General features: G+C 71.3%; 44 protein-coding genes (2 of these 44 running past the window's edge). 12 read left to right on the top strand and 32 right to left on the bottom strand.

Translation table 11 applies throughout. The features are described from left to right. On the bottom strand, nucleotides 1-1886 hold the 5' portion of the coding sequence (locus AB852_RS25315; protein ID WP_073792510.1) for a glutamate synthase-related protein. The gene continues 3670 nt to the left of window position 1, outside the view; only the first 1886 of its 5556 coding nucleotides appear in the window; it begins with the start codon at nucleotides 1884-1886; its stop codon lies beyond the left edge, outside the window. Nucleotides 1887-2569: 683 nt separating this feature from the next. On the opposite strand from AB852_RS25315, the gene AB852_RS25310 reads away from it, so the two are divergent. Beyond that, complete coding sequence (locus AB852_RS25310) at nucleotides 2570-3115, top strand: type 1 glutamine amidotransferase domain-containing protein (protein WP_073792509.1); 546 nt, start codon at nucleotides 2570-2572, stop codon at nucleotides 3113-3115. A gap of 143 nt (nucleotides 3116-3258) precedes the next feature. Here the strand turns inward: AB852_RS25310 and AB852_RS25305 are convergent, their stop codons facing one another. Together AB852_RS25305 and AB852_RS25300 are read right to left on the bottom strand one after the other, a co-directional pair. After that, a complete protein-coding gene (locus AB852_RS25305) occupies nucleotides 3259-4590 on the bottom strand; it encodes an APC family permease (protein WP_245876909.1) in 1332 nt (443 codons plus the stop codon). Between the two features lie 77 nt (nucleotides 4591-4667). Next, nucleotides 4668-5438, bottom strand: a complete 771-nt coding sequence (locus AB852_RS25300; protein WP_073792508.1) for a class I SAM-dependent methyltransferase — start codon at nucleotides 5436-5438, stop codon at nucleotides 4668-4670. Nucleotides 5439-5991: 553 nt separating this feature from the next. Between AB852_RS25300 and AB852_RS25295 the strand changes: the two genes are divergently transcribed. Next, complete coding sequence (locus AB852_RS25295) at nucleotides 5992-6621, top strand: phosphatase PAP2 family protein (RefSeq protein ID WP_073792507.1); 630 nt, start codon at nucleotides 5992-5994, stop codon at nucleotides 6619-6621. A gap of 7 nt (nucleotides 6622-6628) precedes the next feature. Here the strand turns inward: AB852_RS25295 and AB852_RS25290 are convergent, their stop codons facing one another. From AB852_RS25290 to AB852_RS25185, 22 genes are all read right to left on the bottom strand, one after another. Then, entirely contained in the window at nucleotides 6629-7954 is a 1326-nt protein-coding gene (locus AB852_RS25290; protein ID WP_073792506.1) for a glutamate-1-semialdehyde 2,1-aminomutase, read from the bottom strand. A gap of 7 nt (nucleotides 7955-7961) precedes the next feature. After that, nucleotides 7962-8513, bottom strand: coding sequence for a dTDP-4-dehydrorhamnose 3,5-epimerase family protein (locus AB852_RS25285; RefSeq protein ID WP_073792505.1), 552 nt, complete (start codon nucleotides 8511-8513; stop codon nucleotides 7962-7964). After that, nucleotides 8510-9748: a polysaccharide pyruvyl transferase family protein gene (locus AB852_RS25280; protein WP_073792504.1), complete on the bottom strand. Its 1239-nt coding sequence runs from the start codon at nucleotides 9746-9748 to the stop codon at nucleotides 8510-8512. Before AB852_RS25280 ends, AB852_RS25285 begins: the two co-directional genes overlap by 4 nt. Continuing rightward, entirely contained in the window at nucleotides 9745-10692 is a 948-nt protein-coding gene (locus AB852_RS25275) for a glycosyltransferase family 2 protein (RefSeq protein ID WP_073792503.1), read from the bottom strand. The genes AB852_RS25280 and AB852_RS25275 overlap by 4 nt, the downstream gene beginning before the upstream one ends. Beyond that, nucleotides 10689-11996: an MATE family efflux transporter gene (locus AB852_RS25270; RefSeq protein ID WP_073792502.1), complete on the bottom strand. Its 1308-nt coding sequence runs from the start codon at nucleotides 11994-11996 to the stop codon at nucleotides 10689-10691. Before AB852_RS25270 ends, AB852_RS25275 begins: the two co-directional genes overlap by 4 nt. After that, a complete protein-coding gene (locus tag AB852_RS25265) occupies nucleotides 11993-13276 on the bottom strand; it encodes a DUF4910 domain-containing protein (protein ID WP_073792501.1) in 1284 nt (427 codons plus the stop codon). Before AB852_RS25265 ends, AB852_RS25270 begins: the two co-directional genes overlap by 4 nt. Continuing rightward, on the bottom strand, nucleotides 13264-14289 hold the full coding sequence (locus AB852_RS25260) for an NAD-dependent epimerase/dehydratase family protein (protein WP_073792500.1): 1026 nt from the start codon (nucleotides 14287-14289) through the stop codon (nucleotides 13264-13266). The genes AB852_RS25265 and AB852_RS25260 overlap by 13 nt, the downstream gene beginning before the upstream one ends. A gap of 3 nt (nucleotides 14290-14292) precedes the next feature. Further along, complete coding sequence (locus tag AB852_RS25255) at nucleotides 14293-14940, bottom strand: PIG-L deacetylase family protein (protein WP_073792499.1); 648 nt, start codon at nucleotides 14938-14940, stop codon at nucleotides 14293-14295. Continuing rightward, the gene (locus tag AB852_RS25250; protein WP_073792498.1) at nucleotides 14937-15761 is read right to left on the bottom strand and encodes a sugar phosphate nucleotidyltransferase; all 825 of its coding nucleotides are present in this window, start codon (nucleotides 15759-15761) and stop codon (nucleotides 14937-14939) included. Before AB852_RS25250 ends, AB852_RS25255 begins: the two co-directional genes overlap by 4 nt. Before the next feature lie 13 nt (nucleotides 15762-15774). Then, on the bottom strand, nucleotides 15775-17010 hold the full coding sequence (locus AB852_RS25245) for a class I SAM-dependent methyltransferase (RefSeq protein ID WP_073792497.1): 1236 nt from the start codon (nucleotides 17008-17010) through the stop codon (nucleotides 15775-15777). Then, nucleotides 17007-18281 carry a glycosyltransferase gene (locus tag AB852_RS25240; protein WP_073792496.1) on the bottom strand — a complete coding sequence of 425 codons (1275 nt, stop codon included), beginning with the start codon at nucleotides 18279-18281 and terminating at the stop codon, nucleotides 17007-17009. The genes AB852_RS25245 and AB852_RS25240 overlap by 4 nt, the downstream gene beginning before the upstream one ends. A 2-nt stretch (nucleotides 18282-18283) precedes the next feature. Beyond that, on the bottom strand, nucleotides 18284-19606 hold the full coding sequence (locus AB852_RS25235) for a hypothetical protein (RefSeq protein WP_073792495.1): 1323 nt from the start codon (nucleotides 19604-19606) through the stop codon (nucleotides 18284-18286). A 1-nt stretch (nucleotide 19607) separates the two neighbouring features. Further along, entirely contained in the window at nucleotides 19608-21131 is a 1524-nt protein-coding gene (locus AB852_RS25230) for a right-handed parallel beta-helix repeat-containing protein (protein WP_073792494.1), read from the bottom strand. A gap of 8 nt (nucleotides 21132-21139) precedes the next feature. Next, the gene (locus tag AB852_RS25225; RefSeq protein ID WP_073792493.1) at nucleotides 21140-23092 is read right to left on the bottom strand and encodes a heparinase II/III family protein; all 1953 of its coding nucleotides are present in this window, start codon (nucleotides 23090-23092) and stop codon (nucleotides 21140-21142) included. Next, nucleotides 23089-25278 carry a bi-domain-containing oxidoreductase gene (locus AB852_RS25220; protein WP_073792492.1) on the bottom strand — a complete coding sequence of 730 codons (2190 nt, stop codon included), beginning with the start codon at nucleotides 25276-25278 and terminating at the stop codon, nucleotides 23089-23091. Before AB852_RS25220 ends, AB852_RS25225 begins: the two co-directional genes overlap by 4 nt. Before the next feature lie 33 nt (nucleotides 25279-25311). Further along, a complete protein-coding gene (gene asnB, locus AB852_RS25215) occupies nucleotides 25312-27240 on the bottom strand; it encodes an asparagine synthase (glutamine-hydrolyzing) (protein ID WP_073792491.1) in 1929 nt (642 codons plus the stop codon). A gap of 3 nt (nucleotides 27241-27243) precedes the next feature. Beyond that, complete coding sequence (locus AB852_RS25210; RefSeq protein WP_073792490.1) at nucleotides 27244-28767, bottom strand: Wzz/FepE/Etk N-terminal domain-containing protein; 1524 nt, start codon at nucleotides 28765-28767, stop codon at nucleotides 27244-27246. Next, nucleotides 28764-30161, bottom strand: coding sequence for a Wzz/FepE/Etk N-terminal domain-containing protein (locus AB852_RS25205; RefSeq protein ID WP_073792489.1), 1398 nt, complete (start codon nucleotides 30159-30161; stop codon nucleotides 28764-28766). The genes AB852_RS25210 and AB852_RS25205 overlap by 4 nt, the downstream gene beginning before the upstream one ends. Continuing rightward, complete coding sequence (locus AB852_RS25200; RefSeq protein ID WP_073792488.1) at nucleotides 30158-31438, bottom strand: glycosyltransferase family 4 protein; 1281 nt, start codon at nucleotides 31436-31438, stop codon at nucleotides 30158-30160. The genes AB852_RS25205 and AB852_RS25200 overlap by 4 nt, the downstream gene beginning before the upstream one ends. Next, on the bottom strand, nucleotides 31428-32747 hold the full coding sequence (locus AB852_RS25195; RefSeq protein WP_073792487.1) for a nucleotide sugar dehydrogenase: 1320 nt from the start codon (nucleotides 32745-32747) through the stop codon (nucleotides 31428-31430). The genes AB852_RS25200 and AB852_RS25195 overlap by 11 nt, the downstream gene beginning before the upstream one ends. Nucleotides 32748-32820: 73 nt before the next feature. Next, nucleotides 32821-34299: a sugar transferase gene (locus AB852_RS25190; protein WP_073792486.1), complete on the bottom strand. Its 1479-nt coding sequence runs from the start codon at nucleotides 34297-34299 to the stop codon at nucleotides 32821-32823. A 1262-nt stretch (nucleotides 34300-35561) separates the two neighbouring features. Next, nucleotides 35562-35984 (bottom strand): secondary thiamine-phosphate synthase enzyme YjbQ, encoded by a 423-nt coding sequence (locus AB852_RS25185; RefSeq protein WP_073792485.1) that lies wholly within the window; start codon nucleotides 35982-35984, stop codon nucleotides 35562-35564. 296 nt (nucleotides 35985-36280) lie between these two features. Between AB852_RS25185 and AB852_RS41675 the strand changes: the two genes are divergently transcribed. From AB852_RS41675 to AB852_RS25170, 4 genes are all read left to right on the top strand, one after another. Further along, entirely contained in the window at nucleotides 36281-36364 is an 84-nt protein-coding gene (locus AB852_RS41675) for a putative leader peptide (protein ID WP_353961784.1), read from the top strand. 656 nt (nucleotides 36365-37020) lie between these two features. Continuing rightward, entirely contained in the window at nucleotides 37021-37827 is an 807-nt protein-coding gene (locus AB852_RS25180) for an ATP-binding cassette domain-containing protein (protein ID WP_245876907.1), read from the top strand. Beyond that, nucleotides 37824-38957 (top strand): LLM class flavin-dependent oxidoreductase, encoded by a 1134-nt coding sequence (locus tag AB852_RS25175; protein ID WP_073792483.1) that lies wholly within the window; start codon nucleotides 37824-37826, stop codon nucleotides 38955-38957. Before AB852_RS25180 ends, AB852_RS25175 begins: the two co-directional genes overlap by 4 nt. Nucleotides 38958-39296: 339 nt before the next feature. Beyond that, a complete protein-coding gene (locus tag AB852_RS25170; RefSeq protein ID WP_073792707.1) occupies nucleotides 39297-40355 on the top strand; it encodes an NAD(P)-binding domain-containing protein in 1059 nt (352 codons plus the stop codon). A gap of 210 nt (nucleotides 40356-40565) precedes the next feature. Here AB852_RS25170 and mltG read toward each other — a convergent pair whose 3' ends face one another. Beyond that, nucleotides 40566-41420 carry an endolytic transglycosylase MltG gene (mltG, locus tag AB852_RS25165; protein ID WP_073792482.1) on the bottom strand — a complete coding sequence of 285 codons (855 nt, stop codon included), beginning with the start codon at nucleotides 41418-41420 and terminating at the stop codon, nucleotides 40566-40568. A gap of 43 nt (nucleotides 41421-41463) precedes the next feature. Beyond that, nucleotides 41464-43263: an ABC transporter ATP-binding protein gene (locus AB852_RS25160; protein WP_073792481.1), complete on the bottom strand. Its 1800-nt coding sequence runs from the start codon at nucleotides 43261-43263 to the stop codon at nucleotides 41464-41466. Between the two features lie 177 nt (nucleotides 43264-43440). Here AB852_RS25160 and AB852_RS25155 point away from each other — a divergent pair, with 177 nt between their 5' ends. Both AB852_RS25155 and AB852_RS25150 read left to right on the top strand, forming a co-directional pair. Continuing rightward, entirely contained in the window at nucleotides 43441-43980 is a 540-nt protein-coding gene (locus tag AB852_RS25155) for a MarR family winged helix-turn-helix transcriptional regulator (protein WP_079184906.1), read from the top strand. A 315-nt stretch (nucleotides 43981-44295) separates the two neighbouring features. Next, nucleotides 44296-47232, top strand: coding sequence for an FAD-binding and (Fe-S)-binding domain-containing protein (locus tag AB852_RS25150; protein ID WP_073792480.1), 2937 nt, complete (start codon nucleotides 44296-44298; stop codon nucleotides 47230-47232). Between the two features lie 87 nt (nucleotides 47233-47319). Here the strand turns inward: AB852_RS25150 and AB852_RS25145 are convergent, their stop codons facing one another. Together AB852_RS25145 and AB852_RS41400 are read right to left on the bottom strand one after the other, a co-directional pair. Continuing rightward, nucleotides 47320-48078, bottom strand: a complete 759-nt coding sequence (locus AB852_RS25145; protein ID WP_073792479.1) for a L,D-transpeptidase family protein — start codon at nucleotides 48076-48078, stop codon at nucleotides 47320-47322. A gap of 61 nt (nucleotides 48079-48139) precedes the next feature. Continuing rightward, nucleotides 48140-48268 (bottom strand): hypothetical protein, encoded by a 129-nt coding sequence (locus AB852_RS41400; protein ID WP_266504349.1) that lies wholly within the window; start codon nucleotides 48266-48268, stop codon nucleotides 48140-48142. 205 nt (nucleotides 48269-48473) lie between these two features. Between AB852_RS41400 and AB852_RS25140 the strand changes: the two genes are divergently transcribed. Beyond that, nucleotides 48474-50456 (top strand): ABC transporter transmembrane domain-containing protein, encoded by a 1983-nt coding sequence (locus AB852_RS25140; RefSeq protein ID WP_073792478.1) that lies wholly within the window; start codon nucleotides 48474-48476, stop codon nucleotides 50454-50456. Continuing rightward, nucleotides 50453-52243 (top strand): ABC transporter ATP-binding protein, encoded by a 1791-nt coding sequence (locus tag AB852_RS25135; RefSeq protein WP_073792477.1) that lies wholly within the window; start codon nucleotides 50453-50455, stop codon nucleotides 52241-52243. The genes AB852_RS25140 and AB852_RS25135 overlap by 4 nt, the downstream gene beginning before the upstream one ends. 227 nt (nucleotides 52244-52470) lie before the next feature. Here the strand turns inward: AB852_RS25135 and AB852_RS25130 are convergent, their stop codons facing one another. Further along, on the bottom strand, nucleotides 52471-53265 hold the full coding sequence (locus tag AB852_RS25130) for a metal-dependent hydrolase (RefSeq protein ID WP_073792706.1): 795 nt from the start codon (nucleotides 53263-53265) through the stop codon (nucleotides 52471-52473). A gap of 178 nt (nucleotides 53266-53443) precedes the next feature. On the opposite strand from AB852_RS25130, the gene AB852_RS25125 reads away from it, so the two are divergent. Beyond that, nucleotides 53444-55957 carry a DEAD/DEAH box helicase gene (locus AB852_RS25125; RefSeq protein WP_073792476.1) on the top strand — a complete coding sequence of 838 codons (2514 nt, stop codon included), beginning with the start codon at nucleotides 53444-53446 and terminating at the stop codon, nucleotides 55955-55957. Nucleotides 55958-56034: 77 nt separating this feature from the next. On the opposite strand, the gene AB852_RS25120 is transcribed toward AB852_RS25125, so the two are convergent. Further along, nucleotides 56035-56979, bottom strand: coding sequence for a DUF6397 family protein (locus AB852_RS25120; RefSeq protein WP_178391111.1), 945 nt, complete (start codon nucleotides 56977-56979; stop codon nucleotides 56035-56037). Nucleotides 56980-57109: 130 nt separating this feature from the next. Then, a complete protein-coding gene (locus tag AB852_RS25115) occupies nucleotides 57110-57523 on the bottom strand; it encodes a roadblock/LC7 domain-containing protein (protein WP_073792475.1) in 414 nt (137 codons plus the stop codon). Nucleotides 57524-57632: 109 nt separating this feature from the next. Here AB852_RS25115 and AB852_RS25110 point away from each other — a divergent pair, with 109 nt between their 5' ends. After that, nucleotides 57633-57671: the start of a PPOX class F420-dependent oxidoreductase gene (locus tag AB852_RS25110; protein ID WP_073792474.1), read on the top strand. 390 nt of this gene lie beyond the right edge of the window; 39 of the gene's 429 nt are visible here — the first part of the coding sequence; its start codon is at nucleotides 57633-57635; its stop codon lies off the right edge, out of view.

Here is a 57671-nt window from a genome sequence, read left to right as displayed (position 1 = left end):
ACCGGCAGCGGAGCGTGGGTCGAGGAGATGGCCCGGTCGGTGAGGAGCGCGATGCCGCCCCCCTCGGTGGCGAACCGCTCGACGTCGTCGCAGAGCCGGTCGAGGGCGGACCGCAGCGCGTCGGCGTTCGCGGTCTCGTCACCGGTCACCGGGACGTAGAGCATGGCGAACCGCTCCAGCGGGACGATCCGCTGGTCGCGCAGCCGGACCATGTCGAGGTGTCCGAGCACGGGCGAGGACAGGACGAGCTGCCTGCCGTTGGTGTCGCCGGTGCCGTCGGGCTTCGGGCCGAGGGCGACCCGCATGCTCATGCCGTCGGCCTCGCGGATGCTGTCGAGCGGCGGGTTGGTCACCTGGGCGAAGCGCTGCGAGAAGTACTTCGCCATACCGCCCTCGGTGTCGCTGAGCGCGTTGATGGCGTTGCCGTACCCCATCGCCGAGATCCGTTCGGACCCGTTGGCGAGCATCGGGTCGAGCATGAACCGGAAGCTCTCCTGGTTCAGCGAGTACGCCACGTACCGCCCGGCGAGCGTGAGGTCGCCGTCGTACCCGAGCGTCGTCGTACCGCGCTCGTAGTCGGGGGCGGGGAGGTCGTCGAGGTCGACCCGTGCCGCGGTGAGCAGTTCGGAGTAGGGGCGGCGTGCGGCGAGGGTGTCGAGGATCTCGCGGGTGCGCATCCGGCGGCCGGTGCGGTGGTCGACGACGAGCATGCCGCCGGCCTCGATACGGCCCCGGTGGACGACCTCGTCGTCGGGGAAGGCGACCTGGCCGGCCTCCGACGACACCATGAGGTAGTCGGCGGTCTCCACCGTGCGCAGCGGGCGCAGTCCGAGCCGGTCGAGGCGGGCGCCGACGACGTTCCCGTCGCTGAAGATCACGGCCGCCGGGCCGTCGTTCTTCTCCTCGTACAGGGAGAAGTACTCCAGCATGTCGCGGACGGCGGTGGGCAGGGTGCGGTCGTTCTCCCACGCGGGCGGCATGAGGGACACGACCGCCTCGACGATGTCCAGTCCGTCGTCGAACACCCGGCTCTGCAAGGTCTGGTCGAGCCTGCTGGAGTCCGACTGCCCGGGTGGGCGCACGATGCTCCGGGTGCGGGCGCGGGCGAGTGCCTCGTCGGAGAGCCGGTTCTTGCGGTCGGTGTTGAGCTCACCGTTGTGCGCCATGAGGCGGAACGGCTGCGCCATGGTGGGGTGCGGCTCGGTGTTCGTGGAGAACCGGGTGTGGAAGTACAGCGACCGGACGGAGTGCCGGGGGTCGCGGAGGTCGCGGAAGTAGCCGATGACCTCGTCGGAGTTGAGCCGTCCCTTGAGCACCTGCGTCCGCGCGCTCAGGGACAGCGGGTACAGCCCGCTGTGGGTGTCGTCGGCGTAGGCGACGGACTCGACGGCGAGCAGCGCGCGGTGGGCCGCGGCGTCGACCTCGGCGCGTTCCCAGTCCTCGGGGGCACGGAACACCCATTGCACGACGGGCAGCTGGTACCGCTCGGCCGCGGGCCGGGCGACGCCGTGGTCCACGGGGACGTCGCGGACCAGCAGGACCTCGAACCCCTGGCCCGCGATGCTCCGGGCGACGAGGTCGACCGCGGCGGCGCGGCGGGCGGCGTCGGTCGGGACGAAGCAGTTCGCGACGCCGAAGTGTCCGGCGCGCAGTTCTTCGCCGGTGAGCGCGCCGAAGAACTCCACCGACAGATCGACGCTCACGCCCGCGCCGTCGCCGACACCTTCGGCGGACTTGCCGCCGCGGTGCGGGATGGCGCGGAGCGCTTCGTCGCCCTTGCGGATGACGTCGTGGCTCGGCACGCCGTCGAGACGGGTCACGAAGCCGACACCGCAGTCGCTGTGTTCGCGGGCAGGGCTGTACAGACCGAGGGGGGAATGGTTCACGTGGGTCCTGTCGGCGAGAATTCCGGCAGCGGACGGCCAGGCTGCGTCGGTGAAGCGCTCGCCGCGGGCGGACCGGTACGACGGCCGAGCCCCGAGTGGTGCGATTGGGTACGGTAAGCCTTACCTAATCATCACCGCAAGTGTCGATCATATGCTGGTCACGGCGGCATACGGCCTCCGCGCTCCTCACCCGCGACGCGACACGGACGGGCGGTACCTCGCCCTGTTGTCCGACGGCCGCTTCACCCTCGGTCCCGGCTCGGGGGAACATCTCGACGAGCACGTCGCGGAAGGTTTCCCCGAGACTCCCCCGGCACGGCGGGTGGCCGCCGTTCGCACGCGGGACGCCGTCCGCTGCGGAACGAGGGGACGCCGAATAGAATGGGGGCTTTCGGTGACATACCACGGCAGAACGCCGGTCGGCCCCAACGCGGTCGACCCTACGCCGGTCGGCCCGATCCAGCGGGCGGGCCCGGTCCGGAGCAGCCGACGGCCCCGCGCCGGCCGCGAACGGTTCGGCCACGAGGCTGTCCGGGCGTGAATGGTCCGGTGGGCCACGGGTAGCCGGGGCTCCAGAGGCCACCCCGAGCGCGGTACCCGGAAGCCGCTCTCCACGCGGACGGCGCCGCTCCCCGACCGGCGCGCTCCCGCTGGTGGCACCGAGCAGGAGAGGAGTGAGCAGCGTGAGGATCGCCTTTCTGGTGGCCCCCGAAGGTATCGAACAGGTGGAACTGACGGAACCGTGGCAGGCCGTGATCGACGCGGGCGGCAGTCCGTCGCTGATCTCCACCGAGGAGGGATGTGTACAGGCGTTCAATCACCTCGACCGCGGCGACACATTCCCGGTCGACCAGGTGGTGGGCGGGACGGACCACGCGGATTTCGACGGGCTGGTGCTGCCGGGTGGCGTCGCCAATCCCGACGCGCTCCGCATGGACGAGTCCGCCGTGGCGTTCGTACGCGCGTTCTTCGACTCCGGAAAACCCGTGGCCGCGATCTGCCACGCGCCCTGGACCCTGATCGAGGCGGATGTGGTCGGCGGGCGGACCCTGACGTCGTGGCCCAGCCTGCGCACCGACATCCGCAACGCGGGTGGCACCTGGGTCGACGAGCCGGTGCGTGTCTGCCGCAACGGCCCCAACGCCCTGATCACCAGCCGGCGGCCCGATGACCTCAAGGACTTCACCGGCGCCTTCACCGAGGAGTTCGCCCGGGTGTCCGCTCCCTGACCGACTGCCCGGCCGACGGGCCGGGTCCGCGACCGTCCCGCTCGGCGGTGGCGTCACCGTGACCGCGGTGACGCCACCGCCGAACGCGTGCGGCATCCGCGCCCGTCGCCACAGCCGCGCGTGCCGCACACCGCGACGCAGGTTCAGACGGGCCGTCCGCGCAGACGTACCGCCGCGACGATGCCCAGGACGGCGCCCACCGCGATGACGGCCGCCCCCCTCAGCCAGACCTCCCGCTCGATCTGGGTCGCGAGCACGACGCAGGACGCCGCCCCGGCGAGGGCGACGGCCGTCGGTGTCCTGAAGTGGTCCCGTGGGACGGCGTCCCGACGCAGTACGAGCACCGAGGTGTTGACGAGGAAGAAGACGACCAGGAGCAGCAGGACGAGGGTCGAGGCCAGCGTCGCCACGTCGCCGGTCATCGCGAGCAGCAGCGAGAGAGCCGTGGTGGCCGCGATCGACGCCCACGGCGTACGCCGGCCGGGCAGCACTCTCGTCAGGAAGCGCGGCAGAAGGCCGTCCCGGGCCATCCCGTAGGCCAGGCGTGACGACATGATGCCGGTGAGCAGCGCGCCATTGGCGACCGCCACCAGCGCGATGGCGCTGAAGAGCTGGGACGGGACACCGCCCGCCGCACGGACGACTTCGAGCAGTGGTCCGTCGGAACCGGCGAGCCTCTCGGTGGACACGGACGCCGCCGCGGCCGCGCCGACCAGGAGGTACACCACACCTGCCGTGATCAGCGCGCCGAAGAGCGCCCTCGGGTACGAGTGCCGTGGGTCAAGGGTCTCCTCCGCCACATTGACGGATGTCTCGAACCCGACGAACGAGTAGTAGGCCAGCACCGCCCCGCTCAGGGCGGCGGCCGCGGGCCCTTCGCCGGGGGCGCCGAGGTCCGTCAGCCTCGACATGTCGCCGTCGCCGCGCAGCACGATCCAGGCACCGAGGCCGATCACGAGGAGCAGTCCGCCGACCTCGATGACGGTGGCGGCCACGTTGGCCCGTGTCGATTCCCTGATGCCGCGCGCGTTCAGCAGCCCCAGCGCGGCCAGGAAGACGGTCGTGACGAGCAGCGTGGGGAGGGAGACGAACTCGGACAGGTAGTCACCGCCGAACCCGCGGGCCAGTGCGCCCACCGCCACGACACCGGCGGCGAGCATGCAGAATCCGGCGAGGAACCCGGCGAAGGGCCCGAACGCCAGGTTGACGTAGTGGCAGGCCCCGCCCGCGCGCGGGTACTTGGTGACCAGCTCGACATACGAGGCGGCGGTGAGCATGGCCAGGCACAACGCCACGATCAGGGGCACCCACACGGCGCCGCCGGAGGCTCCGGCGATCTGGCCCACGAGGACGTACACGCCCGCGCCGAGGATGTCCCCCAGGATGAAGAAGTAGAGCAGTGGGGTGCTCAACGCCTTCTTGAGTGCCGTCGGAGCGTCCGATGTCTCCGGTGGTGTGCCGGTGGTGATCTTCACACGAAGCCGTATACCCGGCATCCGTCCTCGCATGGGGAGGACACGCCACACACGCGGGAGCGGTGTTCGCGCCGGGGTCAGGCCTTCTTGGCGAAGACGAGCACCTCCGTGGAGGCGACACCCATGGGCGCCGTGAAGCCTGCCTCCAGCTCGCAGCCGAGGGTCGCGAAGAGGTCCACGCAGGTCCGGCGCGGCAGGGCGGCCGGGAAGGAGCCGTGCCCCGAGCCGCCCCGCTCCGCCCAGACGCCTACCGTCGCCGGGTCCAGACAGGTCTCCGTCATGACGTCGAAGACGATCCGGCCGCCGGGTCGCGTGACCCGGGCCATCTCGAAGAAGTAGCGGACGGCCACCAGGAAGGTCACGGTGTTGAAGACCTTGTGGGCCTGGACGAGGTCGACGCTGCCGTCGGGCGTCGGAGCGAGACTGCTTCCCTCGGTCGGCTGGGCCACGACACCGAAGGTGTCCACGAGATAGCCGGCCCAGGGCGCTGCCGTCTCGTAGATCTCGTAGCGGCCGGGAGAGCACTCCTTCATGGTCTTCTCCAGATACCGTCCGGACCCGGGGCCGATCTCCAGCACCGTTTTCGGGTCGGCGGCGAAGACGCCGAGCGCGCGTAATTCGTCGATGGTGGACTGGGTGGCGCCAGGCGTCCCGTTCATGACCGCGTCGATATGGTCACCGATCGACAGACCGGCCGCACGGGCGGCCCGCATCGTCGCCTCGAACGGGATGAAGTCGTCCACCCCGCCCTGGACGTTGGTACTGCGCACGATGTCGAATCCGGTACGCCGCAGAAGCCGTTTGGCCCCCGACTTGAGTACGGATGTTCCTCTGCTTGCCGCCTTCATCAGGCATGACCCCCCAGGTCGTCTCCACCCTCGGTGTCAGCATAGGATCGCGGACGCGGACGCGCAGCGGGACGGCGAATTCGCCCTGGACGGAGTTCTGTTGGAGCGTGTCCACCGCCGGGGCACGATCGCGGTTCCGGTGGAATTCCATGGCTCCGGCACGGAAATGCGATACGGACCGGAATTCGCGGAGTGCTGACACCCGGCACCGTCAGACGGCGGTTTTCCGCGACCGGATTGTTGGTTAGGGTGCCGATCGAAGGCTGATTCCGATGCCTTGGCCGGATGAGGGACAGGCTGGGCGGGTCCGGGGCCGCAGAGGCCGCCGGCTCCCGCGCGGACCAGGTTCGGACATGACGGGGGGGGCTCGTTGGTGCGGAGTCGGCGCGAGCAGAAGCCGAAGGTCACGTCGGCTGGTGTCGGGCGGCGTGAAGAGGTCCGGCCTCGCCCGGCCTCAGGAGACCGAGGTCCGCAGGATCCGCCACCGGTCACCGCGAGCCGTCCCGGATCGGAGGGGGACGACGGACGCGCGACCGGTCGGCGGACGCCCCCGGTGCTGCCTCCGTCGCTGCGCGCCTCGCTCGGGCTGATCGCGGTCCTCGCCACGCTGCTGGGTGTCGCGCTGGGGGTCGTGTACGCCGGGCGGAACCGGCCCGGCGGGGTGGACGGGTGGATTCAGCCGTCGGTGGACGGTGTGCCGCCGCCGTGGCGGAACATCGCCCTGGCCGTGGACTTCCTGGCGGAGCCCGCCGGGGCGGTGGCGCTGGTCGTGGCCGCCGTGTCGGGCTGTCTGCTGCTGCGGTGGCCGCGCGCCGCGGTGCTCGTCGTGGCAGGCGCCGTACTGACCGTGGGCGCGACCAAGCTGCTCAAGCCCCTGGTGGGACGCACCATCCACGACGGGCATCTGTCCTATCCGAGCGGGCACACCGCCTTCCTCACCGCGCTCGCCCTGATGGCGGCGCTGCTGGCGGTCGGGCGGCTCGGCCTCGGCAGGACGGCCGGGACGGCGCTCGCGCTGGGGGCGGCGCTGGTCGCGGGCGCCGCCATGGGCTGGGCGCAGATCGCGCTGGGCGCGCACTACCCGACCGACACCCTCGGCGGCTGGTGCACCGCGCTGGCGGTGACACCGGCCACCGCGTGGCTGGTCGACCGGACGGCCGACCGCCAGCGGGAGCGCCGCTGACTTCGTGTCACGCCAGGCGGCGGAACACGGGCTTGATAGGTCGTCCGGCCAGCCAGGGGGTGGGGTCGGCGGCGTCCAGCGCCTTCCGGTACACCGCGCAGGCTTGGGCCACCGTGTCGACGGTGTGGTCGATGTCGGCGTCGCTGAGCGCGCTGCTCACCACGAACGACGGGGCGAGCACCCCGCCCGCGAGGAGCCGGCGCAGGAACAGGGTGCGGTACCGCTGTGACGGCTGCCGGTTCTCGTCGAGGGTGGCGAAGACCAGATTGCTGGCCCGGCCCCGGACGACGATGTGGTCGGCGACCCCCATACCGGCCGCGGCCTCGCGGACACCGGCGGCCAATCGCTCGCCGAGGGCGTGCAGCCGCGCGGTGACGCCCTCCTCGACATAGGTGGTGAGCACGGCCATCGCGGCGGCCAGCGAGTGTGTTTCCGCGCCGTGGGTGGTGGACAGCAGGAACACCCGGTCGTGGGAGTGGCGCAGCCCGCCCAGTTCCATGAGGTCGCGGCGCCCGGCCAGCGCGGAGACGGCGAACCCGTTGCCCAGCGCCTTGCCGAACGTGGAGAGGTCGGGGACGACCCCGTACATGCCCTGGGCGCCCGCCTCGGACCAGCGCAGGCCGGTGATCATCTCGTCGAAGACCAGTACGCAGCCGTGCCGGTCGGCCAGCTCGCGCAGACCGGCGAGGTATCCGGGCGGCGGCTCGGTGTGGGTGGCGGGTTCGAGGATCAGACAGGCGACCTCGCCTTGGTACCGGGTGAGCAGTTCCTCCGTGGCGGCCAGATCCCCGTAAGGGAACGTGACGGTGAGCTCGGTGGTCGCCGCCGGAACGCCGGCGGACATCGGCGTGGTGCCGATGAACCAGTCGTCGGCGGAGAGGAACGGATGGTCGCCGCAGATGGCGATCCGCGGGCGCCCGGTGGCGGCGCGGGCGAGACGTACCGCGGCGGTGGTGACGTCGGAGCCGTTCTTCGCGAACTTCACCATGTCGGCGGTCGGCACGGTGGCCAGGAAGCGCTCCGCGGCCTCGACCTCCACGATGGACGGCCGGACGAAGTTGCTGCCGCGGTCCAGCTGCCGCCGTACGGCCTCGTTCACGCGGGGGTGGGCGTGGCCGAGGCTGACCGACCGCAGGCCGGAGCCGTACTCGACGTAGCGGTTGCCGTCGATGTCCCATACATGGGCGCCGTTGCCGTGGCTGATGACCGGGGCCAGGTTCTCGGGGTACTGGTCGTCGCCCTTGGCGTAGGTGTGGGCGCCGCCGGGGATCAGGGTGTGCAGCCGCTCGTTCGCCAGTCGTGAGCGGGGCAGGAGGAACTCTTCGGTGTCCACGCCGGTCTCATCCTTCCTTGTGCTTCAGGACCTGGGCGAGGCTCGGCGCCTCGCGGTCCCGCCGGGACATCGAGGTGACCGGCAGCGGCCAGGGGATGGCGAGCTCCGGGTCGTCGAAGGCGATGGTCACGTCCTCGGACGGGTCGTGCGGGCGGTCGATCCGGTACGAGACGTCGGCGGTACCGGTCAGCGCCTGGAAGCCGTGCGCGCAGCCCGCCGGGATGTACAGGGTCGTCTGGGTCTCGTCGGTCAGCTCGAAGAAGGCCCGGTCGCGGTAGGTGGGCGAGTGGGGCCGCAGGTCCACGACGACGTCGAAGATCCTCCCGTACGAGCACCGCACCAGCTTGGCCTCGCCCGCTCCGGAGCGCAGATGCAGTCCGCGCAGGACCCCCCGGACCGAGCGGGACACGCTGTCCTGGACGAAGGCGTCCGGGTCGAGGCCCACCGAGCGGACCACGTCGGCGTCGAAGGTGCGGCAGAAGGAACCGCGTTCGTCGGTGTACGACGTCGACTCGAACAGGTACGCGCCGGTGATCGCCGGGACTTCGGTCGCTTTCATGGGGTCTCCCGCAGTGCGTGGGCGTGGGTGTGGCCGGTGGCCGGGAAGAGGGCCGCGGTCAGGGCGGTGAACTGCCGCTCCAGTTGCCGGGCGGCGACCAGGTTCCGTTCGGTGAGGGTGCGCCGTATCCGCGCCGATTCCCTCTCCAGCGCCCGGAACTGTTCGAGGAGGCGGTCGGCGTCGACCTCGCGGGCCGGGTGGCGGTACGCGTCGAGCCCCATCCGGGCCATCAGCGCGTCGCTCTTCGCCGCGTAGCTGAGCGCGAGTGTCGGCGTTCCGGCCTTCAGCGCGCAGACGAGGTTGTGGTAGCGGGTCGCGACCACGGTGTCGGCGGCCGCCGTCTCCTTCATCAGGTCGGCCAGTGAGGACGCGGCGGCGGCGGTGACCAGCGGCGAGTCCACCGCGTCGAGGATCGCGGCGACCACGGACGCGTCGACGTCGTCGCCGGTGAGCAGCCGGACCGGGCGGCCGTCCTCGACCAGCGCGCGGACGAAGCGGATCGTCCCGTCGAGGTAGCGCCGGTGGATCTCCTCGGCCCGGGCACGGTCGTCGTTGCCGCCGTGGAAGTCCATGACGCCGACACAGACCGGGCCCGGCGGGCCGGGGGGCGCGTCGGCCGGCGGCACGGGCAGGGCGAACGCGAGGTCCGGGTAGACCTCGTCGCGTGTGGTGTCCACGCCCATCGCCCGCAGCGCGTCGCGGGACAGGTCGTCCCGGTACGACCGGTACGTCGCCAGCCGTGCCGACCAGCGCACCAGGGCCCGGGTGGGGCGGCTGCGGATCGCGGCGGCGCCGACACCGACCAGCGCGACCCGGGTGCCGAGCAGCCGCCCGCTCGCGCAGAGCAGGAACAGCGAGTACGGGAAGCCCCAGGGCCGCAGCGGCAGGGTGGCCTCCAGGACGCCCATGCCCGGCACGATCACCACATCGTGCCGGCGTACCCAGGCGGCGGTGCGGAAGACGTCGACGAGTTTGCCGAGGCCCTTCCCCGCGATCGCGCCCGCTCGGGACGCGGTCCGGTACTCGCCGCGGTACCAGTGCAGCCGGGTCGCCGGTATCCCGTACCGGGCCGTGACGGCCTCGGGTCCGCCGCACAGCGCGTCCACGGCGGCCTCCGGGTGCGCGGACCGGAGGTACCCGAGCACGGCTTCCAGCGACCCGTCGTTGCCGAGGTTGCCGGAGCCGAGCAGGCCGAACACCCCGACGCGCACCGGGGCGTCCCGCGCGGACCTCACGCGCGCCCGCCTTCGCGGCCGGCGACGAGCGCGTCGACGGAGACGGTGAGCCGGTCCGGGTCGACCGGGGCACGGTCCTCGACGCGCTCCCCGGCGCCCGGCCGGGCCCGGCTGGTCATCCAGGAGGCGAGGTGGCGGTAGCACTCGCGCCGGTCGGCCGGGGACAGCGGCGCCCGCTTGACCGCCGCGACGAAGCCCCAGACGTACTCGGCGAGCAGCCGGGGTGTCGGGTGCAGCGGACCCGCCCGGCGGGGGTCCAGGTTGACGCACCGGGAGCGTTTGCCCGGGTTGGCCCGCTCGGCGCGGGTGGGATGGTCGCGGCGGAAGTACAGCAGCTCGGGCACCTGGTGGAACGGCCCGTGCAGGGTGATCTCGGCGACGAACGTGCGGTCGGCGTGATGGTAGCTGTCGTGCGGCTTCACCCGGCGCAGCATGTCGGCCCGCATCACCCCGTAGAAGTCGTCGCCGCCGGGCTCGAAGAGCAGACTGCGGAAGCGCTCCGGCGGGTGGGGCGAGTCGGTGGCGAGTCCGTACTCGTAGGGGACCTTCACCCGGCCGTCGCCGTCGATGACCGCCTGGCCGCTGTGCGCGAGGACGATGTCCGGCCGTTCGTCCAGCGCCTCCACACAGCGCTTCAGCAGGTCCCGGGCGTAGAGGTCGTCGTGCGAGGCCCATTTGAACAGTTCGCCGCGGCACTCGGTGAACACATGGTTGTGGTTCGGCGCGGCGCCGATGTTGCGGGGCAGCCGGAGGTAGCGGATACGGGGGTCGAGGGCGGCGTACCGGCGGCAGATGTCCTCGGTCCCGTCGGTCGAGGCGTTGTCGGAGACGACCAGTTCGAAGTCCTCGTAGGTCTGCCCGAGCAGGGCGTCGAAGGACTCGGCGAGGTACTCCTCGCCGTTGTACACGGGCAGGCCGATGCTCAGCCGGGCAGGGGCGGTCATGGGGTCCTCACTTCGCGGATGGGGTTCTGTTGGCGCTCGCGCAGGGCGGACCGCAGATGCAGCCACCAGACGGCCGAGCCGCTGACGGTCGCGGCGGCCACGCCCCAGGCGGAGCCGGCCGTACCGGCCAGGGCGGCTCCGCCGAGCCCGCCGACGACGTAGCAGGCGGAGGCGAACAGCTGGCTGCGCAGGCTGCGCCGGGCGGCGCCGAGCGCGCGCAGCCCGGCCGCCGCGCCGACGCCGAGGCCGGCGCCCACGACACCGAGGGTGGCGGGCACGATGAGCGCGGAGGCGGGGTGCCAGACGCCGCCGAGCACGAGTTCACCGAGGCGGTCGGGCACCAGCAGCAGGGCGGCGCCCCAGAGCAGCGCGGCGGCGGCCTGTCCGGCGCTGAGCAGGAGGCAGAAGCGGCCGAGGCGGTGCGGGGCCCGCCGCAGTACCCGGGCCGCCTCCGGGACGGTGACCAGTGACAGTCCCATCAGCACGGCCAGGAACGGGCCGAGCAGGAGCTCGGCGCCCCGGATCACCCCGACCGCGCTGACGCCGACGATCGCGCCGAGCCCGTAGGCCCGCAGCTGGGCCGCGCCGCTGAGGCTGACGTTCTCGACCAGGTACCGGTAGCCGAGGTCGCGGTGCTCGCGCAGCCACTCGCGTGCTCCGGTCGGCCGGGGCCTGATGCGGGACTGGAGGAAGCCGTACCCGGCGGCCACCGCGGCGGCGGCGCCCCAGGCGAGCACGAACGCGGCCACGCTGCCCACGCGGGCCGCGACCAGCATGGCCGGGACGAGCGCGACGCCCCCCAGGAGGTCGTTGACGCAGGCTTTGCGCCCGGTACCGGCGGCGAAGAACGAGTACCGCCAGGCGTCCTGGAGCAGCAGGCCGGGCAGTACGACGCCGAGGGCGGCGAACGCGTGTCCCAGCCCGCCGCCGAAGCCCAGCCCGGCCACCAGGCACACCGTGCCGAGGGCGGCGCCGACGCCGAGCGCGGTGCCGGACGACCGGGCCGTCGCCGCGCGCCAGGCGGTGTCCGGTACGCCGCTGAAGCGCACCACGAGCGGGTCGGTGGCCAGCCCTCGGGAGACGCTGAGCACCACGCCGTAGGTCACCCAGGCCAGGCTGAACACACCGAACGCGGCGAGCCCCAGGGAGCGTGCCACATAGATGCCCAGCGCGAAGTTGGTCATGCTGCAGACCGCCTGGTCGGCCAGTCCCCAGGACAGCCGGCCAGCCAGGGCCCGGCCGCCGCCGGGCCGGGCCGCCGGGGCGCCCTTCGCCTTCTCCCCCTCGGTGGTCATCGGTTTCATGCCTTGATCAGCCCGGCGCCCTCCAGGGCGTCGGCCGCGCCGGCGACGGTGTCGAACGGCAGCCCGGACCGCTCGGCGATGTCCAGCAGGCTGTGTTCGCCGTCGGAGAGGTTGAGCACCCACAGCATGGCCATCTGGGCCTGCTTCGCGTCGCTGCGTCCGCCGAGCGCTTCGTACAACCCGCGTCGGCCCAGCTGTGGTTCGCCGTAGGGGCTGAGGTTGCGGTACCGCCGGTCGCGGTCCAGCACGCCGAACGCCTCACGGCAGACGGCGAGGGTGTCCGCCATCGCCTCCGGGGAGACGAAGTCCGGGTTGTCCGCCGAGGTGTGGTACTCGGGGTATCCGGCGTACGGGGTGCGGCTGAGCGAGCCCACGCCGAGATCGAACCCGGGCGAGCAGAACTGCCGCTCGTCGTAGCCGTAGGGAGTGAACTCGGTGATGTGGTGCGGGCGTTCGGAGGAGCGCAGCACATGCCGCATCACCCGGTCGATCTCCGCGTCGCCGCGTCTGCTCTGCTTGTACGTCAGCCGTCCCGGGTCACCGGCGCAGGCGAGCACCAGTCCGTGCTTGACCCGGTCCACCCGCTCCCGGTTGCGGGCCAGCCAGGTGATCGCCCCGATGGTGCCGGGCGCGAACAGGAAGCGGTAGGTGTACCAGGGCTTCGTCTCCGCCAGCGCCCGGGCCAGGAACGTCGCCACCGCGATGCCCGCCAGGTTGTCGTTGGCCAGCGACGGGTGGCAGACATGGCAGGAGACGATCACCTCGTCGGGGACCTGCCCGGGGACGACGTGTTCGGCGTAGGTGAGATGGCCGTCCGCGAGGGTGGAGTCGACGCGTACCTCGTAGTCGCCGTCCGGCAGCGCGTCCAGGGTCTCCTGGGCCAGGCAGAATCCCCAGTCCGGCTTGTAGTAGCTGGTGCGGTAGGGCACCCAGGTGGGGTGGTCGGGCAGGGTGTGCAGATGTGCGCGCAGCTCGGACAGCGGCATGGTCGCCGACACCGGCACGCTGTAGCCGAGCACGTGGAGGCTGGACGCGGCGAAGTCGACGACGCGGTTGCCGGCGGTGTCGGCGATGTACGCGTCGCGGATGTTCCACTCCTGCGGCACCGTCCAGTCGAGCACCCGCGTCCCCGTCGGCACCTCGTGCGTTTGGAGCGGAAGGTACTCGCCGACGATCTCCAGGGTGTCGCGCACCCCGTCGCCGGTGATGCTCCGGCACAGCGGGTACAGCCGCTCCACCAGTGCGTGCATCTGCTCGCCGGTCGTCGTCATCGGCGCCACCGCAGGGTGTCGTCGACGGTTCCGGCGTCGGACGCCGCGCGCAGCACGGCGAGCCGGGTGAAGCGACGCTCGAAGTCCTCGCGGGTCAGGGCGTGTTCCCGGTAGGCGTCGGCGAGTTCGAGGGCGCCCCGCTTGACCGTCCATTCGCAGTCGAAGCCGGGGATCGCGGCGCGGAACCGGGAGAAGTCCACCCGGTACGACCGCGGATCGGCGCCGGTCTCGCCGGTGATCACCACCCGTGAGCCGGAGACCGCCTCGGCGACCTGTGCGGCGATCTCCGCGACGGTGACGTTGTTGATCTCGCTGCCGATGTTGAACGCCCGGTCGTGCACCGCCTCCCGGGGCGCGGTGAGCGCGGCGGCGAAGGCCCGTGCGATGTCGGCGGCGTGCACGAGCGGGCGCCAGGGAGTGCCGTCGGAGAGCACGAGCACCTCGCCGGACAGCAGGGCGTGGCCCACCAGGTTGTTCAGCACGATGTCGGCGCGCAGCCGGGGTGAGTAGCCGAAGGCGGTGGCGTTGCGCATGTACACCGGGCTGAAGTCGCCGTCGGCCAGCGCGTGCAGGTCGTCCTCCACCCGCACCTTGGACTCCGCGTACGGGGTCACGGGGCGCAGCGGGGCGTCCTCTGCCACCAGGTCGCCGCCGCCGGCGGCGCCGTAGACGGAGCAGGTCGAGGCGTACAGGAAGCGCCGTACTCCGGCGTCGCGGGCCAGTTCGGCCAGTCGCACGGACGCGTGGTGGTTGATGTCGTAGGTGAGGTCGGGAGCGAGTGCGCCCAGCGGGTCGTTGGACAGCGCGGCCAGATGGATCACGGCGTCCACCCCGGCCAGGTGTTCGGCCGTGATGTCACGGAGGTCCACCCGGTGTCCCGGCGGGTCGGCGGGCGGCGGGCCCAGCACGCAGTCGGCGAAGAGGCCGGAGTCCAGTCCGACGACCTCGTGTCCGGCCGAGCCGAGTACCGGGGCCATCACGGTGCCCAGGTAGCCCTGGTGTCCCGTCAGAAGTACGCGCAAGGTTCATTCCCCCAGGTCGAGAGTGAGTTTGGTGGCGGCGAAGGCCTCGGCGTAGCGCGTGTGGCATTCGATTCCGCGGATGCGTGCGAGGCCCAGGAAGGCCTCCCGGTCGTACCAGGGCCGGTGCCGCTGCGAGGGGTAGTGCTCCTGGAGCAGCCGCACCTTGCGTTCGGCGGTGTCGGGTGACAGCGGCTGGTACGCCGTCGGGCGGCCGAGGTCGCCGTCCCATTTGACGATCTCGTAGCCGAGTACGAGGTGGTCGCGGAACGCGGTGGTCATGAGCTTCGCCAGGACGCGGTGGTCCTGGTGCGCGTCCTCGGTGCGCGGGGCCAGTACGAGGTCCGGTTCGGTGCGCTCGCGCAGTTCCTCGACGGCGGTCTTGGCCTCGTCCCAGTGGGTCGGCAGCCGGCCGTCCGGCAGTTTGAGCACGGTCAGCCGCAGATCGGCGCCGGGGCAGAAGGCGGCGAGCGCGGCGCGCTCCTCCCGTTCCCGCTCGCCGCCACCGCCGGAGAGCACCAGCGCGTCGACGCGGAGGTCCGGCCGCGCGAGGCACATCGTCAGCAGGGTGCCGCCCGCGCCGATGGCGATGTCGTCGCAGTGCGCGCCCACCGCGACGACGCGGTCCAGGCGTCCCGCCCCGAGCCGTATCACGCGGTCACCGTTCCGCCGCTGCCGCTGTGCTGGTACGTCCCCGCGCCGTCCCGTTCCCATACGGCCCACGGGCGGTCGCCCCGGGTGTACGCGGTGTCGAGCGCGGCCCGCTCCTTCACCGTGTCGGTCGGCTTCCAGAAGCCGCGGTGCTGGTACGCCACCAGCCGCCCGCGCTTGGCCAGTTCGGCGCATCCGTCGGCGACCAGGTCCCCGTTCTCGGGAATGTGGTCGAAGACCTCCTGACGGAGCACGAAGTAGCCGCCGTTCTCCCACAGCGGCAGTTCGCTGACCGCGGTGATGCCTCCTACCAGGCCGTTGTCGCCCAGTTCCACGCAGTGGAACGAGGACTGCGGCGGCACGACCGTCATCGACGCGCCGGCGTCGCGCCGGGCGAACCGGTCGATCATCTCGGGCAGCGGGGCGTCGGTGAGCACATCGGCGTAGTTGGCGAGGAACATCTCGTCGCCGTCCAGATGGTGCCGCACCCGGCGCAGCCGCTCCCCGATCGGTGACTCGATGCCGGTCTGCACGAAGGTGATCGTCCAGGAGGCGATGTCGGTGGACAGCAGTTCGGTGCGCCCGCCCCGCAGGACGAAGTCGTTGGACGTCGTCTCCTCGTAGTTGAGGAAGTAGTCCTTGATGTGGTGGGCGCCGTAGCCGAGGCACAGGATGAACTCCGTGTGCCCGAAGTGCGCGTAGTAGCGCATGACGTGCCAGATCAGCGGGCGTGGGCCGACCATCGCCATCGGTTTGGGTACGTCGTCCGCGGCTCCGTCGCGCATGCGCATCCCGTAGCCGCCGCAGAACAGTACGACCTTCATGCTGTGACCTCTTTCATGACGCGGCGTCGACAATGCTCAGTTCCGGAACGGGGAAGACCAGCCGGCCGCCCCAGGTGTGCACGAAGGACAGCTGCTCGACCAGTTCGTCCCGCAGGTTCCAGGGCAGGACGAGCACGTAGTCCGGCCGGTCGGCGGCTATCCGCTCGGGCGGCAGGATCGGGATACGGGCGCCCGGGGTGAACCTGCCGTGCTTGTACGGGTTGCGGTCGACCGTGTACGGGAGCAGGTCGGGCCGGACACCGCAGTGGTTGAGCAGGGTGTTGCCCTTGCCCGGGGCGCCGTAGCCGACGACCGTCTCGCCGCGCTCGGCCGCCTCGATGAGGAACCGCAGGAGGTCCCGGCGCACCTTGGCCACCCGGGCGGAGAACTCGGTGTACCCGGACAGCTCCTGGAGTCCGGCGGCCTTCTCCTGGGCCAGTACGTCGGACACCGCCCGGCTGGGCTCGCCGGCCGCCTCGGAGGGCCTGGCCCACAGCCGGATGGAGCCGCCGTGGGTGGGCAGCAGTTCGACGTCCACGAGTGTGAGTCCGCCGCTGGCCAGCGCCCGGATCGCGGACGCGACCGTGTAGTACTGGAAGTGCTCGTGGTAGATCGTGTCGTACTGGTTCTGCTCGATCAGGGTCAGCAGATGGTGCACCTCGATGGAGACCCAGCCGTCGTCGGCGACCAGGGCGCGCAGCCCCTTCGTGAATCCGACCACGTCGGGGATGTGCGCGTAGACGTTGTTGGCCACGACCAGGTCTGCCGGGCCGTGCTCGGCGCGGACGGCGGCGGCGGTGTCCGGGGAGAGGAACTCCGTGACCGTGGGCACCCCCGCCTCGCGCGCCGCGGCGCCCACGTTCACCGATGGTTCGATGCCGAGGCAGCGGACACCGCGGTCCACCATGTGCTTCAGCAGATAGCCGTCGTTGCTCGCGACCTCGACCACGAAGGCGTCGGCGCCGAGGCCCAGCCGCTCGACGGTGTCGGCGACGTAGGTGCGCGCGTGCTCCACCCAGGACGTCGAGTAGGAGGAGAAGTACGCGTACTGCGTGAACGTCTCCTCCGGGGTGATCAGCGGAGGGATCTGCGCGAGCCAGCAGTCGGTGCACACCCGCAGGTGCAGCGGGTACGCCGGTTCCGGCAGGTCCAGTTGGTCCGCGGCGAGGAAACTCTCGCACGGCGGGGTCGCTCCCAGGTCGACGACGCTTTCCAGCGCCGCCGAGCCGCAGAGTCGGCATCGTGTCATCTACTTCCCCCATCTCCGCCCGCGCGGGTTCCCCGTCGCGGGCCAGTGCTTCCGTCTTCTGCGGGCGGCGGGCCGTCCCCGCCGCCCGACCGGCCCGCGATCGCGGTGCGGTACCCCTCCACCAGGCGCTCCAGCCCGACGGCCGGGCTGAAGTCCTGCTCGTATCGGCGCCGGGCCGCCCGGCCCATCTCCCGGTTGCGGTCCGGCTCGGCCGTGATCCGGCGCAGCCGGGACGCGAGCGAGGCGGGGTCGTTCGGCTGGTGCAGCAGCCCGGTCACCCCGTCCTCGACGAGTTCGACGAAGGCGCCGTGTCCGGCGGCGACCACCGGGACGCCCGCGGCCATCGCCTCCACGACCACCAGACCGAACGCCTCCAGCCAGGTCGAGGGGGCCACCACGGCGACCGACCGCGCGATGGCCCGACGGCACCGCGCCGGGTCGTACAGACCGGCGAACCGCACATCGTCCCGGCCCGCCGCCCAGGCGGTCACCTCCCGCTCCAGGGGTCCCGCCCCGGCGATCACCAGCGGCACGCCCACCCCGCCGTCCGCGGTGATCTCGTCCCACGCGGCCATGAGCAGCCGTACGCCCTTGGTCTCCGCGAGCCGGCCGAGATAGAGCAGATGTTCGCCGGGGCCCGCTCGCCGGTCGTCCGGGTCGGGTACGAAGTTGTGCTTCACCGCCAGCCGCTCGGACGGCATGCCCGACCGCACCAGGACATCGCGCTGCGCCGCGGAGATGCAGAAGAACCGCTCCACACCGGACCACCACCGCCGCCGGTTGACGGCAAGGCTGACCGCGAGCGGCACCGTCGCCAGCCTGGAGTTCCGGTAGCAGCCGTGCCGGACGGCGGGCAGCGGTGTCGACCCGACGCACTCGGTGCACGGCCGGCCGTCCCGCTGGAGCGTGCCGGGCGGGCAGACCTGGGTGTAGTTGTGCAGGGTGGCGACGGCGGGCACACCGGCGTCGGCGCAGGCGGCCAGCACCGCGGGCGACAGGAGCGGGAAGACGTTGTGGATGTGCACCACGTCCGGCCGCTCGGCGCGCAGCCGGGTGGCGAGCTCCTTGCGGACCGCCGGGTTCCACGGCACCAGCAGCGGTATCGCGGCCTTGCCCGGCAGGGAGCGGGCGGGGATGTCGTCGCTGCGCCGTTCGAACAGCCCGACCCGGTGGCCGGCCGCGCGCAGCAGTTCCGTCTCCTGGTCGACGACGTTGTTCTCCCCGCTCGGCTGAGCCGAGGAGTAGCGGTTGTGCACCACGAGGACATGCATGCTCAGGTCACCTCCGATTCCCGGGCCCGGCCCGGGAGACGTCGTCGGGGTACTGCGGGGGTCGGGGGCGGCGCGGTCACGGCGGGTGCCGCCAGCAGGGAGGCGGCCACGGCCAGATGCAGCAGATACGGCGAGGCGTCGCCCAGCCCGGCCTCGGTGTACGACGCGATGGCGCAGTAGCTGATCAGGAAGATCGCGCAGGCCCGGTGCAGCGACGGTGGCCGCAGCAGCGCGACACCGCCCAGCACGACGAAGACCGCCACCACGAGGGCCGTGCCGGTGAGGCCCTGCTCGTGGTAGACGGCCAGCCAGCTGTTGTCGATCGGCAGTCCGCCGTACGACTTGTCGCCCAGGCCCACGCCGAACAGCTGCTCCGAGCCGGTCCGGGGGGCTGCCAGCAAGGCGTCCCAGACCTTGGCCCGGCCGGTGAGGTTGGAGAAGTTCTCCTGGCTCTGGCCGCGCAGGAACCACGCCTGGAGCGCGGAGTTGAACGCCACCGCGGCCACCACGGCGATCAGCACCGCCCAGGCGAAGAACCGGCGGGCGGCGGCGCTGGTCATGACGAGCGAGCCGATCGCCAGCGTCAGCCCGATGAGCAGACCGAGGGTGGCCGTACGGGTATGGGTCAGCGCGAGCAGGACGAACGACAGCACGATGACGACCGCGGCACTCGCCCTGTCGGTCCGGCGGCCGACGAGGAGCAGCACGGTGAGCCCGATGATCACCGCGGCGTACTGTCCGATCTGCGGCGGGGTGAGCGGCCACAACGCGCCGACCAGCCGTCCGCCGTAGAGCTCGGGCATGGCCGCGCCCGGCGAGACGACCGCGCCCGCGGCCACCGATCCGAGCACCGCGAAGTAGATCCGGATGTGATGCCGGACGAACGTCAGGCCGCCGTCCCACCAGCGGCTGAGCAGCCACAGCGTGCCGACGAAGAGCGCCAGCCGGGTGCAGCGGAACAGCGCGCCGAACCCGGACTCCAGATACGCGCTGGAGATCACGCTCGGCACCAGCAGCAGGGTGAGCAGGGACACATAGGCGCCGGGCCGCACGCGCAGCCGGAGGTTGAGTGCGAGGGCCAGGGCGAACGCGGCGACCAGCGCGCCCATGGTGACCATCTGGATGAGGGAGCGGGGCAGCGGGACGATGGTCTTGGCCCCGGCGGAGCCGAGTGTGTTGAGGACCAGCAGTCCCCAGACGATCCCGACGGCCTTCGGTGTGCCGGGGCGTGGTTCGGCACCGGTCGGCGTGCCGGTCGCGCCGGGGCGCGTGCCCGTCGCGCCGGGTCCGCCCGGTGTCCCGTCGTGCCGCGGGTTCCCGGCCATCTCAACCACCGGCCCGTGGGTCGAGGGTGCTGTCCGCGTCCTGCTGGTAGGGCGCGGACTGCCACTGCCCGAAGTCGAGGACCCGGCTCGGGTCGTGGGCGACGAACTCCCAGGGTCCGACGTACACGTTGTGGTGCCAGCGGTTGTGCTGCTTGAGGGTGATCGCCTCGGACACCTGGTCGCCCTGGTACGGCGACCAGTCCGGGTAGGTGCCGTAGTTGGCCAGCACCGCCATGCGGTCGCACTTCGCCGTGCATCCGACGACGGAGGTGTCCAGCACGAAGCGGTTGTGGTGGATGTCCACCCGCTGGGTCCGCCACCGGCAGTCGGCGTGGAGCGGTGCGCTGGCGATCCCCGGCCGGGCGCAGCGGTCGGTGTCCCGCACCAGCAGCGTGCAGTCGCCGGACGAGGTGTTGGCGGGGCTGTTGCAGAACCGGTCGGCGTTCTCCCACAGGGTGATCCCGGACCAGTTGTCCTCCAGCACGTTCCGGTAGATCTCGATCTTGTTCGTGCGGGCCGGGACACGTGGTTCGCCGCCGGACTCGGACAGATAGACGGTCGCGAAGGGGAAGTTGTCGCCGCGCTCGGCGTTCCGGCGGCCCTCGACCCAGTTGTTGCGCCGGATGGTGTTGTTCCGGATGACCGCGTTGTAGCTGGTCTCGTAGATCAGGGCGGCGCCGTCGTTGGCGTCGAGGACGTTGTCCTCGATACGGAAGTCGTTGTTGTTGGTGTCCACCCAGAGCCCGGGTCCGCGGTTGTCGTGGACCCAGTTGCCGCGTATGTCGGCGCCGTCGACGGCCCAGAACTTCACGCCTCCGGTGCAGCCGCAGCCGGGCCGTCGCCGCTCCCAGCCGTCGGTGTTGTTGGCCACGATCTCGTTGCCCTCGACGACCAGGCCCTTGACCTGACCGGCGCCCTTGTACGCGTTCATGCCGTACTGGCCGTTGCCGCGCAGACAGCTGGCACGGACCTGCTGGCGGGCACCGGCCATCAGCCCGGCGCCGGAGTTGTGCTGGATCTTCGTGTGCTCGATCACCCAGCCGTCGGCCGAGTCGTGGTTGACCACACCTTCGTCGTGCGGTGCGACGAAACCCTGGACGGTCAGATGGCGGATGGTGACGTCCTGGGCGTCACCGCCGAACGCGTACTGGTTGGTCCTGCGGCCGTCGAGCACCGCTCCGGGCGCGCCGAGGTAGCGGTTGCCCTTCTTGGGGACGACCTGGGAGAAGCGGTCCGGCCCGAGCCCGTGCTTGCCGGGCCGGAGCCAGAACGTGGTGTGCGCGGGGCTGGTCCGGGTCTTCGCGGCCAGGTCACCGACCACCGCGGGGTCGACGGTCACCGCGCCCGCCGGTGCCTTCGCCGGTCCCGCCGCGGGCTTGGCGCACACCCGGGCCACCGGCCGGGCCACGGACGCGGACGGCGCGGCGGACGGCTCCGCCGGGGCGACCGGTGCGCTCACGCAGCCGCTCGCCAGCAGGGCCGGTGCCACCACCGGTAACGCCCAGTTCCGCCACTTGATCCCCACGCGCCCCCCTAGCCGTGGAATCCGAGGACGGTGGTGAACCCGCTCGCGCCGTCGGCGAATCCGGTGCCGACGAGCGTGGTGCTGGGTTCCTTGCGCCCGAATCCGGCGGAGTACCAGCCCAGTGGCGGGCCGGTCTCGCCGCGATGCGCCCGCCAGCTCAACTCCCCGGGCAGGTCGAGCACCGCGGAGCGGTCCTCACCGTCCCGGGTCCAGGTGAGCTGTGCCCGGTTGCCCACCAGGTCCGCGGTGATCGCGGGCCCGAGGTGGAACGCCAGCCGCGCCGCCTTGCGCGGGCCGCTCACCTCGTCGGTGATCCGCAGTTCCTGGCCCGCCCCGGTCAGCTCCACCCGGCGGCGGTGCACGGAGCCCTGGTATCCGTCGTGCTCGGCGCACCAGCGGGCCACACCCCCGTCGGCCGTCTCCCCGGTCTCCGTGGCCAGGACCCGGCTGCGGGCCTGCCGGGTCCACAGGAACGGGCCGCCGGAGACGGACTGGTCGGCGCCGCCCAGCTCCAGGGTGTTGTGGCCGAGGGTGGACCGGAAGTACTGACGCCACTCGGGCTGTCCGTGGTAGCAGTACGTCCCCGGGTCGGAGAGTACGTCGACCCCGTCGTGCCGGACCTCCACGGACAGCGCGTCCGCGTGGGCGTGCGCGGCGATGGACAGGAAGCCGTGCGGACCGCCGTCGCAGCGGCACCAGATCCCCGCCGGACCGCGCAGGATGGTGAGTCCCGCGTCGGCGAAGCGGGCCGGCCGGTTCGCCGGGCGGGTCACCGCCGGCGGCGTGGACCGGATGAGCGCGGCCAGCAGCGGGGTGCGCACATCGGTGCCCGTCACCTCCGGCCACCAGGTGAGCCGGCCGAACACGGCGTCCCCGGTGGCCAGCAGCGAGGCCCAGCGGTCGGTGCCCGCGCCGTCCACGATCAGACCGTGGCCGTCGTCCGAGTCCCCCTGGCGCGGCGGCCGGAGCCGGTCGTCCACGACGGCCGCGAGCGCGTCGGTCATCCGCAGCAGCACCAGCCGGACGGAGCCGGGGACCGGCACCTCGGCGGCATCCGCCTCGGCCACCGCGGCCAGCCCGAGTTCGAGCACAAGGCCGTGGTACTCGGTGGCCAGCTCGCGGTTGAGGCCGGAGGGGAAGGTGTTGCTCCGCAGATGCCGCTCCAGGGACCGCAGCGCGTCGGCCCGCCAGCGCGCGGAGGAGGGGAACCAGTCGAACGCGCACGCCGCGGCGAACTGCCCGGCGGCCTCCGCGATGATGTGGTTGTTCGCCGAGGACCCGCGGCTGGGGAAGGCGGCCAGCCAGCGCTGGTGGTGCCAGATCTGGTGGAGCGCCTCCGGGTTGCCCTCGAACAGCCCGGCCGCGCCCGGCCAGCCGTCGAGCAGTCGGCGGGTCCACACCCAGGACAGCAGCCGGATTCCCAGCTCGATACCGCTGATCCAGTGCACCCCGCGCAGCGGCGGGTTGGCCGCCCACCACGACCGCAGATGCGCGGCCACCCGCTCGGCGTACCGCTCGTCCCCGGTGAGCGCGTAGGCGGCGGCGAGCACGGTGAGGTACTGGTGCCGGGACGGCTCCCAGATCTGCTTGATGTCGCCGACCGCGTCCTCGCTGCGGTACGGCACGTCGAAGGCGTAGCCGGACGGCGCCCGGCGCCCGGTCTTCGGGTCGTACCACCAGTCCGGGTCGGCCAGGTCGTCGCGCTCCACGCCGAACCATTCGGCGTGCCCGGCCATCAGCCGGTCCGCCTCGGCGACGAGACGTTTCGCGGCGTCCGGCGGCACCGCGGCGATCGTCCCGGCGGGCAGCACCGAGGTGAAGCGGGCACCCGTGACGCTCGGGCTGTCGGGCACCCCGGACCGCCACCGGCGTCTGCGGACCGCGTCGCCCGCCCGGCCGCCGACCTCCCGCGGTCCCATCCGGGACAGCCGCCGCAGGTACCAGCCCGCGCTCATGGTCATCGCGCCGCCGCCAGCGTCACCGGCGCGCCGCCGGCCAGTGCGGCCCGCACGGCGAAGGTGGCCGCCGTGGTGGCGACCAGCGACTCCACCGGCACCGGCATCGGTCCGCCGGTCCGCACGGCCGTGAGGAACGCGTCCAGTTCGGCGCGCTGCCCCTTGTCACGGGCCTTGGCCAGCCGCGGGCTGTTCCACCGCTTGCGGCCGTGCACGGAGGCACGGACGAAGTCGTCGAGCCGCAGCACCTTGCCGTCCGCGATCAGGTCCAGCGTCTCCTTGGGGAAGTCGGACGAACCGGTGGTGACATAGCTGAGGGTGGCGGTGGACCCGTCCGGGTAGCGCAGCACGACCTGGAGGTCCTCGTTGCCGGACGTGGCGACCGCGTACACCGAGACCGGGTCGGCACCGAGCAGCCAGCTCGCCGTGTCGATGAAGTGCCCGCCCTCACCGGCGAACCGCGAGCCCTCGGTGTTCTGCTGGAGGTACCAGCTGCCGTTGTCCAGCCGTCCCGCGTTGATCAGATAGCGCAGGCTCGCCGGACCGCTGCGGGCGCCGAACCGCTTCCTGGCCTCCTGGAGCAGCGGCGCGAACCGGCGGTTGAAGCCCACCTGGAGCCGGTCGTTGCCGGACTCCTCCACCGCCGCGAGCACACCGGCCAGCTCGCCCTGGTCGAGCGCCAGCGGCTTCTCCACGAAGACCGCCTTGCCCGCGAGGAGTGCCTTGCGGGTCAGTTCGGCGTGCGAGCTGTGCCGGGTGACCACGAACACCGCGTCGACGGACGGGTCCCCGAGCGCGGCGTCGAGATCGGTGCTCGCCGCGGTGAAGCCGAACTTCCGCTGCGCGTTGACCCCGGACAGCGCCGTGGTGGTGACGACCGTGGACAACTCGACACCGTCGCGCCGGGCCAGATGCGGCAGCAGCATCGACGTCGCGTAGTTCCCCGCGCCGACGAACGCCAGCCGCACCGGCGCCGTGGCGGACCGGTTCCGGGTGGACACCGCGCCGCCGCGCCGCACCTCGGGCACGGCGACCTCCGGGGCCTGTGCCTCGGCCGTGTGCTCGGTGTGGCCGGGGTAGCGGAACAGCACGGCCACGGCCTTCAGGTCGCCGTCCTTCAGCCGCTGGTACGTCTCGACGGCGTCGTCGAAGTCGGCGAGGTGCGAGATCAACGGTTCCACGTCGATACGGCCGCGGGCGTGGAGGTCGAGGAAGCACGCCAGGTTGCGGCGCTCGGTCCAGCGCACATAGCCGATGGGGTAGTCCCGCCCCTCCAGTTCGTACTCCGGGTCGTAGCGCCCGGGACCGTACGAGCGGGAGAACCGGACGTCGAGCTCCTTCATGTAGTACGCGTTCCACGGCAGGTCGAGGCGGCACTTGCCGATGTCGATGACCCGGCCGCGGTCCCGGCTCAGCCGGACGGCCAGCTCGACGGGCTGGTTGCTGTCGCCGCCGGCCGCCAGGTACACCTGGTCCACGCCGTGACCGCCGGTGAGCTCGGCGACGGCGGCCTCGACGGCGGCGGACGCGGGATCGCCGCAGGCCGCGGCGCCCAGGCGCGCGGCGAGTTCGCAGCGCGCCGGGTCGGGGTCGACCCCGACGACACGGACCCCTGAGGCGGCGAGCAACTGCACCACCAGCTGTCCGATCAGCCCGAGGCCGATGACCAGCGCCACATCACCGAGCTGGGACTCGCCGCGGCGGACGCCCTGCAAGGCGATCGACCCGACGGTGCCGAAGGCGGCGTGCCGCGGCGCGAGGCCGTCGGGCACCGGGGTGTACAGGTTCTTCGGCACCCAGTTCAGCTCGGCGTGCAGCGCGTGCTCGTTGCCGGCGCAGGCGACGACGTCGCCGACCTTCACATCGTCGATCCCGCTGCCGACCTGCTCGACCACCCCGCACAGCGAGTAGCCGAGCGGCGTCCAGGAGTCCAGCTTGCCCATCACCTTGCGGTAGGTCGCGGGTACCCCGTTGGTGGCCACGCTCTGCATGACCTTGGCCACCTGGTCCGGCCGGGAGCGGGCCTTGCCCAGCATCGACATGCCGGCCTCGGACACCTTCATCAGCTCGGTACCGGTGGAGATCAGCGAGTAGGCGCTGCGGACCAGCACACCGCCCGGCTTGCACCCCGGCACCGGTACGTCGAGCAGCGCCAGCTCGCCGCTCTTGTAGTTCTGCACAACCTGTTTCACCGGAGCTCCTCTTGTTCCTACGTCGTCAAGGCGTCAGACCGACTGGCTCCGGCCGGAGCCGGAGGTCGCGCCGCGGTACCAGTACTCAAGGGTCAGCACATGCCACAGATGCTTGGAGAAGTCGCGCTGTCCGGAGGCGTCCTCGGCGACGAGCCGTGCCAGCGCGTCGCGGCGCAGGAACCCGGAGTTGACGAGCACCCCGTCGTTCACCACTTCGCGCACCAGCGGTGCCAGGTCCCGGCTCATCCAGGCCCGCAGCGGTGCGCTGAACAGGCCCTTGGGCCGGTACGCGATCTCCCGGGGCAGGATCGAGGTGGCCGCCTCCTTGAGGACGACCTTGCCCTGACGTCCGACGATCTTGCGGTCGCCGGGCACCGCGAACGCCGCCTTGACCACCTCGACGTCCACGTACGGCACCCGTACCTCGGTGGACGCGGCCATGCTGGAGCGGTCCGTGTAGGCGAGGTTCAGGCCCGGCAGGAACATCCGGGCGTCGGTGAGGCACATACGGTTCACGAAGTCGTCGAGGTCGTTGTCCTGGTAGGTGTCCGCGTGCTCGGTGAGCACGTCGTCGACGGTCCCGGCCAGGTCCGGATCGATCAGCGCGAGCAGCTCGCCCCGGTCGTACATGGTGTAGCTGCGCCGGAACGCGGTCTCCTCCGGCAGATCCGCGAAGGAGAGGAACCGCTTCGCGAAGCGCACCGACCGGTAGCCCCGGCGGGATGTGGCGACCGGCAGCCGGTCCACGGTCCGGGACAGTCCGCGCCGCAGGGGGCGCGGGACGCGCTGGTAGCGCAGCGCGAGGACGTTGGCCAGGTGCTTGCGGTATCCGGCGAACAGTTCGTCGGCGCCCATCCCGGAGAGCATCACCTTGACCCCGGCCTCCCGGGCGGCCGAGCAGATCAGATAGGTGTTGATCGCCGCGGGGTCGCCGATCGGCTCGTCCAGATGGTGGGTCATCCGCGGCAGCAGATCGGTCACCTGCGGGGCGATCTCGATCTCGTGCAGGTCGACGCCGTACCGCTCGGCCACCTGCCGGGCGTAGCGCAGATCGTCCGGCATCGCCTCGAACTTGGTGTCCTCGGCCCGGAAGCCGATCGTGTAGGCGGAGATCCCGGGTTGGTGGCGGGCCGCCAGCGCGGTCAGATAGCTGGAGTCGAGGCCGCCGGAGAGGAAGGTGGCCACGGGTACGTCGGAGAGCATGTGCCGCCGGGTCGACTCCTCGACGACGGCGCCCAGGTCCGGCTGCTCACCGGCGCGGGCCAGCTCCCGCCCTTCGTGGGCGATGTCCCGGAGGTTCCAGTACGTGCCGCGCTCGACCCGGCCGTCGGCCCGGCAGCGCAGCCAGCTCCCCGGCGGCAGCTTCTCCGCCTCGCGGAACGCGCAGCGCGAGTCGGGCACCCAGTAGTAGAGGAGTGAGGCCACCAGCGCCGCGTGGTCCACCTCCAGGGACCCGTCGGTCACGGCGGCGAGCGCCTTGAGCTCGGAGGCGAACATCAGGCCCGTACCGCGCCGCAGCAGGAACAGCGGCTTGATGCCGAGCTGGTCGCGGGCGAGCACCAGTTCGCCGGTCCGTTCGTCGAAGACCGCGAACGCGAACATGCCGCGCAGCCGGGGCAGGCAGTCCGTGCCCCAGCGCCGCCAGGCCTCCAGCAGCACCTCGGTGTCGGAGGTCCCGCGGAAGCGCACCCCGGCGGACGCCAGTTCGGTGCGCAGTTCGGGCGCGTTGTACAGCTCGCCGTTGTACGTGAGGGCGAGGCCGTCCGAGACCATCGGCTGGGCGCCGGTCCCGGACAGGTCGATGATGGCCAGCCGACGGTGCCCGAGGTGTACTTCGCCGTCGCCGAGGGAGTGGCTGTAGCGGCCCGCCCCGTCCGGACCGCGGTGGGCGAGGACATCGGTGAGCCGGTCGGTCACGACCTTCCCGTCCGGCCATCGGTAAGTGCCTGCGATGCCACACATGTGCTAGCGCGCCTCCTGGTCGTTGTCCGGGACGAGTGCGGCCGCCGACCGCACCGTCCTGTGCGGCAGGCCCGTGCCGTTGTGCCGGGCGGGCCGCTCGTAAGGGCCGCGCAGCGCGGTGTCCAGCCCGTCCCACAGCGTGCCGTCGGTCCGGTCCCGTGGATCGGGGTCGATCAGCACCACACCGAGCACCGCGATCCGCTGGTCCGCGAGCTGTCGCGCCACGGTGTGCAGCCACGCGGCGCTGCCGTGCCCGGCGCGTACGACGAGCACGGTCCGGCCGCCGAGGTGCTGGAGGTCGGTCCACGCCGTGCCGGGCGCGACCGAGCCGACGCCGATCCTGCGGGTCTGATGCGGGACGTCCGCCGCGCCCTCGCCGCTGACCACGGCCGGGTCGTCCGGCTTGCGGCTCCCCGCGAGCCCGGTGCCGGGCAGCCCGTCGACGACGACCACCGGCCCCTCGGCCGTCAGCGCTCTGGCGACGTTCAAGGCGATCACGCTCGTGCTGTGCGCACAGCCCAGTTCCAGCAGCGACACCGGTTCCGCGGAGCCGCGCACGGTGCGGGCCAGGGTCGTGGTGAGCCGTTCGTGTGCCGCCCGGGTCCGTCGGCGCTGCCACGGCACGAGGGGTCGGCGGGGCAGGCGGCGCAGCTCCGCGACGACCGAGGCGCCGAGGTTCGCCGCGATGTCCCGGCGCAGCACGGGGCGGTCCGCCACCACCGTGCCGACGGCGGCCAGCGCGAGTCCGAGGACGAGCCCGAGGACGAGCCCGATCGCGGCGTTGGTGACCGCGGCCCTGGGCAGGGAGTGCGGCACCGCGCGCGGACCGTCCACGATCAGCGTGCCGGCGGTGAGCCGGGGTGTGCCGGTGCGTGCCTGCGCGGCGCGCTGGTCGAAGTCGGCGATCCGTGAGTTGAGTTCGGCCCGGCGCGCGAAGAGGGACTCGATGCTCGCCGACGCTTCCGGGTCGCTCTCCGGTGACCGGTCCCCGATCGCCTTGTTGACCTGGGCGAGCTCGTCCCGCATCCGGTCACGCTGGTCGAGCAGTGCTTCGGCGTCGGCCTTGGCGGCTTCCCGCATCCGGCTGACATGGTCCGCGATGAACGCGTCGGCGAGCGCCTTGGCCCGGGCCACCGCCTGCGCGTCGCTGTCACCGGTCACATCGATCTGCAACAGGTTGTTGGTCAGGCCGGTGCCCCGGTACTCCTGGATGAAGTCCTCCGGTCTCTCCGGGGACTTGAGGGCTTTGAGGGCCTTTTCGGCGATCCGTGTGGTCCCGAGCAGCGCGACATCGGTACGGATCAGTGTTCCGGTGTCGTTCGGCTGGTCCTCCTTGTGGGCGACCAGCACCTTGGTCACGGCGGTCGGGGCCGGCGGCAGCAGGACCGCCACCGCCCCGCCTGCCAGCAGCCCCAGGAGCGCCAGGGAGGACCAGAGGCGGCGGCGTCTGCGTACCGCCACCACGAGCGCGTGCAGGTCCAGCAGCGGAGCCGCCGCCGACGGCTCCGTGGTCGTGCTCGTCGTCACACCGACTCCCCCGTCGCGTTGCCGTGCGCCGCGAGCGCCGCGGGGGCGTGGTCCGGAGGATCCCCGTCGGACGGCGTCGGACGGGCCCGGACCGTGTCGGCGACGACGATGCCGACGACCTCGTGCCCGCCGTCCGCGCACGCCCCGGCGAGACCGGCGAGCTCCCCCGCGGTCCAGCTGCCCGCGCTGAGCACGACCAGCGCACCGGACTCGGCGCCGCTGTCCGGCACCATCGGCCGGGACACCGGGACCTCGACCACCCGCAGCGCGGGGTTTCCCCTGCTGGAGGAGCTGGGCGCAGGATCGTTCCCGGCGAGGGCGACCAGCTGCCCGGCGGCCCGGAGGGCGGTCCCGTCGCCCTCGGGTACGACGACCAGCAGCCGCCGGGGGGCCGGCAGCCGGTCCCGGAGGCGGGCGCACACCCGCTGGTAGCGGATCTGCCTTCCTGCCTCGTCGCCGGACAGCTGCGGGGTCGGTACGTCCCACGGGGTGTCGACGCCCAGCAACCGGCGGACGCGGTTCATCCGGCCACCGGCCTCGGGCCGGTGCGCGGGCCGTTCGCCGGGCACGTCGACCCTGCCCAGCAGCGCCGAGCCCAGGGCCGCGGCGATCTCCGGTTCGGTGCGCGGTCGGCGGTTCATCCGTGCGGCGGCGAGATGGCCGATCACCGCGAGCAGGAGGAACACCAGCGCCCCGGCGACGACGAGCTGTGTCCTCGTCGGGGGCGCCTGGCCGGTCGGCCGGGCCGCGGGCCCCATGACGACCATGCCGGCCTTGCTGGTCGCCGGGTCGGCCTGGTCGAGCTTCTTCATGGCCTCCTCCAGCGCGGTGCGCAGCTTTTCGAGCGCGGTACGGGCCTGCACGCTCTCCACGCTCTGCCCCGCGTCGGTCGCGTTGGCCAGTTCGGTGATACGGCGGTCGGTCTGCACCACCTTCTGCCGCAGGGCCTCGGGCCCCGTGGCCGCTTCGGGGTCGCTGCTGTCGCCCGCGATCCGCGCGGCGAAGGTGACGAGTTGCTGGGCCGTCCGGTCGGAGAGCCGCTGCGCGCGCTCCGGGGTCTCGGCCGTTCCTGAGATCGTGATGATGTTCCCGTCGGCGGCCTTGGCGCTGACCCGGTCGCGCAGGTCTCCGCCGTTGACGCCCGGCCGGCCGAGCGTGGCGGCCACCCGGTCGACCACCGCCGAACTGGTCGCGATGTTCACCTGGGTCAGCAGCTCGCGTTCCTCCCACTGCCCCGGCAGCAGTACCGAAGCCGACGCGGTGTAGCGCGGCGGGAACAGTACCGAGGTGCCGTAACCGACGAGCGCGCCCACCACGGCGAGCAGGGAGAGGAGCCGTCGGCGCCGACGGAGAATCCGCCCGATCGTGACCAGGCGTATCGACTCATCGCTCAACGGCGCGGCCTCTTCCCGGCGCGAATCCGGCCGTCCGCCGACACCGGGGCACGGCCCCGGACGGCAGCGGCGTAGGCGGCGAGCAGCGACACCTGCGAGTTCCGCCAGGCGAGCTCCCCGCCGATCCGCTCCTGGCCGGTCTTGCCCATACCGGCCCGCTGCTCCGGGTCGTCCAGCAGCAGCGCGACGAGCCGCGCGAACTCGGCCTCGTCGTTGGCGGGCGCGTAGAGGGCGGCGTCACCGGCGGAGACCCGCGCCTCCCGGAGGTCGAACGAGACGATCGGCCGGCCCATCGCCATGTACTCCAGGACCTTGTTCATGGTCGACACGTCGTTGAGCGGATTGCGCGGATCGGGGGAGAGGCACACGTCCGCGGTGGACAGATAGCGCACCAGGTCGGCGTCGGGTATGCGCCCGGTGAACTGCACCTGCTCGGAGAGCCCGAGCCGCCGGGACAGCTCGACCATCGCGTCGAAGGCGTCACCGGCGCCGACGAACACGGCGTGCCAGTCGGTCCGGCCGAGCTCGTCGCGCAGTTTCGCGAGGGCCCGCAAGGCGTAGTCGACGCCGTCCTGCGGGCCCATGACCCCGAGGTAGCACAGCAGATGAGGCTTGCCGCGCTTGAGCTCCGGCTCGGGCGGTACCGGCTGGAACCGGTCGGTCTCGGGCGCGCTGCGCACCACGAAGACATCCTCCGGCCGCCTGCCGCCACGGCGTATCGCGACGTCCCGGTAGCTCTCGTTCGTGGCGAGCACGACGTCCGCGGTCCGGTAGGTCATCCGTTCCAGCGCGCACACGGCGCGGTAGAGCAGATCCTCACCGCGGCCGAACCGGGAGAGGTACAACTCGGGTGACAGGTCGTGCTGGTCGAAGACGAATCGCGCGCCGCGCCGTTTCAGCCACAGCGCCGGAAGGAACAGCAGGTCGGGCGGGTTGCAGGCGTGGACGACGTCGACCGGGCCGACCTTGCGGGCCAGCCGGGCCGTGTGCCACAGCGCCGATCCGTACTCCCGCAGATAGCCGGCCGGTCCTCCGGTGGCCGCGCGCAACGGGTAGCGGTGGATCGACACCCCGTCGATCTCCGCCTCCGCCTCCGTGTCCCGCTTGGTGCCCTGCGGGCAGATGACGTGCACCTTCCAGCCCGCGTCGCGCAGGGTCCTGCACTCCTGCCACACCCGCCGGTCGAACGGCACCGACAGGTTCTCCACCAGTATCAGCGCGCGTCGGACCGGCCGGTCACCGGCGGATATGTCGTCGAACGATATGTCACCAGGCAAGGCCCATGTACCCCGGTTCGGTCCGGCGCGTGTCGGCGTCGGGAAGGTGGATGAGGTCGATGAGCAGCGGGCCGTCGCCATGCGGCAGCGCCGACAGCACGGCCGGGTCCCTGGTTCCCACCAGGCACACCTCGGCGTGGTCGAGCACCTCGTCGACGGAGTCGGCGAGCAGCTGCGCGAGATGCGGCAGCCGCGTCTCGATGTATTCGCGGTTCGCGCCGAGCAGCCGGGAGAGGCTCACATTGGCGTCGTGGATCCGCAGGTCGTAGCCCTTGCCGAAGAGCCGTTCGGCCAGCTCGACGAGCGGGCTCTCGCGGAGGTCGTCGGTCCCGGGTTTGAAGGACAGCCCGAACAGGCCCACCCGGCGTTTGCCGGTGCGCTCGACCATCTCCACCGCGCGTTGCAGATGCGCGGAGTTGGAGGGCAGCACATTGGCGAGGATGGGTACCGAGACATCGGCCCGCTGTGCCGCGTGGATCAGGCTGCGCAGGTCCTTGGGCAGGCAGGAGCCGCCGAAGGCGAAGCCGGGCCGCAGATAGGCGGGGCTGATGTTCAGTTTGCGGTCGGCCAGGAACACATCCATGACCTGGTGCGAGTCCACCCCGAGCGCCTGGTACACCGCGCCCAGCTCGTTCGCGAAGCCGACCTTGAGGCCGTGGAACGCGTTGTCCGCGTACTTGATCGCCTCGGCCGTCGGGAGCGGCACCCGGAACACCTCGCCGGGCAAGCCGTCGTACAGCGCCAGCACCGCGTCGCCGCTCGCCGGGTCGAGCTCGCCGATGACGGTCTTGGGCGGGTCGAAGAAGTCCCGCACACTGGTGCCCTCACGCAGGAACTCCGGGTTGACCGCGACCCCGAAGTCCACCCCGGCGGTGCCGCTGACGGACTTCTCCAGGATCGGTACCAGCAGGTTCAGACAGGTACCCGGGAGCATGGTGCTGCGGAACACGACGGTGTGCCGCCCGCCGGCCCGTTCGGCCAGTACGGCGCCGATCTGCTCGGTGACCCGCTCCAGATAGGTGGTGCACAGACTGCCGTTGGGCTCCGACGGCGTGCCCACGCAGACCAGTGACACCTCGCTTTCCATGATCGCTTCGCGGACGTCGCGGGTGGCGCGTAACGCGCCGGTCCGCACGACCTCGGCGATGAGCTCGCCGATCCGCTCCTCGACGACCGGGGCCTTGCCGTCGTTGACCAGGTCGACCTTCACCTGGTTCACGTCCACCCCGATGACCTCGTGCCCCATACTCGCCAGGCACGCGGCCGACACACAGCCCACGTAGCCGAGCCCGAAAACGCTGATCCTCATGACCCCTCCCTCCATCCGGACAGGCCCTCCCGGCCTGCGGTCCACGCGCTCGCCGGTCGACGGCTCCCGCGCATCAGTACGCCCCTTGCCCGTAGAGCACCGCACGCAGCGTCTTCCACAAGATCACGGTGTCCAGGGCGAGCGACCAGTCCTCCACGTACCGCAGATCCAGCCGGACCGCCTCCTCCCACGGCAGGTCGCTGCGTCCGCTTATCTGCCACAGACCGGTGAGTCCGGGCTTGACGAGCAGCCGCCGCCGGATGTCCGGGCCGTATTCCGCGGACTCCTCCGGCAGCGGAGGCCGTGGGCCGACGAGCGACATCGATCCGGTCAGCACATTGAAGAGCTGCGGAAGCTCGTCGAGCGAGTAGCGGCGCAACACCGCTCCCACCCGGGTCACCCGGGGATCCCGGCGGAGCTTGAACAGCAGACCGGCGCCCTCGTTGCGGTCGGCCAGCTGGTCGCGTGCCCGGTCGGCCCCGGTGACCATGGTGCGGAACTTGAGAATGGTGAACTCGCGGCCGCCCTTGCCGACCCGGCGCTGGCGGTAGAACGCCCCGCCGCGGCTGTCCATCGACACGAGCAGCCCGACGAGCACCATCAGCGGCGCGAACAGCATCAGCAGGATCGCCGCGCCCATCCGGTCGACGACTTCCTTGACCGCCCGGCTGCCCCCGGTGAAGGTCGGCATGCTGACCCTCAGCAGTGGTATGCCGAGCACCGCGTCGACATGCAGCCGCGGGCCGGCCACCTCCATCAGTACGGGGGCCACGACCATCTCGGCGTCGCTGCCTTCGAGGTTCCACGCCAGCCGTTGCAGCCGGTCGGGTGACCAGTGCGGGTCCGGTGTGACCGCGACGACACGGTAGCCGTCGCGGCGGACATGGTCGGCCACATCCGCGAGCCGGCCGACGACCGGCACTCCGTCCAGGTGGTCACCGTCGAGACCGTGCCCGTCCGTCGTGCACACCGCGTCCACCCGCCAGCCGAGATGCGGGAACTTGCGGGCCCGGCTGATCAGGTCGCGCACGGTGAGCAGGCTCCCGGCGGCGAGCACCGGTCGCAGGCAGCGGCCTTCCTTCCGCTGTTTGTGCAGCCAGAGGCGCAGCAGATACCGCGCTGTCATGGTGACGAGCGCGATCGCCGGGACCGCGACGAAGATCCAGAGCTTGATGTTGCGCGAGGTGAGGGCGATTCCGCCGAGCGCCAGCACGACGGCCGCCGTGAACAGCGAACGTCCGAGCCGGCGGAACTCCTCGGCCCCTTGTCCGAGCACGGCCGGAGCCCATGCCCGGCTCACGGTGAGCGCTGCCAGCACCAGCAGTTCGGTGCTGAAAGCGAGGATTCCCCACTTCTCATGCCAGTTGGCCGCGTCCCGGGCCCCGAAGAAGTTCCCGATCGCCCCCACCACGAAGGCGGTGGCCACGGTGTCGCTGGTGATCACGGTACGTCGGTACCGCTCCTCCCAGTGGATCGCGGGTTGGGTGATGGGCCCGTTCGCCAGACGCCCGCGCGCCGACGGAAACGGGTTGACTAATTCCCCCTGCTGCACAGAACCCCCCAGATCGCCAGCGGTTCGATGTGTTCGCCTCACACTGATCTCCCCGGAAGCCCCCGCCTCCCGGACCGCGCTGTTCCTCCCCCGGGAGGCCTCGCCCCCCACGCGTGACACGCCTGCTGTTTCAGCGCTGTTTGAACGACCCACCTGGCGGCAGCGGACTCGCCTGTCCTGCCAGAATCTCTCCGAAGTGCGCGGGAACCCGTTGAAACCTCGGGTGCTCCCCGCACCCAAGACCCCCCTCGCGGGTCCCGAGAATTGATCACTCCATGCCTGACGCCGGGACGCGAATGCCTGCTGTCCATAGCGCCGGACCTGGAGATCAACATTGTTCTTCTCGTGTCCGAACATCTGAAGCACGGTCAATCTAGACCATCGAAGGCGGCATGGAGAGGTGATGTGTGCAATTCGTGTTCAAGCTTTGGTAGTCACTTCACCGTTCGGTCACCACCCATGGGCACCTCGCCGACGGCCATATGCCCTTTGACCTGTGAATATGAGAGATTCCAGGGCCCCCGGCACAGGTGGGCGCGAGGGCCCCGAACGCGCACAACTCGGCTACGAACAGGCCCCGTTGAGGCCCTCCAGCGTGCCCATCGGGACGCCGGGACACCGTCCCGGACGACCCCGGGCATCACCACGGGAGGGCCACCCGCTCTCGGCAACCGCTTTCCATTGTCCGCGCATTACGGCGCGCCGCGTGTGGCCTGCGGGACGTGTGGGGCGATCACCAATGACGGGAGTGGGCATCAATTCCCCAGCGCGCGGCGGTCCGCTTCTCCGCCCGGCAAAACAAGGGGAGCGGTTTGAACTCCCGAGGCATCTGTTTCTGGACAACGCTCCGCGAATCCGGGAATCCCGCATTAACGCCCCTACAAGGAACGATCCGATATGGGGGGCGGTTTCGAAGGCAGACAACAGGCCATATGGCGAATCGCCTTCGACATGATCACTTCGGTCCGCTCGGAGGGACGCGTATCCGGCGGGGCGACGGGGGCGGGTCGTCCGGCCCGGGGTGACACGAGGGAGGGCGGGGTCACCCCTGGCGGGAGCGGCACCGGCCGGGGCGGCACCGGGCCGAGCGGCACCCCGGCGAGGCGGTCGCGCGGCCGGGCGACACCGGCCGGGCGACCCGAGCCGGCCAGGCGACCCGGGCGGGCGGCGACCGGGGCGGGGCGGGCGCTCCCGCATGGCTCCGGTCGGTCAGGACGGCCCGGGTCAGTCAGGACGGCCCGGTTCTGTCAGGACGGTGCCGGTCAGCCGAGGAAGCTCAGCCGAACCTGTCGGCGCGGGTTGTCCTTGTTGGTGTCCACCAGACAGACCGACTGCCAGGTACCCAACTCCAGTCGGCCCGCGAGCACCGGCAGCGTGGCGTGCGGGGCGACGATCGCCGGGAGGACATGGTCACGGCCGTGCCCCGGGCTGCCGTGCCGGTGCTGCCAGCGCTCGTCCGCCGGGAGCAACTGATGCAGGATGGCCAGCAGATCGTCGTCACTGCCCGAGCCCGTCTCGATGACGGCCACCCCGGCGGTCGCGTGCGGGACGAACACATTGAGCAGACCGTCACGGCCCGCCGCGACGTCGTTCAGGAAGGACGCGCAGGCGTCGGTGATGTCCGTGACGGATTCGCTGGAGCCGGTGCTGAGGTCGAGGACGCGTGTGGTGAAGGTGTCGGGCATGTTTCCATCCTCGCTCAGCCGCCCCACGCCTCGCATGGGCACCCACCGTCATCCGGCCCGATCCCCGCGTCCGCGCCCGGCGGCGGGGAAGCCTTGACGAACCGATACCGAACACTGATCGGATGCGACGAAACCCCTGGTCAGTGATCTGTGACCGGTCGGCCTCCCGGTCGTGGCGCAGCCATCGGACGCCTTCTCCCCTGGGGCATCCCCGGCGTACCCGTAGGCCGATACACGCGGTCCGCCTTTCGAGACGACGTTGACCCTGCGGCGACGGACTGACTACGTTCTGCCGCATGTCGCGTTCAGTCCTGCTCACCACGCGTGGTCACATCGACCTGCTGCGGGTGGCGTCCGCCGCGTGTCGCAGGGATCGCTGACGCACCCCTGATCCCGGACGCACTCTTGACCCGGTCGTTCCGGCCGATGACCGTACGCGGAAAGTCCGGGCGTAACGCTTCGGGTATCCCGGATCCTCCCTCCTGTTTCTTCCGTCTCGCCGCATGCCCACTCATGATCGTTCGTTCAAGTGTCCGACCTTCCGGGGTCTGATCCTGATCCGACGGGGCCACCGGGACGTCACGGTGTGGACGGCCGCTCGCAGCGGCAAGGTCGGCGCGAATCCGGCGATATCGAGTACGCCCGCCCCGGTCCGCTCGACCGGGCGCCATTGAGTCGTCGCCCAGGGCAGGCAGGCACGGAGGTATCGCCGGACAGGGCGGATACGACTCGGACAGGGCGGACAAGGCCCCGTACGACCGGCATTCGCCTCAGCCGCAGGCCCTCACGGGCACGGCTCCCACCCCCCCTCGTTCGACTCCCCTCCCGGCGTCCTCGCCGGTCTCGTCGTCCGTACGCTCGAAAGGCTGCTGCCATGGCGACCGGTCCCCACCGGGCAGCGATCCCGTCGAAGGTGACGCGGGCCGCCGCGCCTGATCATTCCCCGACCGCCGGAGGGCTCGCCAAGCCTTCCGTCCAGGACAACGCGCCATCCATCACACAGAGTTCCCGAACCGTCACACCTTTCTCGCCGGTCGTGTCGGGCCATCCCGTGGTCCATGTCGAGGGACTGACCCGCCGCTTCGACGGACGGCCGGTGATCGACGGGCTCGATCTCGACGTCCGTCCCGGTGAGGTCGTCGCCCTGCTCGGTCCCAAGGGGTGCGGCAAGTCCACCCTGCTCCGCGTACTCGCCGGTCTCGACCGCGAGATCCAGGGAACCGTCCTCGTCACCCGCGGCAGGGCCGTGTCCCTCGTGACCCCGCGCCCCGGACCGTGGACGAGGATCAGGCGCCGCCTTCGGCCACAGACGTCCCCCGGCCGCCCCTCCCACACGCAGTCCCACCGGATACCCTCCGCGTCGGTACCGTCCGACTGGGCCCGACCGGCGACCCGACCGGAGCGGGCCATCTGCACCTGGACCGAGTTCGTGTCCCCCGCAGCCGCTCAGCGGCATACGCGGCCCGCGGGGGCGCAGCGCCGTGAACCCGAACTCCTGTTGCTGGACGAGCCCTTCGCCGCCCGCAACGCACCGACCGGCGCCGCACGGCACCACATCGGCGAGCAGTGGCGACGGCACGGCCACGCGGTTCTCCTCGCCACACGCGACGTGGACGAAGCGGTGCTCCTGGCCGACCGGGTGCTCGTGATGTCGGCCGGGGTCATCGCGCACGAGACCGGGATCGGCCCCGGACGCCCCCACGACACCTCCGACCCCCGATTCGCCGTCCTGCGGGCGCGTCTTCGCGAGCAACTGGACGAGGGCACGGGTGCTCCCGGCCGTCGCCGAGGTCCGTCACCGGCCGTCGTCCCTCCGCACCACTCCCGGGAGTTCCCAGCATGACCGTGCATCTCCACTGGTTCCTGCCGACCGGGGGCGACGGCCGCACCCTGGTGGACCGCCACGTCTACGCCGACGGCGGGGTCAACCACTCCCGTACCGGCCCCGCGAGTGGTGTCCGGGCACCCGATATCGCGTATCTGACGCAGATCGCGAAGGCCGCGGAGCAGGTCGGTTTCGAGGGAGCGCTGACGCCCACGGGAACGTGGTGCGAGGACTCCTGGCTGACCACGGTGGCCCTGTCCCAGCACACCGAACGGCTGAAGTTCCTCGTCGCGTTCCGTCCCGGTGTCGTGTCCCCGGTGCTCGCCGCGCAGATGGCGGCCACCTATCAGCGCATCACCCGCGGACGGCTGCTGCTGAACGTCGTCACGGGTGGCGACGGAGCCGAACAGCGCCGTTACGGTGATCATCTGGACCACGATCGCCGCTATGCCCGAACCGACGAGTTCCTGACGGTCGTCCGCGGGGTATGGCGCGGCGAACCGTACGACTTCCGCGGTGACCACTACCACGTGGAGGGCGGGCTGACCGCCTTGCCGCCCGATCCGCTGCCCGAGATCTTCTTCGGCGGATCGTCGGCCGCGGCCGGACCGGTCGCGGCCCGGCACGCGGATGTGTATCTGACCTGGGGCGAGCCGCCTCAGCAGGTCAAGGAGAAGATCGAGTGGATCCGGGGGCTCGCCGAGCGGGAAGGGCGGACGGTCCGGTTCGGTATCCGTCTGCACACGATCTCGCGTGATTCGTCCGCCGAGGCCTGGGCCACCGCCCGGCGGTTGCTCGACGAGCTCGACGCCGGGACGGTCGCCACGGCTCAGGAAGCCCTGGGCCGCAGTGAGTCGGTCGGCCAGCAGCGCATGCTGGCGCTGCACGGCGGAACGCGGGAGGGCCTGGAGATCGCGCCCAACCTGTGGGCGGGCGTGGGTCTCGTACGCGGCGGGGCGGGCACGGCGCTGGTCGGCAGCCATACGGAGGTCGCCGACCGGATCGAGGAGTATCACGCGCTGGGTGTCGAACACTTCGTGTTCTCCGGCTATCCGCATCTGGAAGAGGCGTACTGGTTCGGCGAGGGCGTGATCCCGGTGCTGGCGGGGCGGGGACTGCTGCCGCCTGCGGCAGCGGCCGGGGCGTAGGCGGCGCCGGGGGCGCAAGCGGAGTCAGGGGTCCCGGCAGCGTGAGCGGCGCCTCGGCGCCAGGGCATGAGGGCGTCAGGGCGTCAGGGCGTCAGGGCGTCAGGGGTGGGTACCGCGGGCGTCGCCGACCGGGTCGCGTCATCCCCGGCCCCGAACCTGAGCCGGGGCCGGGGCCAGGGCCCGAACCTGGGCCGGGACCAGGGTGACGGGTCGGTCGGTCGGGGGCCGCACCAGGACGCCGGGGCCGAGGCCGGGAAGATCCAGCACACCCCCCAGGTTAGTAGAAGCGTGAACGAATTCGGGGATCTCAGTGGTGGCGGCCCGTCCGCCGACGGGCTCATGGACGTCGTGGTGATCGGCGCCGGGCAGGCGGGCCTGTCCAGCGCCTACCATCTGCGCCGCACGGGCTTGGAGCCGGAGCGGGATTTCGTGGTCCTCGATCATTCCCCGCGCCCGGGCGGCGCCTGGCAGTTCCGCTGGCCCAGCCTGACGTACGGCAAGGTGCACGGCATGCACGCGCTGCCCGGTATGGAACTGACCGGCGCCGACCCCGCGCGGCCTTCCTCGGAGGTCATCGGGGAGTACTTCGCCTCCTACGAGAGCACCTTCGATCTCCGGGTCCGGCGTCCGGTCGATGTACGGACGGTCCGGGACGGCGATGACGGCCGACTGCTCGTCGAGACCTCGGCGGGTACCTGGGCGACCAGGGCACTGATCAACGCGACCGGGACCTGGGACCGGCCCTTCTGGCCGCGCTACCCGGGGCAGGAGGAATTCCGCGGGCAGCAGTTGCACACGGCGCGCTACCAGGGGCCGGAGCAGTTCGCCGGGCTGCGCGTGCTCGTGGTGGGCGGCGGGGCGTCCGGCACCCAGCATCTGATGGAGATCGCGCCGTACGCCGCCGCCACGTACTGGGTGACCCGGCGGCCCCCGGTGTTCGTCGAGGGCCCTTTCGACGAGGGTGCGGGGCGATCGGCGGTGGCCCTGGTGGAGGAGCGGGTCCGGGCGGGTCTGCCTCCCCGGAGCGTGGTGTCCGTGACGGGGCTGCCGCTCACCGACGCGGTGCGGCAGGCCCGCGCCGACGGGGTTCTCGACCGGCTGCCGATGTTCGACCGGATCACCCCGGACGGAGCGGTCTGGGAGGACGGACGGAGCGTCGAGGCCGATGTCATCCTGTGGGCGACAGGCTTTCGTCCGGTCATCGACCATCTCGCGCCGCTGAAGTTGCGGGAGCCCGGCGGCGGCATCCGTATCGACGGGACCCGGGCCATCGCCGACCCCCGGGTGCATATGGTCGGCTACGGGCCCTCGGCCAGCACGATCGGAGCGAACCGCGCGGGCCGTGCGGCCGTCCGGGACATCAGACGGCTGCTGTCCGGTGAACTCGTCCCGGTGTGATCCACGAAGAACGGGCGGCGGAGCACGGAGGGCGGCACCACCGGACCTGGGCAAGCGGGGCCGTGGGGATTCGGGCCCTCGCACGCCGGAGTCGATGACCCTCCGGGCCGGAGCGAATCAGGCCCGAGTGGATCAGGCCGGGCGGCGCGGAGCGCGTGAGCGGGTGCCGGGCCGACGCCGGACCGGCCACACCGGCCCGACCGCACGCGATCACCCGGCGGGCGAACCGCTGGGCGTCGGTGAACCGGAGCGGTTGTTCTGGTTGAACTCGTCGACATTGCGTTGATGCTCTTCGTACTGCGCGGTGAACCGGGTGTCGCCCGGCTTCACGGTCACGAAGTACAGCCACTCCCCCGCTGTCGGACGCGTCGCCGCGCGCATGGCGTCGTCACCGGGCCCGGCGATCGGAGTGGGCGGCAGGCCCATCCGGGAGTATGTGTTGTAGGGGCTGTCCAGCTGTGTGTCGCTCTGACTGGTGTTCAGCGTGCTGCGGTTCAGCGCGTAGTTGATCGTGGAGTCCATCTGCAACGGCATGCCCTGGGCGAGGCGGTTGTGGATGACGCGGGCCACCTTGCCCATGTCGGCCTTGTTGTCGGCCTCGGCCTGGACGATGCTCGCGATCGTGACGGTCTGGTACAGGTTCCGGGTGTCCGCGTTGGCACCCGCCGCGACCGGCGCGGTGGCGAACCGCTTGTTCGCCGTGTTCACCATGAACGACAGCACGGATGCGGGCGTCGACTTGTCGGTGATCGGATACGTCGCCGGGAACAGATATCCCTCGGGGTTGCCCTGTGCGTCGGCGGGCAGCTTGAGCCGCGCCTTGGGCACGGACTTCTTGGTCGTCCCGGCGGGCAGGGCGAGCGCCTTGTCGACGGCCGAGTAGACCTGGCCGGCGCGCCAGCCCTCGGGGACGGTCAAGGACGCGGGCTCCTCGGGCTTCTCGTCCGAGAACATCAGCGGTACGGCGACGGCCGCGCCCACGACGACCGCGCCGGTCGTGACGAGGGCGATCCGGCCCCGGCGCGTCAGCCTGATCGGGCTCCGACCCGGAGTCTTGGTCTGCATGAGGGCACGCTAACCCGACATCTACGGTAATCCTGGCATATCTTCATCTTGTCGGCTCCAATACGGCGTCCCGGTGCACCAGGGCGGCGTAACGCCCGTCCCGTTCGAGCAGTTCGTCGTGCGTGCCCAGCTCGGCCACCCGACCCGCTTCCAGGACAAGGATCTGATCGGCGTCGCGGACGGTGGAGAGCCGGTGGGCGATGGTGATGGTGGTGCGATCGGCGGACAGCGCGTCGAGCGCTTGCTGCACCGCCCCCTCGGTCCGGGTGTCGAGGGCGCTGGTCGCCTCGTCCAGGACCAGCACCGGAGGGTCGCGCAGGATGGTGCGCGCGATGGCGAGCCGCTGCTTCTCCCCTCCGGAGAACCGGTACCCGCGCTCCCCGACGACGGTGTCGTAGCCGTCGGGCAGGGCCGCGATGTGCTCGTGGATCTGCGCCGCGCGGGTGGCGGCCACGAGCTCGGCGTCCGTGGCGTCCGGCTTGGCGAACCGCAGATTCTCCGCGACCGACGCGTGGAACAGATAGGTCTCCTGGGAGACCACGCCGACGGCCCGCGCGAGGGTGTCGAAGGCGAGTTCCCGTACATCGACACCGTCGATGGTGACGCGGCCGCCCGTCACGTCGTACAGCCGAGGCACCAGGTGACCGAGTGTGGACTTCCCCGCTCCGGTCGCACCGACGACGGCGAGGCTCCCCCCGGCGGGAACCCTGATGTCGATGCCGTCGAGCACGGCGCCGCTCGGGTCGTCGTACAGGAACTCCACCCCCTCGAAGGCCACCTCGCCCTTGACCCGGTCCAGGCGCACGGGGTCGGCCGCCTCGGTGATGTCGGCGGGCAGGTCGAGGTACTCGAAGATCCGCTGGAACAGGGCGAGCGAGGTCTGGATGTCGACCCCCGTCGACAGCAGACCGACGGTCGGCCGGAACAGCCCCTGCTGGAGCGAGACGAAGGCGACGAGCGTGCCGATGGAGACCGCGGGACCGCCGCCCGCGGCGGCCATGCCCGCCGTCCAGTACAGGACCGCGGGCATGGCGGACATGACCATGGTGATGACGGACATCCGCCAGCGGCCCGCCATGTTGGACCGCACCTCAAGATCGACGAGCCCTTCGGACTCCCGGGCGAAGCTCTTGGTGAGGGAGTCGGTGCGGCCCATGGTGCGGCCCAGGAGGATGCCGCTGACGGACAGGGACTCGGTGACGGTGGCGGCCATCACGGCCATCTGCTTCTGCCGCTGGGTGGCGATCCGTTTGCGCTCACGCCCGACCCGGCGGCTGATCCAGACGAAGACGGGCAGCAGGAGCAGGGAGACCACGGTGAGCCGCCAGTCCAGCGCGAGCATGGCGACGAAGGTGGCGATGACGCTGGTCAGATTGGACACGAGGGACGTCGCCGTCGAGGTGACGGTCGCCTGCATCCCTCCGATGTCGTTGGCGATCCGGGACTGGACCTCGCCGGTCCGGGTGCGGGTGAAGAACGCCAGGGACATGCCCTGGAGGCGCGCGTACACGGCTGTGCGCAGATCGTGCATCACCCGCTGACCGACGGTGGTGGAGATCAGGGTCTGGAGCACTCCGAAGGCGCTGACCACGACAGCGCTGAGGATCATGCCGAGCGCGAGCAGGGTCAGCAGCCCCGTGCGCCCCTGGGGGATCGCGGTGTCGAGAGCGGCCTTCAGCAGGAACGGGGTGACCACCGACACCAGGGAGGCCGCGCACACCAGCAGCCCGACGACCGCGAGCTTGCCGCTGTAGGGGCGGAAGAGCCGGACGATACGGCGCAGCTGGCGCGGCTGTCCGGGGTCAGGGCCGGGCGGCGTCCTGGGGATCGTGTCGGCGGGCATGAGCCTCCTACGGGAGCGGACTTCGAGGCGGGTCGGACGGTGCTCGACGGGTGGTCGTCGACGGTCAGGCGCGGTACGCGCCGCACCCGAGCGGTCACCACAGCGGACCCGCTCAGGCGAGCATAGTTCATAGTTACCTACACTCACAATGAATTATGCCCTGGTATTGTTCCCGATATGAACACCCCGGACGCCGACGGCATCCTCGCCGAGCAGTTGCTGCGGCTGACCCGTCGCGTACACCGCATCCAGAAGCGGCACATGGAGGCCAACGGGGTCGGGATCACTCCCGCGCAGTCGCGCCTGCTGAGGACCCTGGCGCTGTACGCCTCACCGCCCCGGATGGCCGATCTCGCCGAGCGCCTGGAGGTCGTGCCCCGGGCCGTGACGACCCTGGTCGACGGGCTGGAGGCGGGCGGCCGGGTCCGCCGGGCGCCCGACCCGACGAACCGGCGGGTGATCCGTATCGAGATGACCGACGCCGGATGGCGGACCCTGGAGGAGCTGCGCCGCGCCCGCCGCTCCGCGGCCGACGACATCCTCGCCCCGCTCGGCCCCGAGCAGCGCGAGACCCTCGGCGGGCTGCTCTCGACACTGGTCGACGGCATGGACGCCACCAGGCCGACCGCCCGGGACGAGTACGCCCGGCCCCCCGAGGACGCCGGGTCCCCCAGCAGTACACCCGCTCCCGCCGAGCATCCGGAGGGCTGCGCCTGACCGCACGGCGCCCGCCTGACCGTCTCCCCCCATCCCATGCCCAGCCCCTCCCAGCCACCTGCGGGGCCCGCTCCGAGGCGTCCGGAGCACGGCCCGACCACCCGGGCGGCAAGGCCAAGGCATGGATCGGCACGAGGCCGGGCAGGGGTGCGCGGCGGGCCGGGCAAGGGTGCGCGCGGGGTCCGAGTGCGGAGGGCGAGGGTCTGAAGCGATCACGGACGGGCCGCGGCGATCATGAAGACGGCCCCGGTGCGCGACGCCCCGTAGCCGTGTGTTCGAGTGGGCACAAGCGAGCACAAGGAACGAGGAGGAACAATGCCCCTGTTGGAGCCTGATCCGGACATCCTTCGCCCCACGTCACGCCCCGCGGCCCCGGCACCGGACCGGGTACGGGACGATCGCTCCCCGGGCACTCCGGAGCCGCTGCGCGGTGACCTCGTGGCCCTGCTCGGCGAGGACAAGGTCCTGACAGGGGTCTCCGACCTGGTCCGCTACGCGTCGGACGCCAGCCCCTACCGCTTCATGCCGCAGGTCGTGGTCGTCGCCGAGGATCTCGACGACATCTCCGCCGTGCTGTCGTACGCGCGCGGCAAGGGCCGTGAGGTCGTGTTCCGGGCGGCGGGCACCTCGCTGAACGGTCAGGCCCAGGGCGAGGACATCCTCGTCGACGTCCGTCAGCACTGGGCGGGCGTGCAGGTGCTGGACGAGGGCGCGCGGGTCCGGGTCGGCCCCGGGACGACGGTCGTCCGCGTCAACGCGGCCCTCGCCCGCCACGGAAGAGTGCTCGGCCCCGACCCGGCGAGCGCGATCGCCTGCACCGTCGGGGGCGTCGTCGCCAACAACGCGTCCGGAATGACCGCGGGCACCACCCGCAACTCCTACCGCACGGTCGCCTCCCTCACCTTCGTCCTGCCGTCCGGCACCGTGGTCGACACCGCCGACCCCGGGGCCGACGCCGCGCTCGCCCACGCGGAACCCGCCCTGTGCGAGGGGCTGCTGGCCCTCAAGGCGGAGATCGAGGCCGACCCGGAGCTGGTCGCCCGGATCAGGGCGAAGTACGAGATCAAGAACACCAACGGCTACCGTCTCGACGCGTTCCTCGACGGAGCGACCCCCGTGCAGATCATGAGGGGCCTCATGGTGGGTTCCGAGGGCACGTTCGGATTCATCTCCGACATCGTCTTCGACACCCTCCCCCTGGACCGGCGGATCACCACCGCCCTGCTCTTCTTCCCCTCCCTCACCGCGGCGGCCGCGGCCGTGCCGGTGTTCAACGCGGCCGGAGCCCTCGCCGTGGAGCTGATGGACGGCAACACGCTCCGGGCCTCGGTCAGTGTGCAGGGGGTCCCGTCGGACTGGGCCGACCTGCCGCGGTCGACGGCCGCGCTGCTGGTGGAGTTCCGCGCCGCGGACCTCGCGGGACAGGAAGCGTACGAGGAGGCCGCACAGGCCTCCATGTCGCGGCTGGACCTCGTCGCACCGGTTGCCTCGGTGACCAACGCCTTCACCCGGGACACGAGGACGATCAGCGGCTACTGGAAGGCCCGCAAGGCGTTCGTCACCGCCGTCGGCGGCTCACGGCCCTCCGGCACGACGCTGATCACTGAGGACTTCGCCGTTCCGCCGTCGCGGCTCGCGGACGCGTGCGAGGCGCTGATCGAGCTCCAGACCCGGCACGGCTTCGACGCCGCGGTCGCCGGCCACGCGGCCCACGGCAATCTCCACTTCCTGCTCGCCTTCGACGCGGGCAGACCCGAGGACGTCGACCGGTACGCCGCGTTCATGGACGAGTTCTGCCGACTGACGGTCGAACGCTTCGACGGCTCGCTCAAGGCCGAGCACGCCACCGGACGCAATATCGCGCCCTTCCTGGAGCTGGAGTGGGGCCCCACCGCGACGGCACTGATGTGGCGGATCAAGGAACTCATCGACCCGGACGGTGTCCTCGCCCCCCGTATCGTCCTGGACCGGGACCCCCGGGCCCACCTGCGGGGCCTCAAGACGATCCCCCGGATCGAACTGATCGCCGATCCGTGCATCGAGTGCGGCTTCTGCGAACCCACCTGTCCCAGCCAGGACGTCACCACCACACCCCGTCAGCGGATCGTGCTGCGGCGCGAGATGATGCGACAGCCCGCCGGTTCCGACGTCGAGGAAGAGCTGCTCGACGCCTACGGCTACGACGCCGTCGACACCTGCGCCGGTGACTCGACGTGCAAGCTGGCCTGCCCGGTGGGCATCGACACCGGGGCGATGATGAAGGACTTCCGGCACGCCCGGCACTCCCCGCGCGAGGAGCGGGTCGCCGCCTTCACCGCCAAGAACTTCAAAGCCGTCGAGGCGTCGGCCCGACTCGCCGTGGCCGCCGCGGACCGCGTCAGCGACCGGCTGCTGACAGCTGTCACCCGCACGGCACGCAAGGCGGTACGACCCGACCTCGTACCGGAGTGGCTGCCCGTAGTGCCCGGCGCGGCACCGCGCGGACTGCCCCGCACCGCGCGCGCGGACGCCACCGCCGTCTACTACCCGGCCTGCGTCAACCGCATCTTCGGCGGCCCCGAGGGCCGGGAGGGGCCGTCGCTGCCGGAGGCCGTGGTGGCGGTGTCCGCCCGCGCCGGGAAGCCGGTATGGATCCCTGACGATGTGTCCGGGACGTGCTGCGCCACCATCTGGCACTCCAAGGGCTACGACTCCGGGAACGCGGTCATGGCCAACAGGATCGTGGAGGCGGCCTGGGCCTGGACGAACGGCGGCAGGCTCCCGCTGGTGGTGGACGCGTCCTCCTGCACGCTCGGCATCGCCCACGAGGTCGTCCCCTATCTCACCCCGGAGAACAAGCGGCTGCACCAGGAACTGACCGTCGTCGACTCCATCGTCTGGGCGGCCGAGGAACTTCTGCCGGGGCTCACCGTCCACCGGACCATCGACTCCGCGGTGCTGCATCCCACCTGCTCCATGCGTCACCTCGGTGACGAGGAGCAGCTCCGCGCGGTCGCGGAGGTGTGCGCCGACGAGGTGGTGGTGCCGGACGACGCCGGGTGCTGCGCCTTCGCGGGCGACCGCGGGATGCTGCACAAGGAGCTCACGGAGTCCGCGACCCGCAAGGAGGCCGCGGCCGTGACCTCCCGTCACTTCGACGCCCATCTGTCGGCGAACCGGATGTGCGAGGTCGGCATGGACCATGCGACGGGCCGCAGCTACTACTCGGTCCTGCTGGAGCTGGAGCGCGCCACACGTCCGGAAGGTTCGTGAGCGGTCTCTCGTTCCGTACAGCCGGGGGCGGTGCGCGTCTGCGGCCGCCTCCGGAACGGAAGGGCGAAGCGGCCAGGGGAACCGCGGCTATGTCCGCAGTCGCGCCTTGTCCCCCATCACCACGACAGGTCGCAGTTCGGGGTCGAGGGTGCGCAGCAGATACTCCATCCCGGACCGCGACAGGCTCACACATCCCGATGTGCCGCCGCCGTGGTCCAGGTGGAACCAGATGCTCCCGCCCTTCGACCCGCCCTGCGGCCGTACCGGATCGTTCGGCGGGACACCCCTGACCCGGTTGTAGTCGATGGCTATGACGTAGTCGAAGTCGTTCCAGTAGCGCTCGGCCCAGTGGCGGGGCGCCTGGAACGCCGCCGACCGCGTGTACGGCAGTTTCGCCCCGGGGTCGGGCAGCACTCCGCCCGCGTCGGACAGCGAGAAGACCCCCACCGGGCTGCGCTTGTCGTCCTCCCGGTGATCGGGGGTCCAGCCCTTCCGTCCGTTGTGCGCGGGCCAGCTCCTTGCCTTGCGCCAGCCGGTCCCGTCCTTGGTGTACAGCACGACCGTCGCGTCGGCGGAATCGGCGTGGTCCCCGTACACCGCGACGACCTGGCGGGCGGCGGACGGAATACGCCGGTGGGTCCGGTCACCGACGCCGGGGACACGGTCGAATCTGCTGGGACGGGCCCCGGGCCGGGCCGAGGGGGAACTCGTGGCGCCGTCGGTGACCGTCCGTCTCCCGTCGGGGCGGGCCTCGACGCCCGTGGATCCGCAGGCGGCCAGGGGAACGAGCAGCGCGGCGCAGGTCGCCGCGGCGACCGCGGCGCGTGTCAGGGCGGCGACAGGCATGCGCCCCATGCTCGCATCGGCCGAACAGCGCGATGACCGTGCGACGGACCGCCGTACGCATTCAGGCGCGATCTTTGCCGTGATCCGGAAAATCGTTTGCCTGACGGGCGCTGAAAGGTGAGGCTTTCACGGTTTGCACCCACCGGCAGCCGCATCCGGTGTCCGTGCCCTCGCCCACGTCTTCAGCCATGTCCTACCCCTTTGCCCGCAGGTGAGCGCCCCATATGCCCGCGGGTGAGCGCCGACCCATGTCCTGATCCTGTCCTCGATCACCGTGCGGGACGTCGTCCCCGATGGCGTCCGCTCCCTACGTACCCCCACTCTGTACGCCGACGGCTTCACCGCCACGCGTCTCTCCCCGACACCCCCGACCGCCATCCAAGTCCTGGGACACCATGCGCATCCAAGACCTCCCGTACGCCGACCCTGGTGTGCCCGACACCCGCTCGGGCCCGCGGTTCCTGTTCTGGCTCGGTCGCAATCAACTGGGCGGACAGCTCAAGGCCCTCCTATGGGGGCTCGTCCACTTCATGGCCATCGCCGGCCTGCCGTTCGCGGTGGGCTATGCCGTACAGGCCGTCGTCGACCGGTCGGGTACCCGGCTCGCCCTCGCGGGCGGACTGCTCGGGCTGCTCGGACTCTGTGTCGCTCTCGGCGACACCATGGTGCACCGTGCCGCGGTCACCAACTGGATCACCGTCGCGGCCCGTGTCCAGCAGCTCCTGGCGCGCAAGACCGCCCTCCTCGGCGCCGCCCTGACCCGACGGGTGGCGGCCGGAGAAGTCGTCGCGGTCTCCACCGGTGACGTCGAGAAGATCGGGTGGTTCGTCGAGACGCTGTCCCGCTTCGCCGCCGCCGTGCTCACCATCGTCCTCGTCTGCGTCGGTCTCGTCGTGTACGAACCCGCCCTCGGGATCATCGTCGCGATCGGCGTTCCGGTGCTGGCGCTGTCCGTGCTGCCGATGCTGCCGGCCGCCACCCGCCGGGCGGACATCCAGCGGGAGAAGGCGGGATACGCCACAGAACTCGCGTCCGACACGGTCGCCGGGCTCCGTGTCCTGCGCGGCATCGGCGGCGAGGAACTCTTCCTCGGCCGGTATCGCGGGGCCTCCCAGGAGGTCCGCAAGGCCGCCGTTCGCAGCGCCAGGATGTGGGCGCTGATCTCGGCGATCCAGGTGCTGCTCCCGGGCGTTCTGCTGATCGTCGTCGTATGGCGTGGCGTGCAGCTCGCGCAGGACGGCCTGATCTCGGTGGGCGCGCTCGTCACGGTGTACAGCGCGGTCACCCTGCTGAGTTTCCCGATCCGGCACGTGGAGGAGATCGCCATGGCCTACTCCTTCTCGCGTCCTTCGGCGACCCGCGCCGCGCGGGTGCTGGCGCTGGAGCGGGCGGTGGACGAGCGCGGCCGCAGCGGCCCGCCGTCCGGCTCCGGCTCCGGCTCCGGCTCCGGCTCCGGCTCCGGCTCCGGCTCCGGCAAGACGGTCGGTGCTGTGGCCGATGGTCCGCTGACGGACACCGGGCTGCCGTCCGGCGACCTGTACGACCCGGCGACGGGGCTGCTCGCACCGACCGGGCTGCTCACCGCGGTGGTCTGCGGCGATCCCGACATCGCGGGCCGACTGGCCGAAAGGCTCGGCGGCCACGCGTCCCTGGACGGCCCTCTGCCCCCGTCCGTACTGCTCGGCGGCACCGCCCTCGACGAGCTGCCGCTCGGCGATGCCCGCACCGCGGTCCTCGTCCAGGACAAGGACCCGGTGCTGCTCTCGGGCACCCTGCGTGAACTGCTCGACATCCCCGCGTCGGGCGGGGTGTCGGCGGAGCGGGCCCTGGACGCGGCGCAGTGCGGTGACGTCCTGGACGCGCTCTCCCAGAGCTCGGCCGACGCCACCGACCCGTTCGACGCCCGGATCACGGAACGCGGCCGTTCGCTTTCGGGCGGCCAGCGCCAGCGGCTGGCGCTCGCGCGTTCGCTGGTGACGGACCCCGAGGTCCTGGTGCTCGACGAACCCACATCAGCCGTGGACTCGCACACCGAGGACCGGATCGCGGAGGGTGTCCGCACCCTGCGCGACGGACGGACGACCGTGGTGCTCACCTCGTCACCACTGCTGCTGGACCGCGCCGACCGTGTGGTCCTGATCCACGACGGCGAGGTCATGGCGATCGGTACCCACCGGGAACTGCTCGGGAACGATCCCCGGTACCGCGCCATCGTCACCCGTGAAACCGAGGAAGCCTCGCCGTCCCCGGAACACACCGCCCGGCCGACCGTCTCCGCCTCCCCCTCCGACCAGACATCCGCAGAGACCGGGGGACCGCACGACCTGGACGCACCGTACGCACGCGAAGCACTGGCAGAGATCGAGGAGAAGGCATGATCGGCCTGGCGCCCCCGGCGTACGACCCGGCGGCTCCGACGACGGCGAACACCCTGCCGGTCGGCGCGCCCGCCACCGTACGCGCCTACATCAAGGAACTCTTCCGACGCCACCGCACGGCCTTCCTCGCGCTCGTCACCGTGAACGCCGTCGCGGTGATCGCCTCCATGGTGGGCCCCTATCTGCTGGGCGCTCTGGTGGAACGGGTGTCCGAGGGCGGCGACGCACTCGGTGAGCTGCGGATCGGCCCGACGGTCGTGGCCTTCGCGGTCGCGCTCGTGGTGCAGGCCGCTTTCATCCAGCAGGTGCGGCTGCGGGGCGCGGTGCTCGGTGAGCAGATGCTCGCGGATCTGCGCGAGGACTTCCTCGTACGGTCGGTACGGCTGCCCCCGGGTGTGCTGGAACGCGCCGGTACCGGCGATCTGCTCTCCCGGATCACCACCGACATCGACCGGCTGTCCAACGCGATGCGTGAGGCCGTGCCTCAGCTGGCGATCGGTGTGGTGTGGGTGGTGCTGCTGCTCGGCGGGCTCACCGTCACCGCCCCCGAACTGGCACCTGCCGTAGTCGTAGCGGTGCCGCTGCTGGTCGTCGGCTGCCGCTGGTACTTCAAGCGCGCCCCGGCCGCCTACCGGTCGGAGGCCGCCGGATACGCCGCGGTCGCGGCTGCCCTCGCCGAGACCATCGACGCCGGCCGGACGGTCGAGGCACACCGGCTGGGTGAGCGCCGGGTGGCGCTGTCCGACCTCCGGATCACCCAATGGACCGCTTTCGAGCGCTACACACTGTGGCTGCGGTCCGTCCTGTTCCCCATCGTCAATCTGACGCACATCACCGTGCTGGGCTCCGTACTGATGGTGGGCGGTGTGTTCGTCCTCCAGGGCTGGATCACTGTGGGCCAGCTGACCACCGGGGCGCTTCTGGCCCAGATGCTCGTGGACCCGGTCGGGCTGATCCTGCGTTGGTACGACGAGCTCCAGGTCGCCCAGGTGTCGCTCGCCCGGCTCGTGGGGGTGCGGGACATCGAGCCCGAGGAGGGTGACGACTCGGTGTCGCCCGAGGGCCGCGCGGTGCACGCCGACGCGGTGCGGTTCGGCTACCGCGCGGGGGTCGACGTCCTGCGCGACGTGTCGCTGAGGGTCGAACCCGGTACCCGGCTCGCCCTGGTCGGCCCGTCCGGCGCCGGCAAGTCGACGCTGGGCCGGCTGCTCGCCGGGATCTACGCCCCAGGTGGTGGCGCCATCACCCTCGGTGGGGCCGAGCTGTCGCGGATGCCCGCGGAGCGGGTGCGCTCCCATGTGGCGCTCGTCAACCAGGAGCATCATGTGTTCGTGGGCTCGCTCCGTGACAATCTCCGGCTGGCACGTTCCACCGCTGAGGACCCCGAGCTGTGGGCCGCTCTCGAAGCGGTGGACGCCGAGGTATGGGCGCGTGCGCTGGACGCGGGGCTGGACACCGACGTCGGTTCGGGCGGTCTGGGTCTGACCCCGGCGCAGGCCCAGCAGATCGCGCTGGCCCGACTGGTGCTGGCCGATCCGCACACGCTGGTCCTGGACGAGGCGACCTCCCTCCTCGACCCTCGTGCCGCACGGCATCTGGAGCGGTCGCTCGCCCGGGTGCTCGACGGCCGGACGGTGGTCGCGATCGCGCACCGACTGCACACCGCCCACGACGCCGAGGTCATCGCCGTGGTCGAGCAGGGCCGCATCACCGAGCTGGGCAGCCATGACGAGTTGGTCGCGGCGGACGGCGCGTACGCGGCGCTGTGGCGGTCCTGGCACGGCTAGGACCTGACCGTCTCCGTGGTCCGGGCGGCACCCGGACCACGGATCGTCGTGGCTCCGACGACGGTCGGCACCCTGGGCACCGACCGCCCGCAGGACCCGGGACCCCGGCACCCGAAGCCGTTCGGAACAGGGTGCCGACGCAGGTGGTGGCGCGGACGCCGATGCCAGCGACGGTGGCAGTGGCAGTGGCAGTGGCAGTGGCGGTGGCGGTGGCGGTGGCGGTGGCGTCAGATGACGTTCAGCGCGGCGGCCCCGCCGACACCGCCGAGCAGCATGAAGGCGGGCATCAGTACCTTCAGCTCGACCCAGCTCCCCGCGCGGAACCGCATCATCTTCGGCGGGCCCAGCGGGTACCAGCGCTTCTTCCCTATCGGGATGGGCCACAGGATCGGGCAACCGGAGATCGTGAGCGCGTCGCCGATGTCGTGGACCAGTGCGCCCAGCACGATCGGCAGGCCGAGCCAGAGGTACTCCTGCCCTGGTTCGGTGAACAGCCAGCCCGAGCCGTTGCCCGGCTGATCCAGCACACCGGCGAGAATCCAGGCGCACGCCGCCGCCAGCAGCCAGACGAGGACATCGCTGCTCTGTCCCCTGGTGGCCCGCCACAGCAGGCCCTCGATCGCCAGCACCAGATGGACGAACAGCAGACCGAGCACCGCCCAGCGACCGCCCGTGACCGCGAGCACGGACGCGCCGCCGCCGATGAGGACGGCCCAGAGCCAGGTGTGCGTCAGGGTGCGGTGTCCGCCGGAGCGCCGGGGGTCGCCCGGCTTCCTGGTGCCCTTGTAGACGGCGTACGAGAGCTTGTCGACGATCTCGCACAAGCCCCTGGAGACCGGCCCGAAGGCGCGGGATATCGTCGCGGCCTTGTGGTCGAGGTCGGGTGCGAGCGCGGCGCCGGCGCATATCAGCGCCCCGGTCAGCAGCACGGGCCACGGCATGGTGTGACCGGCCGCTGCCGCCGCGGCCCCCACCCCCAGCCAGGCTGCCGCTCCTGACAGTGAGTGTGCCGGTCCCATCATGGTGGTGCCCCGCCCCATTTCCCTTGTCCGGCCCGTCCACGGCCCGGGCGATGCCGTCATGCCTGGTGGTGGACGTCCGTGTGTGCTGACGCTGTGTCGGCGCATCAGCGTAACGTTCTCGATCTTCGTACGGTCGCCCGATTCCCTGATCGGAGCCGAAGCCAGGCAAGATAAGACAGTGACCCTTATCGATCAGCTTCCGCAGTCCGCCGACCCCGACGCTCTTTACGAGGCCTTCGGGTCGTGGGCCGAGGGACGTGGCCTCACCCTGTACCCGCACCAGGAGGAGGCGCTGATCGAGGTCGTCTCGGGGGCGAACGTCATCGTCTCCACACCCACCGGCTCGGGAAAGAGCATGATCGCGGCGGGCGCCCACTTCGCGGCCCTGGCACGCGACGAGGTCACCTTCTACACGGCACCGATCAAGGCTCTCGTCTCGGAGAAGTTCTTCGAGCTGTGCAAGATGTTCGGCACGGAGAACGTGGGCATGCTGACGGGTGACGCCTCCGTGAACTCGGACGCGCCCATCATCTGCTGCACCGCCGAGGTCCTCGCGTCGATCGCGCTGCGTGACGGCAGGAACGCCGATGTCGGCCAGGTCGTCATGGACGAGTTCCATTTCTACGCCGAGGGCGACCGGGGCTGGGCCTGGCAGATCCCGCTGCTGGAACTGCCGCAGGCGCAGTTCGTCCTCATGTCGGCGACGCTCGGCGACATGGCGATGTTCGAGAAGGACCTGACCCGTCGTACGGGCAGGCCGACAGCGGTCGTCCGGTCGGCGACCCGCCCGGTGCCGCTGTCCTACGAGTACCGTCTGACGCCGATGACGGACACCCTCACCGAACTCCTGGAGACCAAGCAGGCACCCGTCTACATCGTGCACTTCACCCAGGCCCAGGCGGTGGAACGGGCCCAGGCGCTGATGAGCATCAACATGTGCACGCGGCAGGAGAAGGACCGGATCGCCGAGCTGATCGGCAACTTCCGCTTCACCACGAAGTTCGGCCGCAATCTGTCGCGCTACGTACGCCACGGCATCGGGGTGCACCACGCGGGCATGCTGCCGAAGTACCGGCGGCTGGTGGAGAAGCTCGCCCAGGCGGGACTCCTGAAGGTCATCTGTGGGACGGACACACTGGGTGTCGGTGTCAATGTGCCCATCCGGACCGTACTGTTCACGGCGCTCAGCAAGTACGACGGCAACCGGGTGCGGACCCTGCGGGCGCGGGAGTTCCACCAGATCGCCGGACGGGCGGGGCGCGCGGGATTCGACACGGCCGGCTTCGTGGTGGCCCAGGCGCCCGAGCACGTCATCGAGAACGAGAAGGCCCTGGCGAAGGCGGGGGACGACCCGAAGAAGCGGCGCAAGGTGGTCCGCAAGAAGGCGCCCGAGGGGTTCGTCGGCTGGGGCGAGAGCACTTTCGACAAGCTGATCACCTCGGACCCCGAGCCTCTGACCTCGCGCTTCCGTGTCACCCACACCATGCTGCTCGCGGTGATCGCAAGGCCCGGCAACGCCTTCGACGCGATGCGTCATCTGCTGGAGGACAATCACGAGCCCCGCAAGCAGCAGTTGCGTCATATCCGGCGGGCCATCGCGATCTACCGCTCCCTGCTGGACGGGGGCATCGTGGAGAAGCTGGACGAGCCGGACGCCGAGGGAAGGATCGTGCGGCTGACGGTCGATCTCCAGCAGGACTTCGCGCTCAATCAGCCCTTGTCGACGTTCGCGCTCGCGGCGTTCGAACTCCTCGCCCCCGAGTCCCCGTCGTACGCGCTGGACATGGTGTCCGTGGTGGAGTCCACGCTGGACGACCCCCGGCAGATCCTCGCCGCCCAGCAGAACAAGGCGCGCGGGGAGGCCGTGGCCGCGATGAAGGCCGACGGTGTCGAGTACGAGGACCGCATGGAGCGGCTCCAGGACGTGTCGTACCCGAAGCCGTTGGAGGAGTTGCTGTTCCACGCCTACGACACGTACCGCCACAGCCACCCCTGGGTGGGCGACCACCCGCTGTCGCCGAAGTCGGTCATCCGTGACATGTACGAGCGTGCCATGACGTTCACGGAGTTCGTGTCGTACTACGAACTGGCGCGTACCGAGGGCATCGTGCTGCGGTACCTGGCCAGCGCGTTCAAGGCGCTCGACCACACCGTGCCGGACGATCTGAAGTCGGAGGATCTGCAGGATCTGATCGCCTGGCTCGGTGAGATGGTCCGCCAGGTGGACTCCAGCCTTCTGGACGAGTGGGAGCAGCTCGCCAATCCGGAGGTGATGACGGCGGAGGAGGCGCAGGAGAGGGCCGACCAGGTGAAGCCGGTGACCTCCAACGGCCGCGCGTTCCGGGTACTGGTCCGCAACGCGATGTTCCGCCGGGTGGAGCTGGCGGCTCTCGACCATCTCTCCGAGCTCGGAGAGATGGACAAGGAGTCGGGCTGGGACGCCGACACGTGGGGCGACGCGATGGACAAGTACTGGGACGAGTACGACGACCTGGGTACCGGTCCGGACGCGCGCGGCCCGCGGCTGCTGATGATCGAGGAGGACGCCGAGCACGGTCTGTGGCGGGTGCGGCAGTCCTTCGCGGACCCGAACGGTGATCACGACTGGGGCATCAGCGCGGAGGTGGACCTGACGGCCTCCGACGAGGAGGGCCGGGCTGTCGTCCGTGTCACCTCGGTCGGACAGTTGTGAGACCGCTGAGGGCATGTCAGGTCGCTCCTTCCTGAGGGTGGGATCGCGTTGAGCTCGGTACGGGGCCGGTCGGCCGATCAGCCCCGGCCGCGCAGCAGTCGGGCGAGGAGCCTGCGGTGCCGCACGGGTTTCGGGTGACGGGGAAGAGAGGCCCGGGGTCGGGCCGGCGGGATCGGGCTGATGGGCACCCGGTCACGGGCGTAAGCGACACAGAGCGCGAGATGCGTCTGGTACCAGCGGATCTCGTCCTCGTCGGCGGCCTTCATCAGGTCGGGTACCAGGGCGGGCGACTGGGTGCCGGAGCCGCTGTGGACGGGTCGCCTGGGCCGTAGGGCGTCGAGGTGTACCCGCTCGTCGGCGTCCGCGATCACATGGGCGATTCGTTCGTCGTCGAGGAAGGAGGCTGTGGCCGCGGCGCTCTGCCAAGGGCCGTCGGCGGTCCTCAGCAGCCTTCCGTGATAGCGACCGCGCCAGTTGCGGGCCCGGACGTCCATGCCTCGGTCGAGTCGTTCCTTGAGCGGGGCGGGCGTCCGACCGGTCAGCAGCTCACGGTTCTCAGGTCGGGCCTTGAACTCCCGGAGATCCTCGGCGAGGTAGAGCCAGACGGTGGCGCGGTAGCGGTTGCGGTAGTAGAGCGCCGGTGTGATCCGGCCCAGCCTGGCCAGTTTGGTGAAGCGGGCCGTGGTGATCCCCAGAAGGTTCGCGCCCTCCGAGGTACCCACCGTCCTCACCCGCTCCCGTAGGGCGTCGGGGAAGCCGTCCTGGGCGCGGACCCGGTCGACTTCCGCGCGGGTGACCCGGCGCTCCCCGGGCCTGGCCCCCGGGGTCGTGCGGATACGTCCGAGCTGGACGGCGAGCTCGAACTCGACGCGCTTGAGTCCGAGTTCCCTCGCTGCCCGGGTCGGGGCGAGGGTCGGTGGAGCGGGCCGCTCCTCCCCCGGCCCGACGGGTGGCGCAACGAGAACCGCATCGAATCGTCCGAACGTTCGGTCGGGTGCGGGCATGATGCTGTTGTTCGACATGTCGGTCTTCCCCCGTGAAGTGGTGTCGATCTCTCGGGAAAACCGTAGCCCGGAACAGCGATGTCCCGCTGAGCCTGTGGATAACTCTGATGGAAGCAGGAAAAGACCAGGCCAGGGCGCTGCGCTCCACTCAGCCGTCGATGATCGCCGTTCGGTCCGGGTGCCTGGCGTCCACGCCGAGATGCTCACCGACGCGATTCACGAGCAGCGTCATCTCATAGGCGACCTGACCGATATCGGCCTCGGCGGTGCTGAGCACGCAGAGGCAACTCCCCTCCCCGGCCGCGGTCACGAACATCACCGCGTCATCGAACTCGATCATCGTCTGGCGTACCTGTCCGGCCCCGAAGTGACGGCCCGACCCCTTGGCCAGGCTGTGCAGTCCCGATGCCACCGCGGCCAGATGCTCCGCGTCCTCGCGAGCCAACGCGCTGCTCGCCCCGGTGACCAGTCCGTCGTTGGAAAGGACCAGCGCATGCCGCACGTACTCGACCCGTTCGGTCAAGTCGTCCAGCAGCCAGCCCAACCCCGTTTTCTGCGCCATCTCCCGCTCTCCCCGATCCCCATCGCCCCCAGCGTTCCCTCCCACCTACCGGAGGCTTCGTCCCGCAAGCCTTCACCACCTATGGCCCCTCGGCAAGCAGGATGGGGACATGGCACAGAAGATGACCGACGAACAGTGGAGAGCCTTC

The sequence above is a fragment of the Streptomyces uncialis genome, assembly GCF_001905345.1.
GTDB classification, from domain to species: Bacteria; Actinomycetota; Actinomycetes; order Streptomycetales; family Streptomycetaceae; genus Streptomyces; species Streptomyces uncialis.
The sequence above is the reverse complement of the archived record's forward strand: the minus strand, read 5'-3'. Positions and strand labels throughout refer to the sequence as shown.

Bases quoted from the DNA above. Each gene is read 5' to 3' on its own strand.
- AB852_RS25145 (WP_073792479.1), bottom strand. From the start codon at position 48,078: ATGCCTGTCGCCGCCCTGACACGCGCCGCGGTCGCCGCGGCGACCTGC.
- AB852_RS25155 (WP_079184906.1), top strand. From the start codon at position 43,441: ATGAACACCCCGGACGCCGACGGCATCCTCGCCGAGCAGTTGCTGCGG.
- AB852_RS25245 (WP_073792497.1), bottom strand. From the start codon at position 17,010: ATGACACGATGCCGACTCTGCGGCTCGGCGGCGCTGGAAAGCGTCGTC.
- AB852_RS25150 (WP_073792480.1), top strand. From the start codon at position 44,296: ATGCCCCTGTTGGAGCCTGATCCGGACATCCTTCGCCCCACGTCACGC.
- mltG (WP_073792482.1), bottom strand. From the start codon at position 41,420: ATGCAGACCAAGACTCCGGGTCGGAGCCCGATCAGGCTGACGCGCCGG.
- AB852_RS25270 (WP_073792502.1), bottom strand. From the start codon at position 11,996: ATGAAACCGATGACCACCGAGGGGGAGAAGGCGAAGGGCGCCCCGGCG.
- AB852_RS25195 (WP_073792487.1), bottom strand. From the start codon at position 32,747: ATGAGGATCAGCGTTTTCGGGCTCGGCTACGTGGGCTGTGTGTCGGCC.
- AB852_RS25300 (WP_073792508.1), bottom strand. From the start codon at position 5,438: ATGAAGGCGGCAAGCAGAGGAACATCCGTACTCAAGTCGGGGGCCAAA.
- AB852_RS25135 (WP_073792477.1), top strand. From the start codon at position 50,453: ATGATCGGCCTGGCGCCCCCGGCGTACGACCCGGCGGCTCCGACGACG.
- AB852_RS25225 (WP_073792493.1), bottom strand. From the start codon at position 23,092: ATGACCATGAGCGCGGGCTGGTACCTGCGGCGGCTGTCCCGGATGGGA.
- AB852_RS25250 (WP_073792498.1), bottom strand. From the start codon at position 15,761: ATGAAGGTCGTACTGTTCTGCGGCGGCTACGGGATGCGCATGCGCGAC.
- AB852_RS25120 (WP_178391111.1), bottom strand. From the start codon at position 56,979: ATGTCGAACAACAGCATCATGCCCGCACCCGACCGAACGTTCGGACGA.
- AB852_RS25170 (WP_073792707.1), top strand. From the start codon at position 39,297: ATGGACGTCGTGGTGATCGGCGCCGGGCAGGCGGGCCTGTCCAGCGCC.
- AB852_RS25240 (WP_073792496.1), bottom strand. From the start codon at position 18,281: ATGCATGTCCTCGTGGTGCACAACCGCTACTCCTCGGCTCAGCCGAGC.
- AB852_RS25235 (WP_073792495.1), bottom strand. From the start codon at position 19,606: ATGGCCGGGAACCCGCGGCACGACGGGACACCGGGCGGACCCGGCGCG.
- AB852_RS41400 (WP_266504349.1), bottom strand. From the start codon at position 48,268: ATGGCTGAAGACGTGGGCGAGGGCACGGACACCGGATGCGGCTGCCGG.
- AB852_RS25140 (WP_073792478.1), top strand. From the start codon at position 48,474: ATGCGCATCCAAGACCTCCCGTACGCCGACCCTGGTGTGCCCGACACC.
- AB852_RS25115 (WP_073792475.1), bottom strand. From the start codon at position 57,523: ATGGCGCAGAAAACGGGGTTGGGCTGGCTGCTGGACGACTTGACCGAA.
- AB852_RS25185 (WP_073792485.1), bottom strand. From the start codon at position 35,984: ATGCCCGACACCTTCACCACACGCGTCCTCGACCTCAGCACCGGCTCC.
- AB852_RS25275 (WP_073792503.1), bottom strand. From the start codon at position 10,692: ATGACCGCCCCTGCCCGGCTGAGCATCGGCCTGCCCGTGTACAACGGC.
- AB852_RS25160 (WP_073792481.1), bottom strand. From the start codon at position 43,263: ATGCCCGCCGACACGATCCCCAGGACGCCGCCCGGCCCTGACCCCGGA.
- AB852_RS41675 (WP_353961784.1), top strand. From the start codon at position 36,281: ATGTCGCGTTCAGTCCTGCTCACCACGCGTGGTCACATCGACCTGCTG.
- asnB (WP_073792491.1), bottom strand. From the start codon at position 27,240: ATGTGTGGCATCGCAGGCACTTACCGATGGCCGGACGGGAAGGTCGTG.
- AB852_RS25130 (WP_073792706.1), bottom strand. From the start codon at position 53,265: ATGATGGGACCGGCACACTCACTGTCAGGAGCGGCAGCCTGGCTGGGG.
- AB852_RS25285 (WP_073792505.1), bottom strand. From the start codon at position 8,513: ATGAAAGCGACCGAAGTCCCGGCGATCACCGGCGCGTACCTGTTCGAG.
- AB852_RS25175 (WP_073792483.1), top strand. From the start codon at position 37,824: ATGACCGTGCATCTCCACTGGTTCCTGCCGACCGGGGGCGACGGCCGC.